This is a genomic window from Nitrospirillum amazonense (assembly GCF_029594735.1).
Classification (GTDB): Bacteria; Pseudomonadota; Alphaproteobacteria; order Azospirillales; family Azospirillaceae; genus Nitrospirillum; species Nitrospirillum amazonense.
In genome coordinates, this window is sequence record NZ_JARPAF010000003.1 from 181,673 (window position 1) to 239,343 (window position 57,671).

General features: G+C 64.1%; 46 protein-coding genes, 5 pseudogenes and 1 riboswitch (1 of these 52 cut by a window edge). Of the genes and pseudogenes, 18 read left to right on the plus strand and 33 right to left on the minus strand.

Annotation, left to right across the window (positions count from 1 at the left end; all coding sequences use genetic code 11):
* Positions 1 to 2,895, minus strand: a 2,895-nt coding sequence (locus tag P5F91_RS19245) for a beta strand repeat-containing protein (RefSeq protein ID WP_277907969.1), incomplete at its 3' end; no start/stop codon positions are given.
* A 1,128-nt stretch (positions 2,896 to 4,023) separates the two neighbouring features.
* On the opposite strand from P5F91_RS19245, the pseudogene P5F91_RS19255 reads away from it, so the two are divergent.
* Positions 4,024 to 4,315, plus strand: a pseudogene (locus P5F91_RS19255) (IS110 family transposase); the annotation flags it as partial.
* A 221-nt stretch (positions 4,316 to 4,536) separates the two neighbouring features.
* Here P5F91_RS19255 and P5F91_RS19260 read toward each other — a convergent pair.
* The 4 genes from P5F91_RS19260 to P5F91_RS19275 all read right to left on the minus strand — a co-directional run bounded on the left by P5F91_RS19260 (position 4,537) and on the right by P5F91_RS19275 (position 6,344).
* Positions 4,537 to 5,085 carry an AAA family ATPase gene (locus P5F91_RS19260; protein ID WP_277907970.1) on the minus strand — a complete coding sequence of 183 codons (549 nt, stop codon included), beginning with the start codon at positions 5,083 to 5,085 and terminating at the stop codon, positions 4,537 to 4,539.
* Position 5,086: 1 nt separating this feature from the next.
* Complete coding sequence (locus P5F91_RS19265; protein WP_277907971.1) at positions 5,087 to 5,329, minus strand: metallophosphoesterase family protein; 243 nt, start codon at positions 5,327 to 5,329, stop codon at positions 5,087 to 5,089.
* Positions 5,330 to 5,463: 134 nt separating this feature from the next.
* Positions 5,464 to 5,871, minus strand: a complete 408-nt coding sequence (locus P5F91_RS19270; protein WP_277907972.1) for a hypothetical protein — start codon at positions 5,869 to 5,871, stop codon at positions 5,464 to 5,466.
* A 119-nt stretch (positions 5,872 to 5,990) separates the two neighbouring features.
* On the minus strand, positions 5,991 to 6,344 hold the full coding sequence (locus P5F91_RS19275) for a hypothetical protein (RefSeq protein WP_277907973.1): 354 nt from the start codon (positions 6,342 to 6,344) through the stop codon (positions 5,991 to 5,993).
* Between the two features lie 126 nt (positions 6,345 to 6,470).
* Between P5F91_RS19275 and P5F91_RS19280 the strand changes: the two genes are divergently transcribed.
* On the plus strand, positions 6,471 to 6,716 hold the full coding sequence (locus tag P5F91_RS19280) for a helix-turn-helix domain-containing protein (RefSeq protein WP_277907974.1): 246 nt from the start codon (positions 6,471 to 6,473) through the stop codon (positions 6,714 to 6,716).
* Between the two features lie 175 nt (positions 6,717 to 6,891).
* Complete coding sequence (locus P5F91_RS19285) at positions 6,892 to 7,146, plus strand: helix-turn-helix domain-containing protein (protein ID WP_277907975.1); 255 nt, start codon at positions 6,892 to 6,894, stop codon at positions 7,144 to 7,146.
* A gap of 117 nt (positions 7,147 to 7,263) precedes the next feature.
* Here the strand turns inward: P5F91_RS19285 and P5F91_RS19290 are convergent, their stop codons facing one another.
* The 3 genes from P5F91_RS19290 to cobA all read right to left on the minus strand — a co-directional run bounded on the left by P5F91_RS19290 (position 7,264) and on the right by cobA (position 11,079).
* Positions 7,264 to 8,745, minus strand: coding sequence for a mannose-1-phosphate guanylyltransferase/mannose-6-phosphate isomerase (locus P5F91_RS19290; RefSeq protein ID WP_145613377.1), 1,482 nt, complete (start codon positions 8,743 to 8,745; stop codon positions 7,264 to 7,266).
* 218 nt (positions 8,746 to 8,963) lie between these two features.
* On the minus strand, positions 8,964 to 10,298 hold the full coding sequence (locus tag P5F91_RS19295) for a cobyrinic acid a,c-diamide synthase CobB (RefSeq protein ID WP_145613378.1): 1,335 nt from the start codon (positions 10,296 to 10,298) through the stop codon (positions 8,964 to 8,966).
* On the minus strand, positions 10,291 to 11,079 hold the full coding sequence (gene cobA, locus P5F91_RS19300) for a uroporphyrinogen-III C-methyltransferase (protein WP_145613379.1): 789 nt from the start codon (positions 11,077 to 11,079) through the stop codon (positions 10,291 to 10,293). Before cobA ends, P5F91_RS19295 begins: the two co-directional genes overlap by 8 nt.
* Position 11,080: 1 nt before the next feature.
* Between cobA and P5F91_RS19305 the strand changes: the two genes are divergently transcribed.
* Positions 11,081 to 12,223, plus strand: coding sequence for a cobalt-precorrin-5B (C(1))-methyltransferase (locus tag P5F91_RS19305; protein ID WP_277908164.1), 1,143 nt, complete (start codon positions 11,081 to 11,083; stop codon positions 12,221 to 12,223).
* Here the strand turns inward: P5F91_RS19305 and cobM are convergent.
* From cobM to cbiE, 3 genes are read right to left on the minus strand one after another with little or no spacing between them, the layout of a single operon-like run.
* A complete protein-coding gene (gene cobM / locus P5F91_RS19310) occupies positions 12,202 to 12,963 on the minus strand; it encodes a precorrin-4 C(11)-methyltransferase (protein WP_277907976.1) in 762 nt (253 codons plus the stop codon). The genes P5F91_RS19305 and cobM overlap by 22 nt on opposite strands.
* Entirely contained in the window at positions 12,960 to 13,355 is a 396-nt protein-coding gene (locus P5F91_RS19315; protein WP_277907977.1) for a cobalamin biosynthesis protein, read from the minus strand. The genes cobM and P5F91_RS19315 overlap by 4 nt, the downstream gene beginning before the upstream one ends.
* Entirely contained in the window at positions 13,352 to 14,590 is a 1,239-nt protein-coding gene (cbiE, locus tag P5F91_RS19320) for a precorrin-6y C5,15-methyltransferase (decarboxylating) subunit CbiE (RefSeq protein WP_277907978.1), read from the minus strand. The genes P5F91_RS19315 and cbiE overlap by 4 nt, the downstream gene beginning before the upstream one ends.
* A 28-nt stretch (positions 14,591 to 14,618) precedes the next feature.
* Between cbiE and P5F91_RS19325 the strand changes: the two genes are divergently transcribed.
* Positions 14,619 to 15,359 carry a cobalt-precorrin-6A reductase gene (locus P5F91_RS19325; RefSeq protein WP_277907979.1) on the plus strand — a complete coding sequence of 247 codons (741 nt, stop codon included), beginning with the start codon at positions 14,619 to 14,621 and terminating at the stop codon, positions 15,357 to 15,359.
* Here the strand turns inward: P5F91_RS19325 and cobJ are convergent.
* The 6 genes from cobJ to cobW all read right to left on the minus strand — a co-directional run bounded on the left by cobJ (position 15,338) and on the right by cobW (position 23,817).
* Entirely contained in the window at positions 15,338 to 16,123 is a 786-nt protein-coding gene (cobJ, locus tag P5F91_RS19330) for a precorrin-3B C(17)-methyltransferase (RefSeq protein ID WP_277907980.1), read from the minus strand. The two genes, P5F91_RS19325 and cobJ, sit on opposite strands and share 22 nt — an antisense overlap.
* Positions 16,120 to 16,899, minus strand: coding sequence for a precorrin-2 C(20)-methyltransferase (locus P5F91_RS19335; RefSeq protein ID WP_277907981.1), 780 nt, complete (start codon positions 16,897 to 16,899; stop codon positions 16,120 to 16,122). Before P5F91_RS19335 ends, cobJ begins: the two co-directional genes overlap by 4 nt.
* A 5-nt stretch (positions 16,900 to 16,904) precedes the next feature.
* Positions 16,905 to 17,570: a precorrin-8X methylmutase gene (locus P5F91_RS19340; RefSeq protein WP_246134598.1), complete on the minus strand. Its 666-nt coding sequence runs from the start codon at positions 17,568 to 17,570 to the stop codon at positions 16,905 to 16,907.
* A gap of 13 nt (positions 17,571 to 17,583) precedes the next feature.
* Complete coding sequence (gene cobG / locus P5F91_RS19345; RefSeq protein WP_145613387.1) at positions 17,584 to 18,927, minus strand: precorrin-3B synthase; 1,344 nt, start codon at positions 18,925 to 18,927, stop codon at positions 17,584 to 17,586.
* Complete coding sequence (gene cobN / locus P5F91_RS19350) at positions 18,924 to 22,613, minus strand: cobaltochelatase subunit CobN (RefSeq protein WP_277907982.1); 3,690 nt, start codon at positions 22,611 to 22,613, stop codon at positions 18,924 to 18,926. The genes cobG and cobN overlap by 4 nt, the downstream gene beginning before the upstream one ends.
* 154 nt (positions 22,614 to 22,767) lie before the next feature.
* Positions 22,768 to 23,817, minus strand: coding sequence for a cobalamin biosynthesis protein CobW (cobW, locus tag P5F91_RS19355; RefSeq protein ID WP_277907983.1), 1,050 nt, complete (start codon positions 23,815 to 23,817; stop codon positions 22,768 to 22,770).
* Positions 23,818 to 23,976: 159 nt separating this feature from the next.
* Positions 23,977 to 24,200, minus strand: a riboswitch (cobalamin riboswitch).
* 303 nt (positions 24,201 to 24,503) lie between these two features.
* On the opposite strand from cobW, the gene P5F91_RS19360 reads away from it, so the two are divergent.
* Both P5F91_RS19360 and P5F91_RS19365 read left to right on the plus strand, forming a co-directional pair.
* Positions 24,504 to 25,175: an ISL3 family transposase gene (locus tag P5F91_RS19360; protein ID WP_277908165.1), complete on the plus strand. Its 672-nt coding sequence runs from the start codon at positions 24,504 to 24,506 to the stop codon at positions 25,173 to 25,175.
* Positions 25,142 to 25,575 (plus strand): annotated as a pseudogene (locus P5F91_RS19365) (IS3 family transposase); the annotation flags it as partial. The gene P5F91_RS19360 and the pseudogene P5F91_RS19365, both read left to right, overlap by 34 nt.
* 193 nt (positions 25,576 to 25,768) lie before the next feature.
* Here the strand turns inward: P5F91_RS19365 and P5F91_RS19370 are convergent.
* The 8 genes from P5F91_RS19370 to P5F91_RS19405 form a co-directional block, all read right to left on the minus strand.
* On the minus strand, positions 25,769 to 27,352 hold the full coding sequence (locus P5F91_RS19370; protein ID WP_277907984.1) for a glycosyl hydrolase family 28-related protein: 1,584 nt from the start codon (positions 27,350 to 27,352) through the stop codon (positions 25,769 to 25,771).
* Between the two features lie 33 nt (positions 27,353 to 27,385).
* Positions 27,386 to 29,071 carry a tetratricopeptide repeat protein gene (locus P5F91_RS19375; protein ID WP_277907985.1) on the minus strand — a complete coding sequence of 562 codons (1,686 nt, stop codon included), beginning with the start codon at positions 29,069 to 29,071 and terminating at the stop codon, positions 27,386 to 27,388.
* Between the two features lie 54 nt (positions 29,072 to 29,125).
* Positions 29,126 to 29,962, minus strand: a complete 837-nt coding sequence (locus P5F91_RS19380) for a WcbI family polysaccharide biosynthesis putative acetyltransferase (protein WP_277907986.1) — start codon at positions 29,960 to 29,962, stop codon at positions 29,126 to 29,128.
* Complete coding sequence (locus P5F91_RS19385) at positions 29,959 to 30,204, minus strand: acyl carrier protein (RefSeq protein WP_277907987.1); 246 nt, start codon at positions 30,202 to 30,204, stop codon at positions 29,959 to 29,961. The genes P5F91_RS19380 and P5F91_RS19385 overlap by 4 nt, the downstream gene beginning before the upstream one ends.
* Positions 30,182 to 31,879, minus strand: coding sequence for an AMP-binding protein (locus tag P5F91_RS19390; protein WP_277907988.1), 1,698 nt, complete (start codon positions 31,877 to 31,879; stop codon positions 30,182 to 30,184). Before P5F91_RS19390 ends, P5F91_RS19385 begins: the two co-directional genes overlap by 23 nt.
* An 18-nt stretch (positions 31,880 to 31,897) precedes the next feature.
* Positions 31,898 to 33,367, minus strand: a complete 1,470-nt coding sequence (locus tag P5F91_RS19395) for a sulfotransferase family protein (protein ID WP_277907989.1) — start codon at positions 33,365 to 33,367, stop codon at positions 31,898 to 31,900.
* A 155-nt stretch (positions 33,368 to 33,522) separates the two neighbouring features.
* Positions 33,523 to 38,286 (minus strand): glycosyltransferase, encoded by a 4,764-nt coding sequence (locus P5F91_RS19400; protein WP_277907990.1) that lies wholly within the window; start codon positions 38,284 to 38,286, stop codon positions 33,523 to 33,525.
* A 42-nt stretch (positions 38,287 to 38,328) separates the two neighbouring features.
* Positions 38,329 to 39,306: an NAD-dependent epimerase/dehydratase family protein gene (locus P5F91_RS19405; RefSeq protein ID WP_277907991.1), complete on the minus strand. Its 978-nt coding sequence runs from the start codon at positions 39,304 to 39,306 to the stop codon at positions 38,329 to 38,331.
* Positions 39,307 to 39,806: 500 nt separating this feature from the next.
* On the opposite strand from P5F91_RS19405, the pseudogene P5F91_RS19410 reads away from it, so the two are divergent.
* The 4 genes and pseudogenes from P5F91_RS19410 to P5F91_RS19425 form a co-directional block, all read left to right on the plus strand.
* Positions 39,807 to 40,486: pseudogene (locus tag P5F91_RS19410) on the plus strand (transposase); the annotation flags it as partial.
* Between the two features lie 76 nt (positions 40,487 to 40,562).
* Positions 40,563 to 40,913 (plus strand): transposase, encoded by a 351-nt coding sequence (locus P5F91_RS19415; protein ID WP_277907992.1) that lies wholly within the window; start codon positions 40,563 to 40,565, stop codon positions 40,911 to 40,913.
* Positions 40,862 to 41,665 (plus strand): annotated as a pseudogene (locus P5F91_RS19420) (IS3 family transposase); the annotation flags it as partial. The gene P5F91_RS19415 and the pseudogene P5F91_RS19420, both read left to right, overlap by 52 nt.
* A gap of 130 nt (positions 41,666 to 41,795) precedes the next feature.
* A pseudogene (locus tag P5F91_RS19425) lies at positions 41,796 to 41,927 on the plus strand (IS481 family transposase); the annotation flags it as partial.
* Here P5F91_RS19425 and P5F91_RS19430 read toward each other — a convergent pair.
* The 3 genes from P5F91_RS19430 to P5F91_RS19440 all read right to left on the minus strand — a co-directional run bounded on the left by P5F91_RS19430 (position 41,910) and on the right by P5F91_RS19440 (position 45,183).
* Positions 41,910 to 43,070: a glycosyltransferase family 61 protein gene (locus tag P5F91_RS19430; RefSeq protein WP_277907993.1), complete on the minus strand. Its 1,161-nt coding sequence runs from the start codon at positions 43,068 to 43,070 to the stop codon at positions 41,910 to 41,912. The pseudogene P5F91_RS19425 and the gene P5F91_RS19430 overlap by 18 nt on opposite strands.
* Before the next feature lie 186 nt (positions 43,071 to 43,256).
* On the minus strand, positions 43,257 to 44,567 hold the full coding sequence (locus P5F91_RS19435) for an MFS transporter (protein WP_186454975.1): 1,311 nt from the start codon (positions 44,565 to 44,567) through the stop codon (positions 43,257 to 43,259).
* 145 nt (positions 44,568 to 44,712) lie between these two features.
* Positions 44,713 to 45,183: a hypothetical protein gene (locus tag P5F91_RS19440; RefSeq protein ID WP_145613407.1), complete on the minus strand. Its 471-nt coding sequence runs from the start codon at positions 45,181 to 45,183 to the stop codon at positions 44,713 to 44,715.
* Positions 45,184 to 45,520: 337 nt separating this feature from the next.
* Here P5F91_RS19440 and P5F91_RS19445 point away from each other — a divergent pair, with 337 nt between their 5' ends.
* A complete protein-coding gene (locus P5F91_RS19445; protein WP_145613408.1) occupies positions 45,521 to 46,492 on the plus strand; it encodes a 2-hydroxyacid dehydrogenase in 972 nt (323 codons plus the stop codon).
* A gap of 3 nt (positions 46,493 to 46,495) precedes the next feature.
* Here the strand turns inward: P5F91_RS19445 and P5F91_RS19450 are convergent, their stop codons facing one another.
* The 5 genes from P5F91_RS19450 to P5F91_RS19470 all read right to left on the minus strand — a co-directional run bounded on the left by P5F91_RS19450 (position 46,496) and on the right by P5F91_RS19470 (position 52,985).
* On the minus strand, positions 46,496 to 47,473 hold the full coding sequence (locus P5F91_RS19450) for a magnesium transporter CorA family protein (RefSeq protein WP_145613409.1): 978 nt from the start codon (positions 47,471 to 47,473) through the stop codon (positions 46,496 to 46,498).
* 118 nt (positions 47,474 to 47,591) lie between these two features.
* A complete protein-coding gene (locus tag P5F91_RS19455) occupies positions 47,592 to 49,589 on the minus strand; it encodes a response regulator (protein ID WP_145613410.1) in 1,998 nt (665 codons plus the stop codon).
* Positions 49,589 to 50,032 carry a response regulator gene (locus P5F91_RS19460; RefSeq protein WP_004273032.1) on the minus strand — a complete coding sequence of 148 codons (444 nt, stop codon included), beginning with the start codon at positions 50,030 to 50,032 and terminating at the stop codon, positions 49,589 to 49,591. The genes P5F91_RS19455 and P5F91_RS19460 overlap by 1 nt, the downstream gene beginning before the upstream one ends.
* Positions 50,019 to 52,250 (minus strand): ATP-binding protein, encoded by a 2,232-nt coding sequence (locus tag P5F91_RS19465; protein WP_277907994.1) that lies wholly within the window; start codon positions 52,248 to 52,250, stop codon positions 50,019 to 50,021. Before P5F91_RS19465 ends, P5F91_RS19460 begins: the two co-directional genes overlap by 14 nt.
* Before the next feature lie 129 nt (positions 52,251 to 52,379).
* Positions 52,380 to 52,985 carry a biliverdin-producing heme oxygenase gene (locus P5F91_RS19470; RefSeq protein ID WP_277907995.1) on the minus strand — a complete coding sequence of 202 codons (606 nt, stop codon included), beginning with the start codon at positions 52,983 to 52,985 and terminating at the stop codon, positions 52,380 to 52,382.
* 200 nt (positions 52,986 to 53,185) lie between these two features.
* On the opposite strand from P5F91_RS19470, the gene P5F91_RS19475 reads away from it, so the two are divergent.
* The 6 genes from P5F91_RS19475 to P5F91_RS19500 all read left to right on the plus strand — a co-directional run.
* Positions 53,186 to 53,335 (plus strand): hypothetical protein, encoded by a 150-nt coding sequence (locus tag P5F91_RS19475; protein WP_157999499.1) that lies wholly within the window; start codon positions 53,186 to 53,188, stop codon positions 53,333 to 53,335.
* A gap of 18 nt (positions 53,336 to 53,353) precedes the next feature.
* Complete coding sequence (locus P5F91_RS19480; protein WP_145613413.1) at positions 53,354 to 54,244, plus strand: DUF72 domain-containing protein; 891 nt, start codon at positions 53,354 to 53,356, stop codon at positions 54,242 to 54,244.
* An 11-nt stretch (positions 54,245 to 54,255) separates the two neighbouring features.
* Positions 54,256 to 56,262: a DNA ligase D gene (ligD, locus tag P5F91_RS19485; RefSeq protein ID WP_277907996.1), complete on the plus strand. Its 2,007-nt coding sequence runs from the start codon at positions 54,256 to 54,258 to the stop codon at positions 56,260 to 56,262.
* Positions 56,259 to 56,549, plus strand: a complete 291-nt coding sequence (locus P5F91_RS19490; RefSeq protein ID WP_145613415.1) for a PQ-loop domain-containing transporter — start codon at positions 56,259 to 56,261, stop codon at positions 56,547 to 56,549. The genes ligD and P5F91_RS19490 overlap by 4 nt, the downstream gene beginning before the upstream one ends.
* Positions 56,546 to 57,595, plus strand: coding sequence for a DNA topoisomerase IB (locus P5F91_RS19495; protein ID WP_145613416.1), 1,050 nt, complete (start codon positions 56,546 to 56,548; stop codon positions 57,593 to 57,595). The genes P5F91_RS19490 and P5F91_RS19495 overlap by 4 nt, the downstream gene beginning before the upstream one ends.
* Positions 57,596 to 57,656: 61 nt before the next feature.
* Positions 57,657 to 57,671: the 5' end (the start) of a catalase gene (locus P5F91_RS19500; protein ID WP_277907997.1), read on the plus strand. It continues 2,202 nt past the right edge of the window; only the first 15 of its 2,217 coding nucleotides appear in the window; the start codon lies at positions 57,657 to 57,659; the stop codon falls past the right edge of the window.

Sequence of the window (57,671 nt, forward strand, 5' to 3'; positions counted from 1 at the left end):
GCCCAGGGTCAGGCCGGTGACGCCGCTGTCGTAGGTAATGCTGGTGTAGCTGGAGCCGACACCGCCGGCGATGATGGGCGTGGCCCCCGCCGGACCCTGCAGATAGTGATAGGCGCCGGTGGCGCCCACGACCGTGTAGTTGACGCCGCTGACCACGGCCGCGCCACTGACGATCAGTTCACCGCCGTTGACGGCCGAAAGCTCCGCCAGCGTGCCGCCTGTCTGGCTGTAGTTGCCGGTGATGTTGATGCCATGGTTCAGCCGAACCGCGGCCCCGTCAGCCACCACCGTATGCGTGGTCCCGCCTACATTGACGGTGTCGTCCAGCAGGATACTGCCCGCCAGCGTCACGTTGCTAGCCGTGTTAAAGATGCTGCCCGGCAGCGTGCCGGTGAGGCCGGTGAAGGTGCCGAAGGTGCCGACGCTGCCGCCCAGCAGGGTCAGGTCGTTGGAGCTGAGGTTGACGATGTTGCCCTGGATGACACCGGTATTGGACACGGCACCCAGCGTCCCGGTGGCCGCCACATAGACCGCCGACGTGGACGTCAAAGTGCCGGTGTTGGTGATGGTGCCATAGGTGGTCGCGACATAGTAGTTCTGCACCTGCGCCAGCAGGCTGTTGCCGCTGATGCTGGACGCGGCATTGATGCCGGTACCCGCCGCACGAACCACGCCGGTCAAGGTCCCATAAGCGAGAGAGATGCCGCCGTCGGCGGTGATCAGGGTAATACCCTCGCCCAGGGTATGGTTGACGGCGGTGTCGAAGCTGCCCAGCACCGTGCCGGCGATGCTGGCAGCACCCGTGATGGACAACCGCGCGGTGCCGAGTGACAGGGTGCCCAAAGTCGAGGTCTGGGCGAAGGCGCCGCTGACGGTGGCGACGCTCTGGGTGCCAAAGCTGATGTTGGCGCTGTTGTTGTAGACCGTGCCGCCGGTGTAAACGATGTCGTTCAGCAGGATGTTGCTGCGCGCCGTGCCAACGCCGAACACCACGTTGCCGTTGCTGATGATGGCGCCCACCGTCCCGGTCAACCCGGTGAAGGTGCCAACCGTCGTGCCGCTGCCGCCCGCCAGGGTCAAGTCGCGCGTTGATTGGTTGAAGATGTTGCCCAGCACGGTGCCGCTGTTCACCACCGTGCCGATGCTGCCATAGGCGCCGATACGAATGGCGGTCCGCGCGCTGATGGTGCCGCTGTTCAGCACGGTGCCGATCGTGCCGGAAAGGGTGCTGCCGGAGATGACGGTGCCGTCGGCCAAGATGGCGGCCACGGTGCCGCTGCTGGAAGCGCTGGTGTTCTGGATCAGGCCGCTGTTGCTGAGGGTGTTGAGCGTGCCGACGGCCTGCGCACTGCTGGCGCCAACGTAGACGGCGCCATAGTTGGTGGACTGGTTCCGAACCGTGCCGCTGTTGTTGAACTGGGTGACCGTGCCGGTGTCCCAGAGGCCTACGCCGGTGCTGCTGTTCGAGATGAGGCCGGCATTGGTGATGGTGCCGATGACACCGCCGGGGGCGTTGATGGCGGCAAACGAATTGGCGGCCGCGATGGTGCCGGTGGCGCTGTTGGTGATGGTGCCGATGCTGGCGCCCAGGGTGGAGAGGATGCCGCTGCTGCCGCCGGTGGCGCCGCTGATCAGGCCACTATTCACCACCTGGCCCAAGGTGCCGCCACCTGCCACCCGCACGCCCAAGTAGGCCGAAAGAGTGCCGGCTGCCGCGTTGGTCAGGGTTCCCAGGGTGCCGGCCACATAAACGGCCGCGATCGTGCCGGAGGGCGCCAGCGTGCCGGTGTTGCCGATGGAGGCGAGGCTGCCACCGACATAGTCGTTGCCAATGGACAGGATCAGGTTGTTGCCGCTGACGGAGCCGCTGACGGAGACCAAGGTGGGCGCCAGCCCGGTCGTGCTCACAACGACGGAGCTGTAGTTCGAGCCTGTCCCGCCCGCGACCAGGGTGGTCACGCTGCCGGTGGCCAAGTAGTTGTTGCTGGCCGACAGGCTGGTGAGGACGGTGCCGGCCACGGTGGCGGAGTTGGACACGGCCAGCTTGCCATTGCCCTGCAGTACAAGGGTGCCGGCCGACTGATTGTAGTTTCCAGTGACGCTTACCAGGGTGTTGAGCGTCACGGCGGCGCCCAGGTTGCTCAGCGTGTGGCCGGTGATGGTGACACGATCATTCAGCAGGATGTTGCCGGTCGACAGCACCAAGTTGCTGAGGTTGTTGATGATGGTGCCGAGGTTACCGACGGTGTAACCGGTCAGGGTGCCGACGACGCTGCCGCTGCCGCCCGCGATGGTCAGGTTGTTGGACGTACGGTTCCAGATATTGCCCGCGAGGGTGCCACTGTTGGCGATCAAGCCGATGGAGCCGGGGCCCCCGTCGATCGTGTGGATGAACAGGACATTTTCCGCGCCCCGGATAAGCCCGGTGTTGGTCAGCGTGCCGATCTTGCCGCCGTTGTAGATGGCGGCTGCCGTATTATTCGTGGTGTTGGAAGACGAAAGCGTTCCCGTATTGATGAAATTGGTGATCGTGGCGGTGTTGTTATTGGATAGCGCCAGCACACTGGCCGAGATAGTGCCATTGTTGACCAGCGTACCCATGACGCTTTGGTTATTGATACCAGAGAAACTGGCATTGATGGTGCCGCTGTTGATCAGCGTGCCGACGGGGGCGGAGATGGACAGCACCGTTGTACCGGAGCGCACCACCCCGCTGGCGATGGAAACCATTGTAGAGGTAATGGAAACCTTGATCTGGGAGCTGCCGCTGGTTGAGACGATCGTATCGGCCCGGGCAGGTCGCGCCGCCGCCAGCGAGACACCGATGGCCAGCGCGGAAGCCCCTAGCAGGAAAGCGTGCCGGATCTTCTTATTGCCGTCCGCGCGCGTGACCATTCGCTTCGCCATAATGCCAGCTCCCAACCATCGGCTTGCACTGTGCTGGGCGTGGACGCGAAAAGCGGAAGGCTCCGGCTCAGATAAGCCGGAGCGAACAATTCCGTGTTTGACACGCCAACCCTTACAGCGCCCCGGAGATTCACCTGATACTTGCTCTACCCCCCAATTGGGCAGGAGCGGGATAATCTTCTGATATAAGCCCCGGTAGGCTGTCAATGTAATCTTGTGGATTTACAACTATTGTAAATCTCCCGATTAGACCATTGTCAGAAATTGTCACCAATACGGGTTATGTGATCTTGTCAGTTTTAATCACAACATCAGAGTTTCCGAACCCATTGACTCGATTCTCGCGGACATGTGAAGGGCTTTATCGTTAAACGAACATACTGCACTGATGATGAGGATGCCCTCTTTCTCCGGCATCGGGGGATCAGGCGATGATGTCTGCTGGCCATCGTTATGGATGGCGCCCTGACCACGACGTACTTGTGGCGATAGACCTGACCAAGCTGCATTTCCAGATCTGCGTGTCGGACTTTTCCGGCAAGGTCTTGTTCAACCACGCTTTTTCACGGCAGCCGCTGATAGCGCTTCTGACGGGGCAGCCTCACTGCGTCGTTGCAATGGAAGCAGGCTTGACCAGCCCCTTCTAGGGTCGGCTCGCCGAGGTGCGGGGCATGAGGTTAGGCTGATCCCGCCGTGAAGCCGTTCGTGAAGCGGCAGAAGAGCGACAACTGGCTTGGGCGTCTCCTGCTGCGCAAGCCACGCATGCTCGCCGCCGTGGCCCTGGCCAACAAGATGACGCGGACCCTCTAGTTGACGGTGGTCAAGCAACAGGATTATCGGACGGCGTGATCCGGCGGTCGGTAACGGTGCCTAACGGATCACGTGCGGGCCTCACCGCTCAGGCAGGAAGATCGACTGACGGTGTAGGCGGCAAGGACTTCAATGTTCAGGTGGGGATAACCACCCCCGGAGCGCGGGCGACAAAGCTCTCTGAACCGATGTGGATCCCACTTCTCGAACAGCATACCAGCCCGTGGCCCGCTCAGGTCATCATGGGTCCTGACACCCCACCGATAGAACTCCCCGCAGCCGAGCCCCGTCATAAGATTCCTCTTGCTTAACCGTGGGCATCCACACACGCGCCGGGACAGGATTGACGGTGAGGCGCTGGTTCGAACCTTGCTGGCCTACAAGCGGGGGGGGAGCCCCGCGTTTGTGCGATGGTCAGACCGCCAACGTCTGAACCAGAAGAGAAAGACCGTCGGCGGATTGCACGGGATCGCAAGGACTTCGTTAATGAACGTGTAGCGCACGTCAGTCGGATCAAAGGCTTGCTTTACAGCCATGGCACTGGGGCTTATGAACCGCTGCGGTCGACCGCCGGGACTGGCGTGAGGAACTCTGTACGTAAGACTGCCGCCCGTGTAGCGGCGACAAGATCAGTGGCGGCGCTTCGCCAGGGCCGTCCGCCTGGCAATGCCACGATCACGGCGCTCCCCAGCGCCAGGGCCAGCAGCGGCAATACCAAGTCATGGAGTCGAAACGCCTCCGTTAGCTGTTGCGAGCGCGGCGCCCGGCATCCCCGCCTGCGGCGCCCTTTCGGGCGTCCGCAGGCTGTCTTGGGGTGCCTCACTGCATTCCGCCGATGGGGACGAGGACCGCGATGGCGGTTCCATCAGCCGCTGGATCCAGTGACGCCAACTGCTGCATCAGGTCACCCAGGCTCATGGACCGCCGCGCCTTCCTGGCGGCCCGCCTCGCCCCTCTCACCCATTGCGTCACATGGGCACCCGTGGCGCCATCGGCGGCGGCGATGGCTGCTACCTGGAACAGGTCGGCACCGGGCAGGTCCGTCGCCAGGTGGTGCCGGAAGATGCCGATCAGCGCCGCCGTGTCCGGTACCGGGATGGCAATCAACCGTTCCAGGCGGCCGGGCCGCAGCAGGGCCGGTTCCACCACCTCGGGCATGTTGGTGGCCCCGACGACGATCACTCCCGGCCGACCGGCCACACCGTCCAAGTGCTCCAGCAAGGCGTTGACGATCTGGCGCTGATAGGTGCTGTTGTACCCGTGAGAGCTGGCCGTGCGGCTGGTGAAGCCGTCGATCTCATCAATGAACAGGATGCAGGGGCTGGCCTCGGCGGCCTCGGCGAAGGTGGCGTTCATGGCCTTCAGCATCTCACCCTGGTGTCCTGCCGCCTGCCAGCTGGCGTGGGAGCCTGCTGCCGAAGATGTCGTGGTTGCCGGCGACGGCCAGCACATGGTCGCAGCCGAACACAGCCCTGGCATCGGGCCAGGGCAGGCCACGGGCCTTGACGTTCAGATCACCAGCCAGGACGACGATGTCGGCCTGCAGGTCGGGGGGTGGTGTCCAGGGGGCGGAATCGAGGTGGAGGTCAGAAAAAAGGGCAACACGGACCATGATGGGGCTCCGGAACTGGCCTGGGGCAGTGCCCAGGCCAGCGAAGCCCAGGCGCGCTTAAGCCGTGGCTATGGCCACCGGCGGACGTTTGGTTTTGGCGCGCATGGTCATGATGATTTTCCTTTATCCGGCGGTCAGAGCGGGATCGGGATACCGCCCTGGGCCTTGAACTCGGTAGCGGCGAGGCAATAGTTGAAGTCGGCGAGGAGGGCCGGCAGTAGCAGGAGGCCAAACCCCAGGATGGGGATAGTCAGGATACTGAAAACAACGAAGAACGTGACGAAGAGAATGGACCTCTTGAGGTAGTACAGGTCGCCGGAGGGTGTCCTGATCGCCCGGATCTGTCGGCCACTCAGCCAGTTTCCGTTCCAATAAATGGTCGTATCGCCTTGGGTGTGGACGTTGAGGAAGCTATCTAGCGATTCCGCGATATGAATGTTGTTCAGGACGATGTCGCCGATCTTCACCACGGAATACTTGCTGAACTTTCCTGCAACGATGCCATTGCCAGGAAGGCTGAGTCTTCCAGTCACTGATCTCATGATGCACCTACATCTGGGGCGCACGGCGGCCGGACCGGGCGGGCTTTCAAGCCGCAAATCCAAGCGGGCCGCCGGCTGGGGCCGGGGGCGGGGAATACGGCAGCCGCCTTGGCGACTGCCTAGCCTTTGGCTTTGACGTAGGGGACGGAACCGAGCATCGGGACCTCGAGCGTCAGGTCGTTCCTGGTGCGGTGGGCGGTGATGCTGTGACCATCGGCCGTGACGATGAACCAGGTGTCGCTATCGTGCTTATAGCTCACCGGGACGGCAGGAAAGCCGTTGCTGGGGACCATGGCGCCCGCGGTGAACTCGACTGTTTCGCTGAAGATGGCCGCGTCCTGCTGCTCTTTCGTAGCCGCCGCAGAGAGCTCCCATTTGCCCAGCACCGGGTTGTTGTCGCCGCAGGCGGTCAGCAGCAGGCCGACGCTGGCGATCACGGTGAGACGGGTGGTGGTGCGGAGGAAGGCGGCCATGATGGGTGATTCCGCGTGAGGGGAGAGGGAGGCCAGGGGTCCTACCGATACGTGAAGCAGAATAGGTCAATTCGTCCTTTTATGCCAGAACGCCCTATCCGCTGTCTATAGGCAGTGGAGTGGAAAATGGGGAACAAGGACCGATTTTCGGAACCCTACCGGCGGATCGTGGAGGGCCTGATCGCGGCCAGGAAATCCAGGAAACTGACGCAAGGGGACGTGGCCGTCCGCATGGGAACGGACCAATCGCAGGTGTCGAAGTTGGAGCGGGGGGAAAGGCGGGTCGACGTCATCGATTACGTCCGCTATTGCCGCGCCGTGGGACTGGCCCCAGGCGCGTTGCTGGACGCGATGGACAGCGAGGGCGATTAGCGCCTTATGACGACCGGGGTTTTATGCCGATGGCGGCGGGGAGGGTAAGAAGGGCGGTCATGATAGGGCCTGTTTTCTGGGCTCTGTCAGGCTTACGAAACCACATTATCCTATAATGGGATAATCCACAAATGGGATTATCGAAAAAATCGGCCTCCGCAATCCGCCGGTTTTCATGCCCAAGTCCCTTCGTTCGCCCCAGCAACAGCAACTGCAAAGCCTACTCATCGAATTGCGCAAGGCGAAGGGCCTGACGCAGACCGAGGTGGCGACCCGACTGCGCCGCCCTCAGTCTTTCGTCGCGAAATACGAAGGAGGCGAGCGGAGGTTGGACGTTGTGGAATTCATCGAAGTGGCTCAGGCGCTGGATGTGGATGCCTGCTTGGTGCTCGGTAAATTGATCTATCGGCCATCGCCAGCAACTGAATGAGTCGCCGTCTGAAGGCTCGTCGGCGCTGAAACGATCCCTATGCAGTAAAGTCCACCAGATATTTGGACGCCTGTCTGGTCGCCACTGGTGCAATTGTGTGAAAACAGGCACGATGGGTCATGATCGGCCGTAGCTATCGTCCAGGCGTACGATATCGTCTTCGCCTAGATAGGCACCGGACTGGACTTCTATCAACTCCAACTGCAGCTTACCTGGGTTTTCCAGCCGATGGACACTGCCGCAGGGTAGATAGACCGACTCGTTCTCCCGTACGAGTAGCTCTTCGCCGTCCTTTGTCACTAGGGCGGTGCCGCTAACAACTACCCAGTGCTCCGCCCGGTGATGGTGCTTTTGCAGTGACAGTTTGCCACCGGGCTTCACCGACAAGCGCTTAACCTCATATCGGTGACCCGATAATAGGCCGTGGCTGGATCCCCAGGGGCGATGGACTTTGCGGTGCTCCAGATACTCTGTCCGCTTTTCGCGTTTCAACGTATCGACCACACATTTCACGTCTTGCGCGCGGTCGCGATGGACCAGAAGGACGGCGTCGTCAGTGGTGACCAGGATGACATCGTCCACCCCCACCACGGCCGCCACACGGCCATCGTCACAGCGTACGTAGGTATTCTTTGCATCGACATGTATGACGGCGCCGACGGCGGCGTTGCCGTTCTCATCCTTGGCGCTGATATCCCAGAGCGCCGACCAAGTACCGACATCCGTCCAGCCAATATCGGCAGTCACCATGGCGGCCTTGTCCGTCTTCTCCATAATAGCGTAGTCAATAGACAGGTTGGGAGCCTTGGCGAATGCGCCCGCGTCCAGGCGGAGGAAATCCGAATCCCGTTTGGCAAGGTCCAGAGCTTCGCGCACAGCAGTTAGAGTTTCCGGGCTATGCTTGCGCAATTCTTCGATCAGGAGCCGTGCCGGCATCATGAACATGCCGCTATTCCAATAATAATCACTATTGGCGATAAACGACTCCGCCCGCGCCAGATCCGGCTTTTCTGTGAAGGCGACGACGTGGAAACCGTCGCTTGCGCCTTCAATGGGCGCACCCCGCTGGATATAGCCGTAGCCCGTCTCTGGGTACTGCGGCTTGATCCCGAAAGTCACCAGATTCCCCTGGGCGGCCAAACGATGGGCGTTGGTCACAGCTGCCTGAAAGGCCAGTTGGTCAAGAATGGCATGGTCGGCGGGCAGCAGCAGCAGGATAGCGTCCGGGTTAGCGTCGCAGGCGACCAGGGCGGCTACGGCGGCTGCAGGCGTGGTATTGCGACCTACTGGCTCCAGAATGATGGCCGCCGGCTGGATGGCGATGTCTCTGAACTGCTCCGCGATAATGAAACGATGGTCTTCGTTGCAGATGATCAAGGGGCTCGCGAATCGCGATGTTTCAGACACACGCCGCGCGGTGTCCTGGATCAGCGACTTGCTGCCGTATATCGTCTGCAGTTGCTTGGGATGGCGCTCGCGCGACAAAGGCCACAGCCGCGAACCGACGCCCCCGGACAAGAGGACAGGCTGGATGAGACCCAATGGCGCAACATTGCCGCGCGGGCCAGCGCCATTGTCACCAATTGTCACGATGTCCATAATGAAATGCCTTTGAAGGATATATATCTCAATTTAAGACAATATAGCAGCAAGGGAACACGTAATGAAGCCAGAGAATGAGAATTGATGTTAATGCGTTCATTCTTATGGAGGGGCGCCTGAAAAATCGGAATAAGCTTTATTCAGGCTGGGAATTTGGGCGTCTAACGGATGATGGAACCCAGGCTCGGGCAGTGTGTCTCATATGAAGGGTGCCATTATCCCTCACGCGCGATCAGGTGCAGGAATGACCCCGCCACGCTGCCCCGTCGGCTGCCCAAGGGGCCCAAGTCCGTGCCATCGGCGGCCTCGGCGGTCAGCAGGGGTGCATCGGCGCCGGGGCTCAGGACGCTGGCGTAATGGAACTCATGGCCCCGGAAGCGGCTGCCGGCCGGGCCCAGGGCCATGTCGCTCAGGGTGGTGACCAGGCGGTAGCCCAGGTGCAGCTTGCGCTTGGCGAAGCTGGTTTGGACCGATAGCAGGCCCAGCATCTCATGCGCCTGGCCATCGGCATCCACTAGGACCTCGCCCAGAGTCATGTACCCGCCGCATTCACCGAAGATGGCCGCACCCTGCGCGGCGAGGGCGCGCATCCTTGCCTTGAAGGTCTGCGCGGCCGATAGGCGGCCGGCGTGCAACTCGGGATAGCCGCCGGGCAGCACCACCGCGTCGGCGTCGGCGCCGGGCGCCTGGTCGGCCAGGGGGGAAAAAGGCAACACCTCCGCCCCCGCCGACCGCCAGCCTGCCAGCACATGCGGATAGACGAAGCTGAAGGCCGCGTCGCTGGCCAGGGCGATGCGCTGCCCCGGTGGTGGCAGGGCAGGCGGGGCGACACCAATTGGGGCCGGCGTATAGGGCACGGCCAGGGCCGCCAGACGGTCCAGATCGACATGGCTTTCCACCCAGGCGCCCAGAGTGGAAAGCCGCTCGGCCAGGGCATCGGTTTCCGACGCCTGCACCAGGCCCAGGTGGCGCTCCGGCAGGGCATGGCCGGGGGTGCGGGGCAGGGCGCCCAGCACCGGAATGCCCAGGGCGTCGATGGCGCCCTCGATCAGGCTGCGGTGGCGGGGGCTGGCGATGTTGTTCAGCACCACGCCGGCCACGCGCACATCGTCGCGATAGGTCGCGAATCCCTTTACCACGGCCGCCACCGATTGCGACGCCCCGCGCCCGTCCACCACCAGCACCACGGGCCAGCCGGTGCGGGCCGCGAGGTCGGCCGTGGCGCCGTTGCCCCAGGCGCCCACCCGGGCCACGCCGTCGAACAGGCCCATCAGGGCCTCGCAGATCAGCAGCTCGCCACCCGCCGCTGCCTGGGCCGCCAAGCCATCGACCAGGGCCGGTTCCATGGCCCAGCTGTCCAGGTTCAGGCTGGGGTGGCCGCAGGCGGCGGCATGAAAGGCGGGATCGATGTAATCCGGCCCGGACTTCGCGGCCCGCACGTCCAGCCCCCGGGCGCGGAAGGCCGCCAGCAGGCCCAGGGTCAGGGTTGTCTTGCCGGAGCCCGAGGCGGGTGAGGCGATGATGAGGCCCGGGGCGATGCGCTCAGCCATGGGATGCCACCCCCAGCCAGTCCAAGGTGCCGCGCAGTTCCGCGATGGCGCCGATGACGATGATGGCGGGTGGCGCCAGGCGGCTGTCGGCCAGGTCCTGCGCGCAGGTGGCCAGGGTGCTGGTCATCACCTTCTGGCGCGGTGTGGTGGCGTCACAGATGACGGCCACGGCGGTGTCGGCTGCCAAGCCACCCTCCATCAGCGCCGTGGCAATGCCGCCCAGACCCCGCCACGCCATATACAGGATCAGCGGCGCCTTGGTGGCGGCCAGGGCCGCCCAGTCCGGCCCGTCGCCCGCGGACTGGCCGGTCACCAGGATCACGGCCTGGTTGGCGGTGCGGTGGGTGGCGGGAATGCCGGCATAGGCGGGGCCCGCCAGCCCGGCGGTGATGCCTGGCACCACCCTGAAGGGCAGGCCGGCGGCCACCAGGGCCAGTGCCTCCTCACCCCCCCGGCCGAAGACGAAGGGATCGCCCGCCTTCAGTCGCAGCACGCGCAGGCCTTGCCGTCCCAGTTCCACCAGGCGCAGGCTGATATCCTCCTGCGCCGGGGAGGGGCGGCCGCCGCGCTTGCCGGCGAATTCCTTCACCGCGGCGGGGTTGGCCAGGTCCAGGATGCGCTCGTCCACCAGCGCGTCGTAGACGATATGGTCCGCCTGGCGTAGAGCATGCAGGGCCAGCAGCGTCAGCAGGCCGGGGTCGCCCGGTCCCGCACCCACCAGCCAGACGCTGCCGGGCTGGAAGTCGGGAAAGGCCAAGGTCGGTAGGGTCAGGTCAGTCATGATGGACGTGGACGGCGATATCGATACGGAGGGGACGGACGGGCGCGCGCTGCGCCCAGGCTGGACCACCGGCGCCTGCGCCACGGCGGCAGCGGCGGCGGCCACGGCGGCCTTGTTCGGCGGTGACTTTCCGGACCCGGTGACCATCACTCTGCCCGGCGGGCAGCGTCCGGCCTTCGCCCTGGCCGTCACCGAGCGTGGTGACGGCTGGGCCCAGGCGGGCGTGATCAAGGACGCGGGCGACGATCCCGACGTCACCCATGGCGCCTTGGTGCGGGCGTACGTCACGGCGGGCGCGGCGGGCAGCGGGGTCACCTTCCGCGCCGGTCCCGGTGTCGGCACTGTGACTTTGCCCGGCCTGCCGCTGCCGGTGGGCGAGCCCGCCATCAACCCCGTGCCCCGCGCCATGATCCGCGAGGCGGTCACCGCCGTGGCCCAGGCCGCCGGTCGTCCGGCGGACCTGGTGGTGGAGATTGGCATCGACAATGGCGAGGTGCTGGCCCGGCGCACCATGAACGCGCGTCTGGGCATCATCGGCGGCCTGTCGGTGCTGGGCACCACCGGCATCGTCGTGCCCTATTCCTGCGGCGCCTGGATCGCCAGCATCCATCGCGGCGTGGACGTGGCCCGGGCCGCCGGCCTGCCCCATGTCGCCGCCTGTACTGGCCGCACATCGGAGGCGGCGGTGACCCACCGCTACGGCCTGCCGGAACAGGCGCTGCTGGACATGGGCGATTTCGCCGGCGGCACGCTGAAATACCTGCGCCGGCATCCCGTGCCGCACCTGACCATCGCCGGCGGCTTCGCTAAGCTGGGCAAGCTGGCCCAGGGCCTGATGGATTTGCATTCCAAGCGTCACGCGGTGGATCTGGACTGGCTGGCCGGCGTGCTGGCCGACTTGGGCGCCACGCCCGATCTGGTGGCCAAAGCGCGCGGCGCCAACACGGCGCTCGAGGTGCTGCAGCTGGCCGACGCCGCCGGCTTGGCCGTGGCGGACCGGGTGGCGGAGCTGGCCCGCGCCGTGGCGCTGCGGGTGCTGGAGGACGCGCCCATCACCGTCGACGTGATCGTCATCGACCGTCAGGGCGGTATCATCGGGCAGGCCGGTGGCGTGGGCCAGGCTCACTCCCCCCTCCCGCGATAGCGGCGCTGATAGCCGGCGTCGTAAAGCGCGCTGGCGCGGAAATCCTCGGTCCCCAGTGTCTTGCCCACCAGGATCAGGGCCGTGCGCTCGATGGGGTTGGCGGCCACTTGGGCACCGATATCGGCCAAGGTGCCGCGCAGCACCCGTTCCTCGGGCCAGGAAGCGCGATAGACCACCGCGGCCGGGCAGTCCGCGCCGTACAGCGGTGTCAGGCGCGCCACCACGTCGTCGATAACATGGATGGACAGGTGGATGGCCAGCGTGGCGGCGGACTGGCCCAGCACCTCCAGCGTCTCATTGGCCGGCATGGCCGACGCCCGGCCGCCGGTGCGGGTGATGACCAGGGTCTGGCTGACCTCCGGCAGGGTCAGCTCGCGGCCCAGGACGGCGGCGGCGGCGGCGAAGGCCGGCACGCCGGGGGTGATGGTGTAGGGGATGCCCAGGTCCTTCAGGGCCCTCAACTGCTCACCCAGGGCGCTGTAGACCGACAGGTCGCCGGAATGCAGGCGGGCGACGTCCTGGCCCGCCGCCTGCGCCGCCTGGAACTCCGCCACGATCTCTGCCAGCGACAGCGGGGCGGTATCGACGATGCGGGCGTCCGCCGGCGCATGGGCCAGCACGGCGGCGGGGACCAGCGACCCGGCATAAAGGCAGACGGGGCAACGGGCGATCAGGTCGCGGCCGCGGAGGGTCAGCAGGTCGGGCGCGCCGGGGCCGGCGCCGATGAAATGCACGGTCATGGGAGGATGCCTTCGGAACAGGCCACGGCGCAGGTGCTGCCCGGCCCCTGGATGCGGGCCAGTATCAGGCGGGCGTTCGGATTCTGCGGGGCACCGCAGGCGGCCAGCGCCGCCGCTTCCGCCACCGGGGGCAGGCCGTGGCCAGGGGCAGCGCTGGGGCTGGGCGTGGTGACGGTACGCAAGGCATCTTCCTCCAGGCCCAGCAATGGCAGGCCCAGCGTGGCCGCGGCCTGGACCAGGCCCGGCTCCTCAACCTTGCGGGCCAGGGTGTTTAGGGTAAGGCCGGCGGGCGCCACGCTCCAGCCCAGGCGAGACCAGGCCCGGGCTAGCAGATCGAGGATTTCCGCCGCCTCCACGCCCCGGCGGCAACCGATTCCGACAGCGATTGTCATAACGGCTTGTCCACCCGCCACAGGGTGACGGGCATCAGCGGCCGCCATCCCCGGAACTTCCCTAGGGGCGCAACGCGCTCTACCGATAGGCGAGTGAGCGACCCGCCCAGCGCGGTGTGCCATTGGGAAAGTGCTGCCTCCGTTTCCAGCGTCACGGCCGTGGCCACCAGCCGGCCGCCCGGGCGCAGGGCCTGCCAGCACGCCTCCACCACGCCGGCACCCGTCAGGCCCCCACCGATGAAGACGGCATCCGGTTGGGGCAGATCCGCCAGCGCATCCGGAGCGGCCCCTTCGCGGAAGTCCAGATTGGGCACGCCGAAGGTCAGTGCGTTGGCGCGGATGGCGGCCATGCGGTCGGCCCTGTCCTCCACCGCCACGGCGCGGTTGGCCGGGTCGGCCAGCAGCCATTCGATGGCGATGGAGCCCGAGCCGGCCCCCACGTCCCACAGCATTTCCCCTCGGCCCGGCGCCAGGTGCGACAGGGCGACGGCACGCACCTCGCGCTTGGTGATCTTGCCGTCGTGCTGGAACCAGTCGTCGGGCAGTCCCGGGCTGCGCGGCAGCACCCGGGCGCCGGGGGTGATGGCGCAGGTCAGCGCGATGGTGTTCAGATCTTGGATATCGCCGTCTGACCAGACTTCGGCCGCGGCGGCGTTCACCCGCTCGCGCGGGCCGCCCATGGCCTCCAGCACCGTCAGGGTGCTGGGGCCGAAGCCACGCTCGCGCAACAAGGCCGCCAGCTTGGCCGGGGTGGTACCGTCCCAGCTCAACAGCAGCAGGCGGGCCCCGGGGAACAGGTAGGGAATCACGGCCTCCAGCGGGCGGCCGTGTAGTGACAGGCAGGCGACATCCTGCAGGCCCCAGCCCAGGCGGGCCGCCGCCAGGGTGAAGGCGCCGGGCGCCGGAAGCACACGCGTCTCCGCCGGCGGCACCAGGCGGGCCAGCGTGGCGCCGATGCCGAACCACTGTGGATCGCCGCTGGCCAGCACCGTCACCGCCTGGCCGCGCCGGGCCAGCAGGGTGGGGAAGGCGTCGCTGAGCGGGCTGGGCCACGCCAGGCGCTCCTGCCCCGCCGTCTCCGGCACCAGGGCCAGGTGGCGGGTACCGCCGACCAACAGGCAGGATCCGGTCACGGCGGCCCGGGCGGCGGGCGACAGGCCCTCCCATCCATCTTCGCCAATGCCGACAATAGTCAGCCAGGGAATGGTCAGCCAGGGGGTGCCGGTGCTAGTCATGGCCGGCACACGGGAATAAGGACGGACGATGCGGATATTGGTCCTGGGCGGCACGACGGAGGCGCGACAGCTGGCGGCCCTGCTGGCGGAGGACGTGCGCTTTCAGGCCATGCTGTCGCTGGCCGGCCGTACCCATGAACCGGCGCCCCAGGCGCTGCCCACCCGCATCGGTGGCTTCGGCGGTGTTGCGGGCTTGGCGGACTATCTGCGGGCGGAGGGCGTGCGGGCCGTCATCGACGCCACCCATCCCTTCGCCGACCAAATCAGCGCCAATGCCGAGGCGGCCTGCGCCGCCGCCGGCGTGCCCCTGGCCGTGCTGAGCCGCCGCCCCTGGACGGCTGGCGCGGGCGACGACTGGCGCCGGGTGCCCACCATAGCCGCTGCCGCCCAGCTGCTCGCCGGCCTGCCCGATACCGTCTTCCTCACCGTGGGGCGGCAGGAGCTGGAACCCTTCCTGGCCATGGATCGCCGTTTCCTGGTGCGCGCCGTGGATCCGCCGGATGTCCTGCCAGCCGGTGCCACCCTGGTGCTGGACCGGGGTCCTTACACGCTGGACGGCGAAATGGCGCTGATGCGGGACTACGGCGTCGGCACCCTGGTGACCAAGAACAGCGGCGGCGATGCCACAGCGGCCAAGCTGCAAGCCGCACGGTCCTTGGGCCTGCCCGTGGTCATGATCGACCGGCCGCCGGCTGGAACCGCACCCCGGTTCTATACCGCATCCGACGCTGTCGACTGGCTGGCCGCTCACAGCCCCTCCGCCGAATAATAGCTGCGCGGTGTGTAGACCCAGACGTCGCCTAGGTTGTCTCCCCCCTTGCGCGGCAGCAGCCGGGTCTGGCTGGATCCGATCAGGACCAGGGTGCGCATGTCGGCCGTGGCCGGGTCGCAGGCGGCCAGGGTGGTGATGGTGATGTCCTCGTCATGGCGGCCCACGGCGCGGGCCAGCACTACCGGCGTCGCCGGGTCCTTCATGCTGCGCAGGGTGTCCAGCGCGGCACCCAGCTGCCAGGGGCGGGCCTTGGAGATGGGGTTGTAGAGGGCGATGACGAAGTCGGCCTCCGCCGCCAGGCGCAGGCGCTTCAGCACCACGTCCCAGGGTTTCAGGTTGTCCGACAGGGACAGCACGCAGAAGTCGTGCCCCAGCGGCGCGCCCACCCGCGCGGCGGCGGCCAGCATGGCGGACACGCCGGGGCACACCCGCACCGGCACCTCGGCCCAGGCGGGATCGTCGCCGGATTCCAGCGCCTCGAACAGGGCCGACGCCATGGCGAAGACGCCGGGGTCGCCGCCCGACACCAGGGCCACCTTGCGGCCCGACACCGCCAGGTCCAACGCCAGACGGGCGCGCGACAGCTCTACCCGGTTGTCGGAGCCGTGGCGGCGCTGGAAGCTCTGCGGGATGCGGTCGAGATAGGGGCCATAGCCCACCAGGTCGGTGGCGCCGGCCAGCACGTCCGCCACCTCCGGCGTCAGCCAGCGGTCGGGGCCGGGGCCCAGGCCGACGACGGTCAGCGAACCGAGGGCGCTCATTCCGCCACCTCGGACTTGGCCGCCTGGGGGGCGGTCAGCACGTCGCCGCGCTTGCCCTGGCCGGGGATCAGAATCATGGCGAAGTAAGGGGCGACGTCGGGCGCCTCGGCCAGGGGGTGCACCCGCTGGGTCTCGGTGGTGCCGCGCTCCACGTACCAGGCGCGGCCGGTCAGGCCCAGGCTTTCGATCACCCGGCGCACCTTGAGCAGGTTGCCGCCCAGCTTCATGACCGCCGCGGCGTCGGCGCGCCCCAGGGCCGCCGCCAGTTCCGCTTCCCCCAAGGTGCCGGGGATGACGGACAGCACGTCGTCGCGGATGGTCAGGGGAATAGGCAGCTGCGCCGCACAGCCCAGGATGGAGGGGACGCCCGGCACCACTTCCGCCCGGAAGCGGTGCGCCAGGCGCAGGTGCAAGTGCATGTAGGACCCATAAAAGAACGGGTCGCCCTCGTTCAGCACCGCCACGGACGTGCCGGCGGCCAGCAACGCCGCCAACCGTTCCGCCTGCTCATCGAAGAAGCCCTCGATGGCGGCGGCATAGGCGGGGCTGTCCGGCGGCAGTTCGGTGGTGACGGGGTAGACCATCGGCACCTCCTCATGGGTGCCATCCAGATGGGCGGCCGCGATGCGCCGGGCCTGGCCGGGCCCACCGCGCTTGGCGAAATAGGCCACCACAGGGCAGGCGCGCAGCAGGCGCACCGCCTTTAGGGTCATCAGCTCGGGGTCACCAGGGCCGGTGCCGATGCCGTAGAGAGTCCCGGGTATAATGTCGGCCATGGCGCTCACTCCCGGTCCGAGGCCAGGGCGTTGACCGCCGCTGCCGCCATGGCGCTGCCGCCCCGCCGGCCGGCCACGGCCAGATAGGGCAGGCCCCAGGGGTTGGCCGCCAGAGCGTCCTTGCTCTCAGCCGCCCCGACGAAGCCCACGGGGAAGCCCAGGATGGCGGCGGGACGTGGGGCGCCGGCTGCGATCATCTCCAGCAGGTGGAACAGAGCGGTGGGCGCGTTGCCGATGGCAACCACCGCGCCCGCCAGATGGGGTCGCCACAGTTCCAGAGCCGCGGCGGAGCGGGTGGTGGCGAGGTCCTGCGCTAGGGCGGGCACGGCGGGGTCGGTCAGGGTGCAGATAACGGGATTGTCGGCGGGGAGGCGGGTGCGGGTGACGCCGTGCGCCACCATCTGGGCGTCGCACAGGATGGGCGCGCCGTTGCGCAGGGCGGCGCGGGCAGCCGCCCCCACGTCGGATGAGAACAGCAGGTGCTCGGCTGTCTCGACCAGCCCCGCAGCATGGATGATGCGCACGGCCACGGCGCGCAGATCCTCAGGCAGATGGTCCAGCCTGGCCTCTTCCCGGATGATGGCGAACGACCGGGCGTAGATGGCGGCGCCATCGCGGATGTAATCGTACTGCGGGGGCGCGCCTCGGCTATGGGGCTCGGGACTGGACACGGGGCGGCTTCCTCTACGCGACGACAGTGGCCTCGACCAGGGCGGCCACTTCGGCCGGCCCGCCCAGGCGGGTGATGAAGGCGGCCGGATCCTCATCCGTCCGCATCCGGTGGGTATAGACAGCTTCCAGCGCCGCCACCAGCGATGTCGCACGGGCCGGCGTCACGCCACGCCATTGCGCCGCCCCGCCAGCGGGGGCCAGGAGGCCGACATCATAGGCCTGATCGCCCCGTGCCGTCAGGGTGACCAATGCCGGTGCCGGATGGGCACAGCCCTTGGCGCAGGCCGAGACGTGGATGTGCCCGCGCGCCAGCAGGCGGGGGGCGACCCGGGCCAGCGCCAGGGCGTCGCCGCGCGCGTGCGTCAGTCCTGAGTCACAGGCTCCGCGACCACTGCAGGCCGACAGCATCAGCCGGGGGTCGTCGGGTGCCAGGATGCCGCCTAGAGCCCGCACCGCATCGGTGTCGATGCGGTCCCCTTCCAGCAGCACGGCGCGCCAGGGGGTCAGGCGCAGGGCCGGCGTCATGTGCGCGACGAGCGCCAGCCATTGAACGCTCATGCCGCCGAAGGCAAAGCCGAGGCCCACCCAGCCAGTGTGTGCCCCCAGCACCTGTTCAAGGCTCAGGCCAGGCAGGCCGATGCTGACGGGCATCGGGGCCAGGGCCACGAGGGTGGCAAGCCCAGCCGTGCCCTCCGCCGCCACCAGGGCGGCCAGGCGCCGGTAGCGGCCGTTCGAGAGGCGGACATAGGCGCGGGCCAGGGTGAGGGCGGTGTCCACCACCGCGTCGGCGGTGCAGACACCCAGCGGCGTGGCGCCGGTCTGATCTCCGCCCACCGCCACCCGGAACAGGCCGGTGTCGGGCAGGGCGTCGAAGCGGATATCGGCAACGGTATCGGCCAGGGGCGCTTGGCCGCCCCCGTTCAGGACGAAACTGAACTTGGCCGGCAGCGCGGCCCACAGGTCGGGACTATCGGCCAAGGCGGCGTCCAGTGCCTGGGCCAGGGGGCGCACGGGCGTGCACGCCGGGTCCAGGCCGCAGGTGGGGCTGCACAGCACATTGCGCACCCTCTCCGCCGCCGGATCGCCGTTGACCAAGCCCAGTTCGCGCAAGGCGTCGGTCAGGGCGGGCAGTGCCGCTTCGGTCACGCCGCGGATCTGCAGATTGGCCCGTTGGCTCAGATCCACCAGGCCATTGCCGTGACGCTCCGCCAAGCCGCAGATCGCCGCCGCCATCGGCCCCGGCAGCCTGCCGCCGGGAATACGCAGGCGCACCAGCAGGCCGTCGGCCACTGCCATGGGCACCAGTGCGCCGGGGCAGGCGCCCCGCACACGTGGCGGATTGATGGGGGCCCTCATGCCAATTCCTCCCGCAGGCGCGTCAGATCCTCGGGCGTGGAATTGCGTCGGGGATGCCACAGGCCGCGCTGCAAAGCCTCCTGGAACCGGTCCAAGATTTGCCGGGCGGCGTCAGGGTTGCTGTCCGACAGGAAGGCCCAGGTTTCGCTGTCCGCCACATAGGCATCATAGAGGCTGTCCACCTGGTAGGATCGCACGGCGTCCGTCAGTGCCGCCAGGGCCACGGCGCCATCCACCGTGCGAGCCAGGTTGGCGGCCCCGCTGTGGCCATGGCGGCGTTGCCCGTCGATCCAGCGTGGGTTGGCGGCGCGGCCGCGCACCACGCGGGCGGCCTCCTCCGCCAGGGTGCGTGGCGTGATGCGCTCCGGCTCGGCGCTGTCGACATGATAGAGGACGGGATCGCTGCCCAGCAGGCCGGCGGCGGCGGCGAACCCGCCCTCGAACTGGGTCATGCCGTCGTTGTCCAGCACGTCGGTTTCGCGTTGGTCCTGGATATGGACCAGGGCGTCGGCCAGGCCCACGCGGCGGCGGAACAGGGCGGGCAGGGCCACGCCGTCCAGGCCCAGGCCATAGGCGTGGCAACCGGTGTCGAGATAGGCGGTGCCCAGCTGGTCGCGGGCCTGCCAGTCGCCGGTGGCCAACGGTTGCGCCAGGCCGGTGCCATAGCCGCCAGGGGCGGCGCCGAAGACGCGGGCGGTCGCTCGGCGGTCAGCCTCCGCCCTATCCATGCCGCCGGCCACCAGGGCGTCGCGGTCGGCGCGCACGGCCGCTGCCAGGGGATTGACGGCGCCCGGCTCCTCCAGCCCGGCGACCTTGCGCGCCGCCTGGTCGAACAGCGCCAGCTGCGCCGGGAACATGTCGCGGAACAGGCCGGAGATGCGCAGGGTCACATCCACGCGCGGCCGGCCCAGCACGGTGGCCGGCAACACCTCCACGCCCGTCACCCGGCCGCTGCCGGCCTCCCACACGGGACGTACGCCCATCAGGGCCAGGGCCTGGGCCAGCTCTTCCCCGCCGGTGCGCAGGGTGGGGCTGCCCCAGCAATCCACCACCAGTTGGCGCGGCCAGTCGCCTTGGTCCTGCAGATGGCGCGTCAGCACGGCATCCGCCCCCTTCCAGCCCAGGGCCCAGGCGCTGGGTGTGGGCACGGCGCGGGGGTCGATGGCGTAGAGGTTGCGGCCGGTAGGCAGCACGTCGGCCCGGCCGCGCGCGGGCGACCCACCGGGGCCTGGGGCGACGAAGCGGCCATCCAGGCCGGCCAGCAGGGCCGCCATCTCCGCTGGACCGCTGGTGGCCAGCGGGGGCGCCACCTCGGCCCGCAGAGCGGTAAGGGCCGCTGTGGCCCTTTGCCATTCCGGGTTCGGAACAATCTGGCCTGACACCAGCTCCCGCACCAGGCCATCCAGCGCCGCCCGCACTCGCCCAATGGACGGACCGGTGCCCGTCCGCTCCGCCAGCAGGGCCGGCAGGGGATGGGGCCAGGGCGTCGCGGCGTCGGCCGTGAACAGGTCCTCCAGCGTGCCGGCCAAGCCCAGGTCGCGGGCCAGCGCCTCGGTCATGGATGGCTGATCACGGCGGGGGAAACGCGCCATGGCGGCCAGGAAGGCGGCCTGGGCGCCGTCGTCCGGCGCCGCCCCGAAGACATGCAGCCCATCGCGGATCTGCATCTCCTTGATGTCGCAAAGATGGGCATCCAGCCGGGCCAGGGCCTCATCGGGAAGGTCCCCCGTGGCCAGATCGGCCGGCAGGTTCAGGTCACGGGTGACGCCGGCCTCCCAGGCCAGGTCGCGGATACGGGCCCGCAGGGTGGGCAGGCGGCGCGGGTCCAGGCTCTGCGCCTGCGCGTATTCGTCCAGCGCCTGCTCCAGGGCCGCCAAATCGCCGTGCAGCCCCGCCGGCACGGGCGGCGGCGGCAGGTGGCCTACCAGCACGGCGCCCAGGCGGCGGCGGGCCTGCACGCCTTCGCCTGGGTTGGTGGCGATGTAGGGGTAGAGGACGGGCAGGGGGCCGGCCAACCGCTCCGGCCAGCAGTTGGCCGACAGCGCCACGGCTTTGCCCGGCAACCATTCCAGCGTGCCATGGGCGCCCACCTGCACCAGGGCATGGATATCCACCACATGGCGCAGCCACAGGTGAAAGGCGGCATAGCCGTGGCTGGGCGGGGTATCGGGGTCATGGTGGGCGGCGCTGTCGATAGCGCCATGCCCCCGGCTGGGCTGGACCGCCACTAATACATTGCCGCAGGACTGGATGCGAAAGCGCAGCGCTCCGTCGCGCGCCAGAGGGTCGGTTGAGGGGGCCCCCCACCGGGCGGTGATGGCGGCCAGGGCCGCGGGCTGCATCAGTCGGGCATAATCGACCAGGCTTAGGCCCGGCGCGCCGCCGTCGAGGGCCCGGCGCAGGGCGGCCATCAGGGCGGCGCCGTCGGCCGGCCTCTCGGCCACCCCATAGCCGGCACCGGCCAGAGCTGCCAGCATCGCCAGGGTGCTGGCCGGCGTGTCCAGGCCCAGCGCCAAGCCGGTGCCGCCGCGGGCAGGATAATCGGACAGCACCAGGGCCACGCGTCGCCCCGCCCGCGGGGTGGCGGCCAGACGGGCCCAGGCGGCTGCCTTGTCGGCCAGCGCGTCCACCCGGTCGGCACGGGGGCGGCTCAAGGTCGGGGCGTATTCCAGGGCGGCGTCCCAGTCGGCGGCCGCCTTGAAGGCGATGGCGGGGCCTTGCAGCCGGCCATCCATCTCCGGCAGTACCACATTCATGGCCAGGTCGGCGGGGCCCAGGCCGGCGCGTGCCTTTTCCCACAGCGCCTCCGTGCCCGTGGACAGCACAGCCTGCAGGACCGGCGCGCCGGCGGCGTCGAGGGGGGAGGAGTCCTCCGTACCTTGGCGGGCAGAGAAGCCGGTGGCGTTCAGCACCACGGCCGGTCGCAAGGCCCTAAGCTCGGCCGCCAGCCACTGGGCCGCCCGAACTTCCTTCAGGCTGGCCGCGTAATAGAGGTGGGGCGCCAGGCCGCGCCGGGCCAGGGCGTCGGCCAAGGCGTGAAGCGCTGCCAGATTGCCGGCCTGCAAGTGCGATCGGTAGAAAACCAGCGCCGCCGCTGGTCCCGCGACGGGTGCCGACGGCCGCCAGCCTTCATGACGGCCATAGCGGGGCAGAGGCATGGGCTCGCCCGCCAGCAGGTCGGCGGGCGGCTGCCGTCCCAGCAATTGGGCGGCCTCGGCCAGGAACCGGACCGTGTTCTCCGGCCCGCCCTCCACGAAGCAGCGCCACAGGCGGCGGGCGGTGGCATGATCCACGGTGCCGGCGGCCTCCAGGCTGGGATCTGCCTTGGCCTCCCCGGGCACTACGGCCAGGGCGATGCCCCGGGCCCGGCAGGTCTCCGCCACCTGCTCGAGCCCATAGCGCCAATAGCCGGCGCCACCGTTCAGGCGCAGCACCACCAGACGGGCGCGCGACACCACCGCCTCAACATACATATCGACGGATAGCGGATGCCCCAGGCGCATCAGGTTGGCCAGGCGCAGCGTGGGCCGCCAGGGAACATTACCCACGGCGTGGTAGGCGGCGGCCGCCGCCGACAGGTCACTGTCGGAAAAGGACAGCAACACGCACTCCGCCGGCGTCTGCCCCAAATCCTCGGCTTGGGGGGATGCCAGCAGATCCTCGGCCTGGGTGGGCAACAGGTGCATGGGAGGGGCGGAACCCGTGTGACGACACTGAAAGACGAAAAGCCAGCTTTATGCCGCTCTAGCCCCTATACGCCGTCAATTCAACAGCGGGATGGGTCAACAGCGGGATTGGGCAGGGCACCGCTTTGCGCCCATGCCCCACCCGCGCGGCCAATCAGGCGGCCAGCGCCGCCTCGATGGCCGCCTTGTCCAGGCCCGTCTCACCGATCACCACCAGGCGGCTGCGCCGTACCTCGTCCGGCCCCCACAGCCGATCGTAGCTGGTCTGGATGCGGGGGCCCACACCCTGCACCAGCAGGCGCATGGGCTTGCCCGGCACATCGATGAAGCCCTTCAGGCGCAGTATGCCGAAGCGCTGGGTGATCTCGCCCAGCCGGCGGACCAGGGCCTCCGGATCGGCCTGGGATGGCAATTCGGCCACGAAGCTGGTGAAGTCGTCGTGGTCATGGTCTTCCTCGCCATCGTGGTGGCTGACGCGGGCGTCGAGGTCCGCTTCGGCCGCAGCCGACAGGCCCAGCAGCACATTGGGGTCGACATCGCCATGGGCCACGCGTACCAGGGGCGGGGCGGTGGGCCGCAGGGCCTTCACCGTGTCGGCCACGGCGGCCAGGCCCGCCTCGTCCACCAGGTCGGTCTTGCTGACCAGGATCAGGTCGGCGCAGAGCACCTGATCCTCGAACACCTCCTGCACCGGGGTTTCGTGCTCCACCGTGGCGTCGCCGGCCTCCATGGCAGCCTTCTGCCGGGCCAGGGCCTCGGCATCGGGCGCGAACCGGCCCTCGGCCACGGCATCGGCCGCCACCACCGCCACCACGCCGTCCACCGTAACACGCGAGCGCACCGCGGGCCAGGTGAAGGCGCGCACCAGCGGCTTGGGCAGGGCCAGGCCGCTGGTCTCGATGATAATGTGGTCCGGCGGATCGGCGCGGTTCAGCAGCGTTTCCAGCGCCGGCACGAAATCGTCCGCCACGGTGCAGCACAGGCAGCCGTTGGCCAGTTCGATCACTCGATCCTCCGGGCAGGCCGCGTCGCCGCAGCCCTTGAGCACCGCGCCGTCCACACCGACGTCGCCGAACTCGTTGATGATCAGCGCCAGCTTGCGGCCTCCCGGGTTCTGCAGCAGCCCGCGGATCAGCGTGGTCTTGCCGGCACCGAGGAAGCCGGTGATGACGGTGGCGGGGATTTTGGCGGTGGGGGTAGGCATGGGCTCGCTTTCAAAGGGGGCGGTCGCGCCCGGCAGGCGCATTGGCGGCCGCGGATGCGGGGCGGGGCCGTTTTAGGCCGAAGACGTTTGGAAGGCGCGCGTGCGGGGGCGGGCGGGCCATGGCGAAACTTCCCTCTCTCCGCCATCTCCGGCGGACCAGATGTGGACCTCGTGACGGGAGGTCTCCTGGCTTGCGGTTCATGGCGCGTCTCCTGCCTTCCCGGCCGGGGCGGTGGCCCGGGCCAGTGGCGGCTCCTCGCGGACCTATCGGCCCGGGGGTATTGGCACCTACCGCGCACAGTTGCGGGGGCAGCTCCGGCCTTGAACCGGATTCCCTATTATCTCCAGCTGCCGGTGGGAAATCCGGCCGGCGACCGGGGCACCGTCGGTGGGCCGACAGTGCGCTGCATGAGGGCTAGGGATCAATGATTTTCGCACGGCGGCTTCCCCGGCAGCGCGTGAAAAAAAGTTCATCGCGGATTAGCGGGTAGAGGCGGACAACGGCGCGTTCTGACAGACTGGTAGTCGCCAAACATCACAGACTGCCAGGGGGGGCGCCGTTGCCCGATAGAGAAGCTACGTCATGTCTCGTTGGGTGGGAAGGCTACCGGGTCGAGACAGTGGAACGCCGCTCGGGTGAGCAGCCGGCGGTTTGGATATATCTTGGCCGACCGTCCTGTTCGCCGATGATCTGCGACGGTTGTGGCCAGGCGAGCGAGCGTGTTCACGACATTGAGACGCGCGTTGTCCGGGACCTTCCGATCTTGGATGCGGCGACGTGGATATCGGTGCCGCGCCGGCGTGTTCTGTGCGGGCAGTGCGGCCCCCGGCTGGAACGACTGGATTGGCTGGAGCGCCATGCCCGGGTGACCCGGCGTTTGGCGGAGAGCGTGGTCCGCCTCTGCCGTGCCCTGCCGGTGAAGCAGGTGGCCGCGTTCTTCGGGCTGGACTGGCACACGGTCAAGGAGATCGACAAACGTGCGTTGCAACGATCCCTCGATCCGGTAGACCTCAGCGGGATCAGCGTGTTGGCGATGGATGAGTTCGCCATCCAGCGCGGCCACCGCTATGCCGCGGTGGTGATCGAGCCCCGCACCCGGCGGGTGCTGTGGGTTGGCCGCGAGCGTTCGCGCGAAGGCATTCGTCCCTTCTTCGACCTGTTGGGGGAGGAAGGCTGCCGCCGCATCAAGGCCGTGGCCATGGACATGAACGCCGCCTACGCCAATGAGGTGCGTGCGCGTTGTCCACAAGCCGAGATCGTCTACGACCTCTTCCACGTCGTCGCCAAATACGGCCATGACGTCATCGACCGCGTCGGGGTCGACTCTATTCCCGCCGCGTCGTCGGCTGGTCGATGAGCGACACCATGACTGCCCAGTTGGTCGCCGATGCATTGGTCATGGCCTTATGGCGACGGGGAAAACCCAGGGCGGTGCTGCATCATTCCGACCAGGGCAGCCAATACACCAGCCAGCAGTTCCAGCGCCTGCTCACCGACAACGGCGTCACCTGTTCCATGAGCCGGGCGGGCGACGTATGGGAGCCCGTTAGGGCCAGCGAAGCTAAAATGCCGCCATGGAAAGCTTCTTCTCGTCACTCAAAGCCGAACGGGTGGCCAGGGCGGTCTATCAGTCGAGGAACCAGGCCAGAGCCGACGTCTTCGACTACATCAAACGCTTCTATAATCCGACACGCAGACATTCGACCCTGGGCTACCTCAGCCCGGTGGACTTCGAACGAAACGCTGGGGTAGCTTAACCGAGCTTATCCCGGTGTCATCCAAGCCGGCAGCAGCCCAGTCTGCGATCTTAACCCATCGCTTCGAGAGGGGCGGGCCATCCTATAATCATGCTGAAACTCAGGCAGCCACAGGCTTTTTCAACAGCCTGTTAGGCACGCCGACGGACGTGGGAAGGTTTATTCGGGCGTTTGATAATCAATTCCCTAAAGCTTATTCCAGCACGCGAACATTGTAACGGACTGTCGCTGGTATCGCCTCGGTAAGGGCGCAGACTTTCACTATTACCATGCCGGGTTCAGACACAAAGGCACGAATCTGGAATCCGTCACCGGCGTCGCCCGCTGCAGGGCTAGCGATGGCGGTCATGTCGGTCCGAGCGCCCGGAATGGCTACAGCGCCGCTGGCGCATGACCCAGGAGCCAAATGGGAACCGCCGATCGGCAGTGTGGTTCCGGCCAGCGACTTACCGGTTCCCGCGTTTTCTGCGCGTTCCGAATAAAGGGCGGATAGGGCGATATGCCGACCGCCGGTACGGTTATCGATGTCTCCCTTGGCGGCACCGGCATGCTTGCTGGTTTGAACGCTTATCTGGTCGGCTTGGTCGGCGAGAATGACGTCGTAGTCCACCGGGTTGCGTCCGTTGTTACGAACAAAACTACACCCGTCCAGGTTGACATCAGTCACCGTGCCGGAAAGGACGACATGGCTGCCACCGCGGTTCTCACGGTTGTTGGCGTTGAAAATGGACTGCCCCAATTTGAAACCGGATCCAGCGGATAAGTTGACGCCGTGGCGGCCGTTCAAAAAGAAGGCTGAGCCCACGGCCGTCACATTAATCAACCGGGGATCGTCGTTATGGAAACCATCGAGGTCGGACAATTCGCAGAGAACACCATTAAAATTCCAAGCTTCCCGAGCGCCGGTGTCGCCTGGCGCGCGAGTAGAATGGATACAGTATTGCGCTTCATCAAACCCGCCGTTAGAAAACGTCAGGCCGACAACGATGTCCGTCGGATACTGCGCTTTGATCTCGAGGGCGGGCCCCTTTGTAAAGCCCAGATGATAGTTGGCCATGTTAAAACCATCGGTGTCTTGCAAGAGCAGGCCATAGGTGTAGCTACCGCGGTGTAAGGCGCGTGAATTACTGTTTACGATGAAATTCTCTGAGGGGTTTTCCTCGTTAGGTCCGGCTCGATGCACCCACCACAGCCGCGATAATGGAGTAGTGTTATCACCGCCAGGATCAATATCACTGAAGAATAAACTAATAGAAGACTCAATTTCAATTCCGGAAAATTCCCCAACAACAGCCACGTGATCTATCGTACCACCTGCAACTTTCCTATAATGAATACCTGATCCAGATGGCGGATTGTCAGTTCTATATATTTGGAAGTCCCGGAAATTTATAGAATAAAGATGAGGGCCAGGCCCTAGGTTTTCGGCAAAAAAAACATCGCCTGCATGCGTGGGAAAGAAAGTTGTATTGCCCTTACCGGCTCCGGTGATTGTAATGTTGCTACAGTTAATTGTTATCACGCCGGAAATCTTATATGAGCCACTCGGAACGCTGATAATGCCAGGCGTCTCTACGGAATTCCTAGAACAGGCACTTTCAATTGCTTGCTTGATCGCTGAGGTGCTGTCTATTCTGCCCGTGGGATCTGCACCAAAGGCTAAAACATTCAGGCCGCTGGCCGCCGATGCATCGGCAGCACGAGCCACCGGTGAAGTAGAAAAAAATAAGGCTGTTAACAGGATCAATCTGGAACAAGCGCTGCAAAGCCTTATCATTTGTTGCTCCAGCCTTCCATTTGTCGCGACTATTTATATCTCGTCTAAGATTCTAGAAAATGTGGCATTATCCGGCTCTATGGTGCATGCTCGCTTGCACGCTTTCACGGCATCATCTAAATCACCATTTTCTTTTAGGAAAAGGGAGAGATGGTACCAATATCGCCCCTGTTCGGCGTCTAGCTCGGTCGCCTTTTTCGCAGCACCTATCGCCAACGCTAGTTGGCGATGTGCGTGATAAGCCATTGAAAGCAGGTGCCACGAATCAGCATATTTGGGATCCGCATCTATTGCAGATTGGAATTTTGCGATCGCTTCTTCAATTTTTTTGTCATGCAGGAGAAGGTTAGCAGATCTAAGAATTATTCCCCGCGTATTGATACCGAACTTGCTGGCCAGCCCCATCGCACTTTCGTAATAGCGCGCGTCGCCACACACATCTCCATTAGCGCTGAGAATGGCGATGGAGATCAAACTGACAACTGACTTATCCTCTTTTTCGGGAAGCGGGACAACAATTCTTTTCGTGATTATATTTTCAAGTACTTCAATCAAATGCGCGGCGTCGTCGTCGCCCGCGCGGGTGGCCGCATGTTTGACGCTAAAAAGAAAATGCCCATAGTCAGCTACCCACGCGGGGTATGCGTAACTACAGAAGCGCATGGCTAAACCGCGTGCAGCCAACAACAACGCGTCATGTGGTGAAATGCTAGCCAAAGCTGTGCTAATACGGTAGGCAAGGGCACTATCGTCAGCGGATAAGGGAATGTCCTCGGCGAAGTTGGCTATAGCACCTGCATTAGCTGCTCTCAGATATCGAATGGAGCGGGTGCTGTCACCGTCAAATAAACCCTGCTCGGTGGCAAACCAACTGACATTCCTGTACGAAATATTTCCAACAATCGACGCAATTACGCCATAAGCAGATAAAGGACCATAGACGACTTTGCCCATGCCAAGAAATGCCATGTCGAGCAACGCCCTTTGGATACCGGAGAAGTAGTCTATTTTTATAAAATCACCAATCTCAAATGCTTTTCCTGGAAAGGCAGCTTTCATCTCTTCGACAAACGCGCGGCTATCGGAAGCAATCAGCAACGCATCCGTCTTCTTCAGGATATGCGAGCCAATTGCCTTATACGTCTCGGTTGTGAAATAGCTGTCAAAGCGATTAACCTGAAGATGCGTGTCAGAGCAGAGATGCAGTCTACGGGAGTGGATAGACGAAAACGTTGAGGCGCCAGTTTTTTCTTTTAAAGTTTGTAGCGTATCGAAGACCGCTGCCTGCCAAGGCATTTCCCAGAATATCTGGGAAAGAGACTGCCTAACACTGCTAAACTGCTCAGTACTATCTACAGAGTACATAGTAAAGCGGCGGTCCAGAACTATGATATCATCGTCACCATTGATTGATCCAAAGAAGTCATGGATACCGGCTTCGCCGATTTCCGCGCATTTGCGTATCACAACGTCTCGCGACCCAGTTCCAATTAGCGGACTATCTAGGGGTAGAAGATAACCCCCGGGAGCCAATTGCTCGAAAGGTCCGCGCAGAATGTCCGGAAGATCAGTTACGAGTGATTGAAAATTATCCTGTCCAGTCTGCCAAGTCGTTAGGAACTTAGCAGAGAAGTGCCGCGCTAAACGTAACCCGTTAAGTATTGGGATAAGCCGGCCGCCAAGAAGATCGCGGCGATCCGCGATGATATATCTAGGCATATTCCGCTCCCTAAGAAAGAGTCTAAAGGAAGTACGTTTCGACACTTGTCCCGCTCAAATAAAAGAAATATAGTTCTTCATATATTCATCGAATGTATAATGGTGACCTTTGTACTGAGTTTTTTCATTCGGCGAGAACCATTTAAGATTTAAACGCTCTGCAACAACGGGATGGATTGGCAAAGTTTCCGCAGCCCATGGCTGCCAAGCTTCGAAATGATTCAAAGCCCGCTCAGTATAATCGCGGCCATCCATAAGGATGGCTGCTACCAACTTTGCGAACAAGGTGCCAAGCAAAATCCACGTAGGATGATTGGGGGTAAGATACAATCGCTTGGACCAGAAATTTTCTTCCAGGAACGACCGCATCGGAATATCGCAGTTAGTATCACGTTCGTTAAGGCGCGAAATTTCTAGCTCAACGAGACGTTCAAAATTCGGCATTCGCTCTACGCTACGGGCTTGGTAGGCCTGCCAAATCTCGTCCCCGCTCAGACCCTCTCGCATCAATTCGACGACGATGCGGTCACCATAAGGATAACGACCGAAAGGATGTTCCGGCGGTTCTGGTTTATTTCGCGGATCGACGAAGTTGAAGGGCCAAAGAAGGTTGGTATCGAGGGGCGGGAAACGAATGCTTCGGCAAGTGGAAGGTAATTGGTCCTGATAAGGAAAGGCATTGATATTGTTCTTTGAGGGGGAACCCTGTTCAAGCAAGACGCCACATCGGGTTACCTCGTCAGCTGGCAGCTTGTCATGGCCATCGACAGGGTGGACGAAGTTCCGCATCGTCACCAAGTCCCACTGCTCGGTCACCTCTGGAAACGCCTTCAACGCGTAAAAGAAAACGCCCGCCTGGCAATTTCCGTATACAATCAGCGTTGGCTTCATTTTTCCTGCGTTCGACGTTCGATTAAGGCGACGAGGTCTGCTACCGTTTCCAGGCTACCAACATCCTCCTGTGGGAGCAAGATTCCTAGTCTCTCCTCAATCTCTAATATAAGCATCGTGTGCGATACAGAGTCCCAGCCATCGATATCGACGGCAGATGTTTCTGGCATGATGTCCTGGGGGGAGGTGAGGAAATAATTTGCTATGATGGATCTCACTTTAAGGAATGTTTCCAGGCTCATTTCTAAATCCAATCTCCTGTAGATACTTAGCTTTGTTGGCGGTACGGGCTATTTTCCCGCTGGTGGTTTTGATAAGCCAGCCTGCGGGCACGAATTTCAAGCGATGAAGGTTGAGGCCCAGCAGCAGCAGCACGCGCTCCTTGACCTGCCGCCGTAGGCCGCCTTGGTCTACGTCGGGGGTGACCTCGGCAATCAAAACGGCCTCGCGAGTACCCGACGCTGCGCTATCGATGGTGACCGTGACACAGCGTCCGGGAATTACGCCCGGGAATTGATTGACAATCTCCTCAGCGTGATGGGCGTAGAAATTTCGGCCATAAACGATAAGTAGGTCATCTGTTCGGCCCGTTATGTAGAGGTGGCCTTCATGCATGAACCCCAGGTCACCCGTCGCATACCAGCCGTTGGCCAGCTTCGCATTGGTCAATTCGGGTAGGCCAAAATACCCAGAAAACAGCCAGGGCGCACGAAGGTGTACTTGGCCTTGCTGGCCGGCTGCTACCGTCTCTTCAGTTTCCGGGTCCCTGATGTGTACGTCCATCTCCGCCAAGGGGGCGCCGCAGGACAGGAATTCCAATTGCGGCATTCCGGCGCGCGGCGATTGCACCCGCCCGTCCATGTGGAAGCTTTCAGCATCGGCTAGAGTGATTCTCGGTGATGAACCGCGAGGGGTTTGGCTAACGGCAAAGACTGTTTCCGCCATCGCATAACAGACTTGCAGGCTGTTGGGCGGTAGGCCGTGGCTCCGGAAGCGATCCTCGAAAAGGCGGAAGCTGTCGGCTCGGCAAGGTTCTGAACAGTTAATGAGCGCAACGATGCTGGAAAGATCCAAATCCTGGGGGGGGCGGGCCGCTCGTGCTAAGTGGTTGAAGGCAAAATTCGGCAGCCAGCAATAATGCGCGTGATATCGCTGTATAGCCTCCAGCAATATTTCCGGTCGCGCCACCCATTGGAAAGGATCCAGCATCACCACGCTGGCGCCGACGATGAGCGGCATCATGAAGGCTGCAATCAGACCCATGTCATGATAGAGCGGTAGCCAAGATGCGACCCGATGATCACCGGTGAATTCTAAGACCTTCGCGTAGGTATCGACTTGGCGCAGCACTGCGGCGTGTGTAAGCATAACGCCTTTTTTAAGGGCTGTTGTGCCAGAGCTGTGCTGCAGGAATGCGGTGTCTTCAGCTCGGCGACTGGTCAGTTCCTTTTCTAAAATGCTTGCCCTTTGTATTGCCCCGACCTCCGTGATGAGGTCGGACCAATCGGGGAGATGATGGCGCAGGTCAGATGCTACGGAAGGAGAGGCAACAATACAACGCGGCTGGATTCTTTCGAACAACGTTCTATGGGAGGCCCAGTACAAGACGGGATCTTGCTTTGGTGTCGCATAGGGCATGATAGACGGAATGAGACCTGCCATCATTGCCCCAACGAAAGCATAATAAAGGTGGGGAGAATGTTGGGTAATGATAAGTACTATGTCCCCCGGCCGCTTTCCGGCAGAGAGATACGCATGAGCATAGGATAGACTGTGTTTCCAGAGCTGCCCATACGATATATATTCTGGATCCTCGTCCAGAATGTGGATGCAGAAAAGCTTATCTGGTGAAGCCAACACTGTTATGTGCAAGCGGTCAACAATGGTATCGTTATCGCTTTCCATTTGATCGCTCAATTAGCTTTAGTGATGGAATTAACATTTTCGCTTCACTGAAATTGAACTTAGGAACAACCCCATCGCCCGATGGTCGTCTTCTGGATATTCGCCAACTGCCTTTGGGCGGGAAATTTCAATCTGAATTCGGGTGCCGCCCAAAAGCGTCGGCACGTGTTTAAAGTCAACAGCGATAGTTCTTTCCGTCCAGGGAGAGTTGTCGATATCCGCTGATGCTACTTCGACGCCATTAACAAGGAAACGTGCATGGCGGCAATAAGAAATGGCACGGAACGAGGCCGTAAACTGACATAGTTCCAAACCAAGACCGAAATTTGCCTCCAACTCGGCCGTTTCGGCAACAGTCCAGGTGCCTTCAGTCTCGGGAGTGCCCAGGCCGGTGCGAAAAAATTTATAGGACTCTCGCCCAAAACGAAGATCTAAGTCTTCTCCCCCCACGGTGGCAATAGTTGGAAGATGCGGATGTTCTTTCATCAGATTTTTGATTGACGTGTCATTCCAAATTGACGCCAGGGGGCCGAACCACGCCAAGGCGTCCTTTTTTTCAACCTGATCCATGGCGTAGAGGCGCAGGTTCTCCGGGATGGGCACGAATGCCGATGGCAAAGGAGAAGAAAGATTCAAGAATTTTTCGATTTGCCGAAGGGCGCCGTCCGTGTCCCGGGCCATGTCCTCGTATTTTATGACGAGCATCTTGTCGCCCAGTTTCTCCTTGGTCCGACAAGACCAATTCCATTCCCTAACCCATTCGGCCGCGGCCTCATGGACTGTCTCAATGTGCCAGATGTCTTTGCCTGCACGGGTCTTATTGCGGCGATTCAGGGAGGAGTTAATTACGTCCAAGGGGTTGCGGACGATATGCAGAAGGCGAAAGTCGGGAAGGCGGGCTTGTAACCAGTCGATATCATTCTTGTCACCGAAATGGGGCATCTTGTCCCCAACAACTCTCAGGCTCCGGCCAGGGAAGACCATTCGGAATGCTGAGAGTAGCATGCGATGGCCATGAGTCTTTCGCACTGGCCGAAAAGGGCCAGTGTGGACTAAGCCGATAACCTGATCACGGTGTTCATAAAAGCTATCTGCGGCGACAGTCCGGGCTGAAGCAGAAGGTTTGGCATCATGGTCCGGGTCTCGAGGCGTTGACATCTGGTCAACGATGAGAGTGGTGCTGGCGCTACACGCGGTCAACGCCTGTTCCTCCGGCTGGTCGCTTCCTTCGCTGTCAACGCTAAATGTGGCGAGTAGGTCGGCTTCTCTTTGAGACGCTAGCTTAATCTGTTCCCTAGAAGCGTCGACCCGGCCATCATAGTCTTCGATTTCGTCTGTCCGATTAAATACAGCGTCAACCGCTCGCACGTATTGTTCCAGACCGTATTCGACAAAAAGTCCAATTTCGGGGTGCTGGTTCAGAATATGCGCCAATATGGTTGTGCCGCTGCGATGAGCGCCGGATATACCCAGCCAGATGAAATCACCTTTATTTCCCATAATTCAGTTTTCGCCTCAATTTTTTCCCTCAACCCAGCTTACAAGTTCCCAACCGATTGGATCTAGTCTGAGGTATGACGCCGCTGCCGATCTAGACTAATTGCCTATATATGTATGCCATACGGTGTAGATGCCATAGATTATAACGGACTGGCTCAAGCTGCGGAAGCCTCAGGGCGAGCGCTTAAGTCCAACGGTGCCGGCGGTCCTTGCACCATATCCAGCCATTCGCGGTCGTAGGCTTCCGCCGTCAGGTGACGTTCCGCGAAAGCACGGGCCAGGGCCCGGCGAGCGTTGCGGGCTTCTTCCGACTTTAGCAGATGCAAAATGTCCTTGGCGAAGTCCTCCGCCGTGTCGCAAAGCGGGAAACCGTGGCCGCTGAGGTCCAGGGCGCTGTCGATGAAGCTGGAAATGGTCGTGCAAAGGCCGTGAGCCAAGGCATCCAGAACCTTGATGGGGGTGCCGGTACCTACGACCACCGGCGCAGCCACGACGCGCGCGATCTTGTACAGCGGGTCCAGCACTTCGACCTCGTACAAGGACAGAATGCCGACAGCTGCCGGATCGTCTTCCAGGGCCCGGCAGACACGGCCGGCGATGAGCAAGCCGACTCCCGCCGGTGCCAGGAGCGGCTGATAGACATCGCGCAGGAACCACTTGATGCTGCGCACATTAGAAGGATGATCGCTGCCCACAATTAGGACGTCCGCTGCGCCGTGCCGACGCAGCCATGCGGCCGCGCCCTCCAGGAAGCCCGGCGTCGCGAGTTGATCCGGCCGGGCCAGGGCCAGGGCCTCGACCAAGTCCGAGGGCTCCGCCAGCGGTTCGCTTGCAACCGCCGGGGTGGGAATGAGGCCGTCAGGGGATACTCCATGTTCCCTCGCGCCGCTTTCCTGAAACCAGGCGAGCAGGCGCGCACGGTCGGGATGATTAGGATCGCGGGCTTGCGGGAAGGCCGCGGTCACGTCGGTGCGCCACTGCCAGACACAGCCGAGGTAGGTGGCCACGCCCTGGCCATTGGCGTCAACTGGGAACTCTGGGTGCATCGGCGGTGCCTCAGCCAGGACGCGCCTAGCCAGTGCCGCGATGGCGGGGGCTGCCAGATGGCCGTAGAGCACGGTCCAGCGTCGGAAGGCCACCAACGACTGCGGCGTGCGCAGGTCAAAGGTGGTCTGCAGATCCTGGCGTTGCAGCCAGATGGCCAGCTCGGAACTATGCAATTGGCTGGCACCCGGACGCCAGCCGTCCAGCACGTCCGACTTGACGACGGTCGGCAGGACGAAACGCGCATCGTAGCGTGGATCGAAATCATGGATTTCGCGCAATTCCCGCCGGCTAATAGCCACCACTCGATCGGCTTTGGCCAGCGCTGCCAATTCCCGCTCGATCTCCTCCGCGTCTGGTTTGCGGCTGGCCCGGATGGCGTGCTGGTATCCTTGAATGTCATGCGTTTCAAGAATGACGCGAACGTCGGGTCGGTTGAGAAGCCCCAACTTTTCCACGACGGGCAACAGGTGAACATAATTGAGGCAGACGACCTTGACGCGACGGTTGGCCAGCAGGCGTTCAACCGCACGGGGAACTCGGTTGTAGCTGTTCAGGGCTGTCAGCTTGTCCGTACTTCCGCCTTCCTTGGCGATGCTCTGCAGTACCTCGATGCGCGCGTCGCTTCGCTCCTGATTAGCAATCCAGGCGTAGCAGTTGAAATCGAACCCGCCACGGCGCCACCCAACCGCGTTGCTCACCAGATACTTTTCCAGGGCCTCGTCGCTGTGAAGATAGCCGCCGCCGTCCGGATAGGGGACGTACAGATTGTAGATTTCATAGCCTTGCCGGCGGAAGAAGGCCCGCTGCGCCTTGTAGACGGCACTGACCCCTTGGGAAAGGACGTCGTTGCCGATCCAAAGCACGACCGGAGCTTCCACCGAGTCTTCCTTTGGCGCTGCCGCCAAAGCCGCCATGAATTGGGCATCGGTCTTGAACAGAGGGCTTTGCGCCACGAACCGTGCGGTCCATCCAACGAGGTCGTCCCGTGCCTTCAGAAACTCGGTGCAACCGTCGGCAAAGGCGCGGGCGGTATGTGCCACCGCCAGACAGGCTTCGCCGGCGAAGGTCGTGGCCATGTCCGTGCCTTCGGTCACGATGACGGGACATTGCAGCCGCATGGCCTCAAGCACTACGCCAGATCCGCGTATCGCATAGGCTTTTGGATCATAAGGCAGCAGCATGATGTCGCATTCGGCCATAGCTTGGTAATAGCTGGCCATGCTACCGAATTCGCCATGCAGGATCAGGGTGCCTTCTTCCTGCGTCTGCTGTTGCAGGATGCGCAGACGTTCCCGGGCACCGGCGATCTTTTCGTTGTTGTTGACCGGTGCGGTCGACACCTGAATATGGAACTGCACCGCCTTAGGCCCGTGCCGGCGGATCAGAGTTTCGACCATATCGGGTAGCAGGAGGAAGCCTTTCTCTTCCCGTGCCTCCCCGAAATAACCGAAAACCAATGCGGCATCGGCGGGTTGTGCGCGCCGCCGTTCGTTAGCGGTCAGCCTGGCCGTTGCTAGATCCGTGCTGGTGGGATTCAGCAGGATGGACAGCGTCAGACCGGTCTCTTTCGCGAAATACTGCTGAAGCACCGCAGACTCCGCGAAGAAACGAATCCGCTGTTGCCGGGCGGCTCCTAATTCCCGGATCGCGGCAATAACCCTGGTCTGTTGTATCGCATGGCCCCGGAAGGAATCGTCATCCGTGCAAATGCGGATGCATATGGTCGGCAGGTCCGCCAGGGGAAGCGTGGCGGCCACCTGCAGCACGCCAACCATCAGCGTGGGGTAGGGCATATGCAAGTAAACGACATCGGCGCTGTTCAGGCCGGCGCGGGCGATGAAAGCGATCAACTCCTCAGCGAAGACGCTGGGCACGACATGAGGCTTTGATGCGTCGATGAAGCTGGAGAATTGCGGTAGGACGGGTATGGCCCCGTCGATTCCGTCAAGCTCCGCCTGCCAGTCCCGGTTGGCACCGACGACGCAGTCAAACCCGGCCGAGGCTGCCACGTGGCATAACGTACGGGTCAACCCATAATGATGGCCGACGTAGCGCACTAACTCGGGTTCGACATAGGCGAAGCGGCGGCGGGGCTGGGCCACGCGGCCTCCGACAATCAGAGCGGCCAGCGCTGCGGGCACGAAGGGGTCGCTGCCATTGCGGCGATAGGCGCCGGTGGAAATGGCGAAAAGGTCGCTGCGCAAATCCGGTGCGGTCAGCAACAGCGTTTCCAGCTGGTCCGGGTTGGCGTGCAGGGTATCGAAAACGGCGTTGCGTACGATCGGCCATTTACCGCTGCCGAGGTAAAAGGCGTCGCTGGTACCGGATCTCAGCCGGCGCCCATCCCACGCCGCGATCGCCGCCTCCGGTGCCTCCGCCAAGTCCATCAGGGCTTCGCCGGAAACAAAGAGATGGAATTCGGACCTCTCATACGTCGTGACCTGGAAGCGGGTTGCCAGGCCGCGATGTTGCGAGAGCGAGGTGTCATAGAATGATACCGGCCCGAGCCCCTCCAGCGGAGCTGTCACGGCACGCCGCTGTGCGGCGTCCATGCCGGACTCTTCCGCTACCAGAAAATGGAAACCGGGCGGGATCAGGCCCGCGGCCGCTTTCAGTCTAGCGGCCGCCGCCGCCGCCGCAGCTGTCTCCTTGGCCGTTACATCGGCGTGAACCGTAATTGCCCGGGAGGTCCGTGCCCAGGTCTTGTCCACCATCAGGTCGCTCGACGGAGAACGACGCGTGGCCAGGGGCGCGTCTGCCACCACCTTGAGGAAGGTAAGGGTGTCTGCCGCCATACGCACCGAGGAGAAATCCAAGCTGCGCCGGCCAGCGCGGTTGGCATGGTCGGCCAGGCGCGCCGGATCAGCCAGGGCATCAGCGAGTTCCTCCGCCATGCGCTGGGGCGAGAACGGATCCGTCAGCGGAATATAGCAATCCGGCAGCCATTCCCGGAATACGTCGAGATCGGATGCGATCACCGGCGTTCCCAACCGCATGGCCTCCAGCACGGGAATGCCAAATCCTTCATAGAGGCTCGGGAATACCAGGGCAACAGCGCCGCGGATGAGCTGGTGCAGTTGGCGTGCCGACACGAAGCCCGAATCAATGACCCTGCCGCGCAGCTGCGGGAATTGCAGCAGCTGCCGATAGACATGGTCCCGCTGCTCCACACAGGACGCGCCGGTGAGAACCAGTTTGAAGTCGGCCAAGTCCGGGCGGCTGCTCAGTTGGCGAAAGGCTTCCAGCAGCCGGAAATGATTTTTGTGGGGCCAGTTCACTGCCGGATAGATGACATAACGGCCATATTTGTCGGCCGCGCCCGTGCCGGAGGGAAGGCCATCCAGATGTTGCAGCGCTTCAGCAAGGAAGGGCGCGTGGGGTACGACCCCAATGGGCGCTTCCGGTGCATAAGCGCGCATGATGTTATCGCGTTCCACATTGGCGAAGGTGAGAATGCCGTCCGCGTTGCGCGCGGCGATGGCATAGGCGGCATCCCGGTCCAGCCGTTCCCCCGGGCCGAAGAATCCCGGGAGAACCCGATGCTGAAGGTCATGAATGGCGGTCACCGCCGGCAGCTTGGCGTAAGTGTCACGCTCGGGCAGCGATGTAAACGGTGCGAAAAGAACGTCCGCGCGTTCCTGCATGGCGCGCAGAGCCGCGCCATGCTGATTGGCTTCGCCGACGAACAAGCTGAGCTTGGCCAGCTTGCGCTCCAATTCAGCGAAAAGGTGGGCGTTGGCCGGGGAGGCGATCACCTCTACCGGCGTCAGGCGAGCCAAATGTTCCAGCAGCGACATCAGGTAGCTGCCCGTCCCACCGGAGCCGCCCTTTAACCCAACGAAATGAAAACAATCGACCGCCACCCGGAACATGCAGCACCTATAAACAAAGTTATAATATTTCCTGAATTAAAATCAGACGTCAGCTCGACCTTTTTCCACCTGCGCATTGATCCAGGTGTAGGTACGCTGCAAGCCGTCGTTAAGCGCTGTGCGGGGAGCCCAGCCCAACTTCTCTTGGATGAGGCGATTGTCCGAATTCCGACCGCGAACGCCGGTGGGACCGGGAATATGATTTTTGTTGATGCGCTTGCCGGCAATGGCGGCCACCCGGTCGATCAGGCCGTCGATCGTCACCATTTCCTCTGAGCCAATGTTGACCGGTCCTGTGAAATCCGATCGCATCAGCCGCAAGGTACCCTCCAGGCATTCGCTGACATGTAGGAAGGACCGGGTCTGCTGGCCGTCCCCCCAAACGTCGATGGTGCCACCGTCGGCACACTCGGCAACCTTGCGGCACATGGCCGCCGGCGCTTTCTCGCGGCCGTCATTCCAGGAACCCAGTTCGCCAAAGATGTTATGATAACGAGCCACCCGAACCTGCATGCCGTGGTTGCGCCCATATGTCAGGTACAAGCGTTCGGAGAACAGCTTTTCCCATCCGTATTCGCTGTCTGGATGAGCCGGATAGGCACTGGCCTCGGCACAATTGGGATTGTTGGGATCTTCCTGGTTTTCCTGCGGATAGATGCAGGCGGAGGATGAGTAGAATACGCGACTGCAGTTGCGCTTGCGTAAGGCTTCCAGCACGTTTAAGTTGATCGTAGCGGAGTTATGCATGATGTCCGCATCGTTGGCGCCGGTGAAGATGAAGCCGGCCCCCCCCATGTCGGCAGCCAGTTGATATACCTCGTCAAAACGCTGGTCGATCACCGTGCGGACAAAGTCCTGTTGGCGCAGGTCGCCGACAGCGAAATCGTTAGCTTCCGTCGGCTCATAGCGTGGAAATTTCAGATCTACCCCACGGACCCAGGCGCCTTCACCCTTCAGCCTCTTGACTAGGTGGCTGCCGATGAAGCCGCCCGCGCCGCAAACCAAAATTCGCTTGGTCACCACCGAGTTCCCTTTTCCAGTGATCTGGACGTTGCTTGACGTATCCTCGTAGGGCTCTCACGCCCACCTGGAATTTGATGCCATTTAACAGGGGCTGAGCGCAATCCAATAAAAAGGTATTTTAACGAAGTTTGGTGTAAATGATGGTCTAACCGCTCGGGAGCGCGGTCGTGAGCTGGAGCCTCACGTGTGTCAATTATAATGAGATTACAGTCGCAAGAATACATCCCGGTATGCGGCTTGGTTGCCCTTCTACAAGCTGTTCATCGCTTCGGTTAAATTCGGGGCTGATTGCGCAGACTTGACACATTGGACTATTAGTGCGAAAATCTACCATTTGCCTAATAGCCGAGGATGGCGCTGAGTTGGTGTTGTCTTGGCGGATGCGACCAAGCCATTACAAACCGCGCTGTGACAGGCGGTATCAGTATCGTTTTGGGATCCCCTTTTGGGGCGTTTCATGATTCGATTCGCCCTGCGAACAGCGGTGGGAACAGGCCATGTCGCGACCCCGGGACACCCGACAGAAAGACCTTCTGCGTCCAGCCCTGGACCAGATCATCGATCTGAAGCATCCGCTGGTGGTTCTGGCGGGGAAGATCGACTGGGGCTTCCTGGAACAGCGCCTGGGCGGTGTCTACAAGGGCGGCCCTGGCCAGCCGCCGCTGCCGGTCCGGCTGATGGCGGGCCTGCTGATCCTGAACACATGCACAACCTGTCGGATGAGGTGCTGACCGCCCGCTGGGCGGAGAACTCCTATTTCCAGTTCTTCTGCGGCGAGGAGGTTTTCCGCCACGACCTGCCCTTCGACCGGTCGTCGATGTCCCGCTGGCGCCAGCGTCTGGGCGAGGAGCGGCTAGCGGCGCTGATCCAGGAGAGCCTGCGGGTGGCCCAGGCCACCGGCGCGCTCAGCACCAAGGACCTGGCGCGCGTGGCGGTGGACACCACCGTCCAGCCCAAGGCCATCGCCCACCCCACCGACGCCCGCCTGACCCACAAGGCCATCGAGAAGCTGGTCGCCTTCGCCAAGGACAACGGCATCACGCTGCGCCAGAGCTATCTGCGCGTGGCCAAGAAGGCCGCCATCATGGTCGGCCGCTACACCCACGCCCACCAGCATAAGCGGGCCAATCGCCAACTGAAGTTCCTGCGCACCCGCCTGGGCCGCCTCATCCGCGACTGGAGTGCGCCCCTTGGGGTGGGCACAGCGGGTATAAAAGATTGACGGTGATGTCGGGCCTTGCAGGAGTGGGGTCATGGCGAAGCACCGAGTTTACAGCGTCGCGTTCAAACGCCAGATAGTTGCCGAGTACGCGGCCGGGGAAGCCTTGTACGGCTTGGCGAGACGGCATGGCATCTGCCGCAACCTGATCCGGGTTTGGGTCGCCAAGGCAGAGGCCGGCGAATTCGACGAGGAGGTTGAGGCGTCGAACCTTCTCGTGGAGTACGAAGGGCGGATTGCCGCCCTGGAAAGGCTGGTCGGCCGGCAGGCGCTGGAGATCGAGTTTCTAAAGGGGGCGCTGAAGCACGGACGCTCCAGCAAAAGCGGGACTACATCCGTAATTGCCGGCCCTCCGGTCTCAGCGTCGCCGAAGGCTGCCGGCTGATGGGGATCGCGCGCTCCACCTACTATGACGTCCCCGTCGAGACCGATGGCGACGCCATGATCCTGGACCGGATGAAGGCCATCTGCGCCGAGTTCGAAAGCTACGGCTATCGGCGGGTCGGCGCGGAACTGCGGCAGCAGGGGCTGGTGGTCAACAGCAAGAAGGTGCGCCGGCTCATGCGCGAGCACGACCTCCAACCCCGGCGTCGGCGGCGCTTCGTCGCCACGACCGACAGCGACCATGACGAGCCGATTTTCCCGAACCGGGCGGCGGACATGACCCCTACCGGGCCCGACCAGCTCTGGGTCGGCGACATCACTTATGTGGCCGTGGCGGCCGGCTTCGTCTACGTGGCCGTGATCCTGGACGCTTGGTCCCGCCGTGTCGTGGGCTATGCGCTCACCCGCTCCATCGACACCCGGCTTACGATCGCAGCCCTGAAGGCTGCCATCGCCGCACGAAGCCCACCCGCCGGCTGTGTCCATCACACCGACCGTGGCAGTCAGTATGCCAGCGTCGCCTATCGGCGGATCTTGGCAGACAACGGCTTCGTCGGCTCGATGAGCCGGCGCGGCAATCCCTACGACAACGCCAAGGCCGAAAGCTTCATGAAAACCCTGAAGGTCGAGGCCATTTATCCCACGGCGTACGAGACCTTCGACGACGTCGTGGCCGATCTGCCGCGTTTCATCGATCTGGTTTACAATGCCCGGCGCCTTCATTCAGCGCTGGGCTATCTCAGCCCTATTGCATTCGAAGAACAAGACGCCCGATCACCGGTCAATCCGCGGCTTGAAGCTGTTCACCCCAAGGGGCGCACTCCAACTTCTGGGGAGTATTCATCCGCCACCGACACGCATTCCCCGGTGTTCCGCGATGAACCACAATTTTGCACGGCGCCTCAAGACGCTTCGGGGTCTGACGCCCTGGAAATTCATCTGCAAATCGTGGATAGCGGAACCCCAGCGGTTCAGGCTCAATCCGCACCATCAATCCCTAGGATCGAACACCTAACAACGTGGTCAGTGCCCTTTCCAGGTGCTCTGGTTCGATCACGAAGTCATTTCGGCCCACAGCGTGGTTTGTAACAACTCGACCAAAGATCTCGGCGTAGGTCATTCCTATCTGGCCAGCCACATCCCAGAAAAACGGGTCAATGAAGTCGCCGGGAGATAGGCAAATCGCAGTCGCTTCGGGCTGGCAGAAGACAAGATTGGCCAATGCCGCGCCCTTAACTCCCATGACAACCTCAGCGGAACTGAGCAACTGTGCCTGTTCAGTCAGCGACATTCCGCTGGTGAAGACCGTTCTGAAGCCAAATTGATCCAGCAAATCCTTGAGCGCATCCTCATTAGCCAAAGTGCGCGTCTTCACATCTGCTCGTGACAGGTATAAGCGCTCACCATGATTGATTTTGACGCGGTTTTCGACGAAGGCCGCTTTAAGTTTGATCATGGCCGGAGGCCACTTGATCATGGGGGGGCGATGCAGAGGGGTGACATAAAGGAGATTGGAGAACCGCCATGTGACATTATCTGGCATCTCGATAACGTTGGTGCCAGGGCAAATTATATTTATTGTTTCCTGGACAATATTTCTTTGGATTTGACTTTCATTCGCACCGACGACAATGGTCAATTGGTCGGCCTCGATCTGTTGCGAAAAATGCGCAAGAATTGTAGCATTATCTACAAGCCAATGGCCGTAATTCCGATACCAAGGCCGTTTTACTAGAATGCAGGGTGCCTCTACTAGAGTACTCGGGGAGTGCGCGAATGCAAAGGTTCGATCCGCCTGACCTTGACAGAAGCCTTCGGGAACCTGCCGGTGGGCCAGATATTCAATTGCACTTTCTTCGATGAGCAAGCCGTTGCGCGTGACCACCGTCCCTTGCCCGGTAACATAAGCATCTACCAACGTCGTTGCGCTTATCTGTGGGTAGAATTGCTCATAAATATTTCTGTAATAATCGAATATACCCCGAACTTCGGCGTTAATATGAAAATCGTCTACCAGTGCCATAGGACGTCGTAAATAGCTTCCCCTGGGAGATAGCTGGTTGACGTGTTTGATGCCAGTTTCCTCAAGGGAAGACAGGTCATTTCCATCGATAATGGATTCAAGGCTTCTGACGATTAATGAGATCGGATCATCCAAAGCCATATCCTCGGCGTTGATAAGTAAACAAACAAGCTGCTCATACACTAAGACGGAGAACAGAGTACTACCTTTAATGTAAAACCGGTTATGTCGTAGTGTTGCATCGGACCGTCGTTGCCGCAACGTCGATATGACTGTGCGACGCTTGGCAGTTGACCGCCTTTTAGCATGGGCATCCACCTGTCACTCAAGTACGGCAAGTTCGGACTGAACCGACTGTTGGCGAGCGGCGGTCAGTGGGTGCAGCCAGACCAGGAATGCCGATGTCATATGCGCCGCCATGGGTACCCAGATGGCGGCAACGGCCAGCACCATGAGGGCCTGGGGTGTCTGCGGTACGCTTGCGGCCTGGGCGTCAAAGCCTGCCGCGCTTAAAGCGGTCAACGCCAGCGCCGGCCCCACGGCCGCGGCCAGCTTGTCGGAAACGGAGAGCAAGGAGGCCAGGGTACCCATTTGGTCCGCGCCGGTGGCCAGGCGGCGTTCGTCAGCCAAATCCGCCATCATGGAGCGCACGAGGATAGGATCGGCGGAGAGGAAGAGGCCGAAGCCCCCCAGGATGACGATGCCTGTGGGCAAAGTGGTCCACGGAACCAGATGGACGACCAGATACATTGTCGCCAAGCCGCCGAAGGCAAGCGTCATGGCGCGGTGCTTTTCCAGCCGGCTGCCCATCTGGCTCCAGACGTACGTTCCCAGCATGGCGCCCACCTTGACCGCGAACAGCAACGTTGCCGTCTGCACCCGGTCCAGACCGTGGAAGGTTCCATAATAGAAAAAGAACATGGCCCCGCCCGCGTAGACGGCGGCGCTGGAGAGGAAATCGGCGGCGAGCAGGCGGGTGATGCCGGCTTGGCCCAGCAGGCTGAGATAATCGCGTCGCCCCGGTGCCCGTCGGCGGCTTCCCGCATGCTCTGGCACCAGAATCAGGGCCGCGCCGACCCCCAAAGGCAGGCTTAGCAGCACGAACCAGCCCATGGCGGGCAGAAGCTGCTGCGGCGTCGAGCGCAAGGCGGGCAATAAGGGCAGGGCGGTGACGAGCAGGCCCCCTACCAGGAAAAGCGTCTGCCACCAGGCGAAGACGCTGTTCCGTTCGTCGTAGTCCCCCGACAGCGTGCCGCCCCAACCCAGATGCGAGACGAAACACAGCGACCACGCGCTATAGGTTCCGGCTAAGCCAAGCGCCAAGTGGAGGAAGCCGGCGTCGGGTGGCGGCATGTACAGATACTTGACCGACAGCATCAACAGGGGTGTACCAATCGCCAGCCACAGGCGGAACCGGCCAAAGCGGGAGCGTGTCCTGTCCGTCAGGATCCCCACAACAGGATCGATGGCGATGTCGGCCAAGCGCGCGACCAGAAAGGCCGTGCCGACGAGCCCTAGGGGAAGCCCCACCACGGTTCCGTAATAGTCGGGAAGATAAATCAGCAGCGGCAAGCCTAAGGCCGCCAACCCCACAGTTGGGGCGGCGTAAGCCACCTTGGTCAGTATGCGCATGCCCCCGTCCCCGCCATCCAAGCCCCCGGAAGATTCAATACCCGTCGCAGGACCCGGTGTCGCGACAGCAGAACACTCTGCCATCGGCGTCAGGCGGATGCCAATGATCCGAAGGACGGCGCAATCGTTCAGGGATAGGACGGACTCAGGCGCTTAAGGCTTCCCGCTCGCAGGTGGTCGGCAATTGCGAGGCGGGCGGCGTCAGGGTCAGGTGGTTGTGCCCCAAGGCGAAGGCCAAGGCCCGCGCCGTCATTGCCAGGGCGGGGCGGTCATCATCCGTGGCCAGCCAGCGCAGCTGGGCGTCGAATTGCGCCTCCTTGCCGTTCTGGGCGGCGGCGACCAGCTGCAACACCTGCCGTTCATCCGCCGTCAGGCTGGGGCAGCCCGGATGGCCGATGGACAATTCCCGACGGCAAGTGTGAATCAGGGCCAGCAGGAAAGTGTGCAGGGTGGCCAGCACCTCCCGCCCATCTTCGCCGCAGGTGTCGGCGAACTCCCGTCCCACCAGGGGGCCGTAGTCCTTGCCCTTGACCATGCGGCGCAGGGCCCACACAAGCAAATGCTCGCCGGGGCCGAATTCCGGCGTGTGGTCCATCGTTCCGGCAATGGCATCCATCAACGACATCATCAGTCCCCCGGCCACTTCCACCCCAACGCCAGGGAGGCTAAGCGCCGTAGATGCAAATCATTCTCAAATCATAACCCATGTCCGCGCCAATGGCAAAGAGCGCCGTCACAGGCTGTTGGGTCGATCGTCACCGGCTCCGCCCGCATCACTCTACACCCCTCCGCCATCGGCCCGCCATCACCCGACCATGCCTGTCGCTGGTTCCCGGCTGGTCCCTGATGGCAGGGAGTGGCAGACAAGCGCCTGAGAGGCGGCTTATGCTGGTTACAACCCACCCCCAGCAAATTGGGGGCCCGTTCCGGAACGGCAAGAGGACCTTGGCAGAATGGCACCTCGCTTCGATATCGACCTGCTCATGCCCGCCCCCATGATGCCCTTCATCATGGAGCGGCTGGACCAGGCCTTCCATGTGCACAAGCTCTGGCTGGCGGCGGATGCCGAAGCCCTGCTGGCGGAGGTCGCCCCCCGCGTCCGCGCCATCGCCGCCGCCGGCGGGGCGGCCATCACCGCCGACCTGATGAGGCGGCTTCCCAGGCTGGAATGCGTGTCCGGCTTCGGCGTGGGTTACGACAGCATCGACGCCCACTGGGCCGGGACCCACGGCATCACGGTCACCAACACGCCCGACGTGCTGACGGAGGAGGTGGCGGATACGGCATTGGCCCTGACGTTGATGGCGGTTCGACGCCTGCCGCAGGCCGAACGCCACCTGCGCGCTGGCCGTTGGCTGGAAAAGCCCTTCCCCCTAACACCTTCGCTGCGCGGCCGCACGGCCGGCATTCTGGGCCTGGGGCGCATCGGCAAGGCCATCGCCCGGCGTTTGGCCGCCTGCGGCGTGCCGGTGCACTATCACGGCCGTCACCGGCAGGCGGATGTCGATCTTCCCTACCATGCGACGCCTGTCGACCTCGCCCGGGCGGTGGACGTGCTGGTGGTGGTGACCCCGGGCGGCTCGGAGACGCGCAACCTGGTGGACGCGGCGGTGCTGAAAGCCCTGGGCCCCGATGGCATCCTCGTCAACATCGCCCGGGGCACGGTGGTCGACGAGCAGGCGCTGGTGGCAGCCCTGCGGGATGGCACCATCCTGGGCGCCGGCCTGGACGTGTTCGCGCAGGAGCCCCAGGTACCTCAGGCGCTGCTGGACCTCGACAACGCGGTGCTGCTGCCCCACGTCGGATCCGCCACCATCCATACCCGCCAGGCGATGGGTCAGCTGGTGGTGGACAATCTGGTCGCCTGGGCTCAGGGCCGGCCGGTGCTGACGCCTGTGCCGGAAACGCCCATTAAGGCCGGCTGATTCTCACAGCCAGCCCCGGCGGCGGAAATACCAATAGGGCAGGATGGCGGAGACGACCATCAAGCACAGCGCGCCGGGATAGCCGAAGACCAGGTCCAGTTCCGGCATGTGCTTGAAGTTCATGCCGTAGATGGAGGCGATCAGCGTCGGGGGCAGGAATATGACGGCCGCGACGCTGAAGATCTTGATGATGGCGTTCTGCTGGATATTGATCAGGCCCAGGGTCGAATCCAGCAGAAATTGCGTCGTCTGCGCCAGGTACAGGTTGTAGTCCAGCAAGGACTGGATGTCGCCGTTCAGCGTGTTCAGGATCAGCTTGATTTCCGGGGCGATGGGCGTGGCCTTTTCCGCCGCCTTGAGGAAGGACACGGTGCGGGCAAGGCTGTGCAGGCTCTCCCGTACGCGGGATGCCAGGTCGCCGCTGCGACCGATGCGCTTCAGCGCGTTCTGCAGGTCGGCGTCGATGATGCTGGGCGACTGCTCCCCGCCCTGGCTGAAGACGGAGCGGGACAAGGTGTCCAGCCCGTCCTTAACCTCTTCCAGGACATCGGCGACCCGGCCGACGATGGCGGTCAGGATGCCCAGCAGGATGGCCTCGGGGTCGGTGGGCACATCGTTGCCCTGGTCCACCCGGGTGGAGAAGGTGCGGAAGGGCGTGCTGTCCAGGTAACGCACTGTCACCAGATGCTGGGGTGTCAGGATGAAGGTGGCGTCGGCCAGGGCCGGGCCCAACGGCGCCTGGCGAGTCAGCACCCTTACCGTCATCACCAAGGCGTCGCCGGATTTATACACCTGGGCGCTGGTCTCGATCTCCCGCATCTCTTCCCGCGTGGGAATCTCCACCCCCAGCGCCGCTTCGACCGCCGCTTCCTCCTCCCTGGTGGGGGCGATCATGTCGATCCACAGGTCGTCGGCCAGGCAGTCGGCGCCCGATTCACGTCGCGTCAGGGTGCCGTTTTCCAGGCGGTACAGGGTGAGCATCCAGGCGTCTTTCCAAATAGGGGGCGCCCGCAAGAAGGAAGGCCGTTCATCCGGAAAGGCAAGCGCCACGGCTTGGACGCAAACGCATCGCTCCTCCGCCCAAGGATAGGCGGCGAGCCTATGCCTCCGTCAGCGCCCGGATCTTCCGCCCCAGTTCGTCGAGGTCAAAGGGTTTGGCGATGTAGTCCATGCCCTCGCCGACGAAGGCGGAGCGCTGGCTGGCACCTTCGGCGTAGCCGGTGGCGAACAGGATCTTGAGGCCGGGCCGCAGGCGGCGGGCTTCGTGCGCCAGCGCGCGTCCGTTCATGCCGGGCAGGCCGACATCGGTCAGCAGCAGATCGATGGCGCCGGGCCCTTCCAGGTGGGGCAGGGCGTCGGCGGCCGTTTCGGCCTCGATGACGCCGTAGCCATGCTCCTCCAGGATATCGACCACCACCATGCGCACCACCAGTTCGTCCTCCACCACCAGCACGGTGCCCCGACCCTTGGGCGGGGTCTCATGCGGGGTGGGCTTGGGCGTCTCCGCCGTGGCTGGGGCGCTACGGTCGCGGGGCATGTACAGGCAGATGGTGGTTCCCTTGCCCGGGATCGACGCCAGCGTGACATGCCCCCCGACCTGGCGGGCGAAACCATAGATCATGGAGAGGCCCAGGCCCGTGCCGTGGCCGATGGGCTTGGTGGTGAAGAAGGGGTCGAACGCCTTCTCCAGCACCTCCGGTGGCATGCCGGTGCCGGTGTCCGTGACACAAGTCAGGACGTAGTCGCCGGGCTGCAGGTCGGCGGACGCCCGCTCGTCCCCCTCGGCGATAGTGACGTTGCTGGTCTGGATGGTCAGCCGCCCGCCCACCGTCATGGCGTCGCGGGCGTTGATGGCCAGGTTCAGGATGGCGCTCTCGAACTGGTTGGCATCCGTAATGGCCGGCCATACCTCGGGCGCCAGGGATATCTGCAGGTCAATGCCCTGGCCGAGGGTTCGGCGCAGCAGGTCATCCAGCGAGCTCACCAGCTGGTTGATGTCGGCGGGCTTCAGATCCAGCGTCTGGCGCCGGGCGAAGGCCAGCAGGCGGTGGGTCAGGCCGGCCGCCCGGTGGGCGGAGGACAGGATGTTGTCGACATAGCGGCCGATGCTGTCGAAACGGGCGTCGCGCACCCGCTTCTGGATCAGGTCGGCGGCACCGACGATCCCGGCCAGCATGTTGTTGAAATCATGCGCGATGCCCCCCGTCAGCTGGCCGATAGCCTCCATCTTGTGCGATTGGCGCAGGGCCTCTTCCTTGATGCGCAGCTCCTCCGTGCGCGCCACCACCTCCGCCTCCAGCGCATCGCGGGCCAGCTTGGTTTCGGTGATATCGATGGCGCAGCCCAGAAAGCCCAGGAAGGTGCCGGCGTCGTCGAAACGCGGGCTGCTTTCACAGCGTAGCCAGCGCACCTCGCCCGTGGCCTTGCGCACGCGCATGTCATCCAGGAACGGGGTGCGCCCGACGAACAGTGCCCGGCGCACGGCGCTCAGCGTGGGCCAGTCGTCTTCATGGATCAGGGCGGCCCAGCCCTCCGCCTCCATGCGCGCGGGCGGAATGCCGAATTCCGTTTCAAAGCGGCGGTTGGCGAAGATGATGCGGCCGTCGGCGTCGGACGACCAGATCAGGGCGGGTGTGTTGTCCGCCATGGACCGGAAGCGCTGCTCGCTTTCCCGCAGCGCCTGGGCCGCCCGCCGTGCCTCGCGGCGGTCTTCCGCTTCGCGCAAGGCGCGGGCCACCACCATGGGAATGCGGGCCAGGTTGCGCTTGGTCACATAGTCGGTGGCGCCGGCGCGCAGGGCTTCGGTCGCGAACTCCTCACCGATGACGCCGGAGATGAAGATGAAGGGCACCGCCGGGTCGCGGGCGCGGGCAAGTTCCAGCGCCGCCAGGCCATTGAAGCCGGGCAGGGAATAGTCGGACAGGATGATGTCGAAGTCGCTCCCGGCCAGCGCGGCCTCATATTCCGCCCGCACGGCCACGCGCGTCAGGATCAAGGGCTGATCGATCTTGCGGAACTGGTGGGCAATCAGTTCCGCATCGATGTCGCTGTCTTCCACCAACAGCAGGGCGACAGGCTTTTCCGCGGATGGCGACACTAAAAATCTCCAGGCACGGGCTCGTTCAGCACCGCCCAGAAGATACCTAGGTCGCGGATGGCTTCGAAAAAGGCCTTGAAGTCCACCGGCTTCACCACGAAGGAATTGACCCCGTAGTGATAGCTGCGCACCACGTCGCTCTCCTCGCGGGAGGACGTCAGCATGACGATGGGGGTGGCGCGATGCCGGGGGTGGGATTTCACCTTTTCCAGCACCTCCAGGCCGTCCACCTTGGGTAGCTTCAGGTCAAGCAGCACGACGGCCGGGGCGCCCGGCTCACGGTTCGCAAATTGGCCCTCGCTGAAAATGTACTCCAGCGCCTCCACACCGTCGCGGACGACCACAATTTCGTTGGCCAGCTGAGTTTTCCTGAGCGCGGCCAGGGTCAGTTCGACGTCGGCGGGATTGTCCTCGACGAGAAGGATGGGTCTAAGCGTGGCCACGGTTTCCTCCTGTCTTTCGCTTAGGTAGGGTGAAGCTGAAGGCGGCGCCCTGGCCGACGGCACCTTTGGCTTCCAGTGTGCCGCCGTGCCGGTCGATGATGCGTTTCGTCAATGCCAGGCCGATGCCGGTGCCCTCGAAATCCTCTTGCCGGTGCAGGCGCTGGAACACCTGGAACAGCTTGCCGGCATAGTTCATGTCGAAGCCGACGCCGTTGTCCTCCACGCAGTACAGCACCTCGTCGGGCCGGTCCTGGCCCCAGACCTTGATGCGGGGCGGGGTGGCGCCCCGGCTGTATTTCAAGGCGTTGTCGACCAGGTTGAACAGGGCCTGGCGCACCAGGGTGGTGTCGCCCCAGGCGGAGGGCAGGACGCCGATTTCCCACTCCACCTGCCGCTGCCCTTCGGTGATGGCCAGGCTGCGCCGGATTTCCGCCATCACCTTGGCCATGTCGATGCGGGTCATCTTCAGGCTGGTGCGGCCCAGTTGCGAGAAGTGCAGCAGGTCGTCCACCAGCTCACCGGCCGACAGGGCCGCGGCGATGATGCCGTCCAGGTAGTGGCGGGACAGGGCTTTCAGGTCAGGCTCCTCCTCGCCCAGCAGTTCGGCATAGCCCGCGATGTGGCGGAAAGGCGCCCTCAGGTCATGGGAGATGGAGTAGGAGAAGGCCTCCAGCTCCTTGTTCGAGCGCTGCAGTTCCTCCGTCAGCTGGGCGCGCTCCTCCGCCCGTTGCAGGACGAAGTTGATGATGGCGCCGCGGAAGTCGGCGGCGCTCAGCAGTTCGGCCGCCCGCCAGGGCTGGGCGCGCTCGCGCACCTCCTGCTTCCAGGCCTCGAACGACAGGCGCGGATGCAGGCGGCCGGCGGTGTCCGTGGCCTTGGCCGCACGGGGATCGCCACCCCAGCGCACGGTCTCCACCACTTCCGGGCGGAACCATAGGATGAAGCTGGCATGAAGGCGCGAGATGGGAACGGCGATGACGCCGCTGGCGACACCGGCGATGTCCCTGCCCGGCGGCCAGTCCGTGCCCAGGGTGCTGGTGGCATAGATCTGGTCGACGTTCCGGGTCCGCAGCCACTCGACCAGGGCCAGGATGCTGTCGATGGGCGGCGCCTTGCCGGCGGCCAGGACGATCCCATCGGTGACGACGGCCGCCCCGGCGCTGTTGGTGAGGGCCAGCCACTGGCTGGCGCAGTCCACCAGGCCGGCTTGGAAACCGGGCGCCCGCGCCAGGTGGGCCACCAGTTCCGTCTCGATGTTTTTCAGCCGCAGCCGTTCGTCGATCTCGGCCGCCCGCTCGCGGGCCGCGATCTGCTGCGCCACGATGCGGCCCAGGAAGTCGCAGGCGGCGCGAATCTGGGGACTGACATAGCGCGGCTGGGCATGATGGCAGGAGATCAGGCCCCACAACCGCCCGTCGATGACGATGGAGATGGACAGCGAGGCCGCCGTGCCCATGTTGCGCATGTATTCCAGATGCACGGGCGAAACGCTGCGCAACGCCACGAAACTCATGTCCAGCGGCGCGCCGTCGGTGGGGCACAGGGCGGGTATCAGCGGCTCGGGCGTGTACGTGGCGGTCGGGATTAGGCGCAGGCGGTTCGTGCGATACAATTCCCGCGCCTGGGCCGGGATGTCGGAGGCGGGGAAGCGCAGATCGAGGTAGGAGGGCAGGGTGCCGTCCCCCTTTTCCGCAATGACGGTGCCGTTCCAGTCCTCATCGAAGCGATAGATCAGGACGCGGTTGAAGCCGGTCAGGGTCTGCACTTCCGCCGCAACACCGGCGCTGAGATCCGCCACGGTCTGCAGCCCATCGGAATTGTCCAGGAAGTCGCGCAGCAGTTGGTAGAGGCTGGCGCTGCGCCCGCGCTCCGCCTCGTCGAAAGATTCGAATTCCAGGATCAGGCCTTGGGATGCGCGCTGGCCGCTGACATGGAAGGTGCGGCCGTCGATCTGGTATTGCTCCAGAAAGGCGGTATCCGTGCCGTCGGCCCAGAGGCGGACGTCATTCTCCAACGCCGTGCGTGGGCCCACCAGGTCACCCAGCGTCTGGCTGCCGTCGAAGGCGACCGGGCGGTCCAGGATGGCGCCCAGGTTCGCGCTGGCCTGGATCACGACCAGGTCGTCCGGCCGCAGTACCGCCAGCGCGCCGTGGGGCTGGATGCCGCCGGGAATGCGGATGGGTTCCCGCGCGCACTGGTCCAGCAGCTCCTGGGGCACGGGCGGTACGTCCGGGGCGAGATCGGTGTTTCCTGGGCTATGTGACGTGACCACGGGGCAGACCCATTTGTCCAAGGAACCGTGAACCAGCCATTTGCCGGAAATTTAAGGCGAATATGGGGCCGCGGCTCATTTTTCTGACACCCGCCTGCGGCCGTGGCTAGCCTGATAATGGCCTAGGACCTGCTCGGCGGCCTTTTGGAATAGGCCAAAGGAGGCGACTGCGGCCGTGACGGCGTCGGCCCGGAAAGCGCTGTCCGCGGCTTCCTTGTTGAGCAGGGCCACGAAGTCGCGCCAGAAGGGGCGGCCCCGGCCATGCGCCAGGAAGCGGGTGGCCTGGGAAATGAGGGGGTCGCCTGAGTCCAGCGCCCGGCGCAACAGCACCTCGGCGCCCAGCCGTGATCCTTCCAGCACATACAGATGACCCAGGGCCTCAGCCCGGCTGCGGATGATCGGCGCTTCCACCAGCACCGCCGACAGGCGGTTGTCGGCATTCAGCGCTGCCAGGTCCGCCTCCAGCGCGTGGCGACGGCACCGCTGTTGCCAGTCGGGTAGGATCAGTTCCACCCCTGCCGCCTCCAGGCTCAATTCAACGGCGCGCAATGCCGGGTGCTGGGCTTTCAGCAGATGGAAGTAGTCCGACAGGTGGCTGACATCCAGCGTGGCGAATTGCCTGTCCAGGGTGGCGTGGCAGGCTGCCGTACCCATGCGCAGCACTGATCTCAGTAGCGTCACGCCCGCTCCTTCCTCCTCGTCGGACCTCAGCCAGTGACATATCGCGGTCCCCGTGGAAATCAATGGTGCCCATGTCGGGTGTGCCCACGTCGGCGGCACCGCTGGGGCCTGCCACCGCCCCCTTTCCGCCCGCCACGGAACCCTGCGCGGCATCCGGTGGTTGCTTTGGCTGTGACCTGGCAGCGAGCGAGGGCCCGAAGATGGAACGCAAGAAAGACCATGTCGTCCTGACCGCGCGGGAGGCGCGGGGGGCCACCCTGGGACGGCCGGTCTTGGCCGTCCTGCTGGTCAGCCTGGCCTTGGTGATCGTGGCCTTCGCGCTGGCTTGGTGGTTGGGCAAGTGGTGGTAAGGAAGGACCGGCGGCATCATGGCGCCCCAGGCGGACGTTCGCATCGGCATCTCCGGCTGGACCTACGCCCCCTGGCGTGGGGCCTTTTACCCGGAAGGCCTGCCCCAGCGCCGCGCGTTGGAATATGCCAGCGGCGTCTTCCGCAGCATCGAGATCAACGGCACCTTTTATGGGCTGCAGACGCCGGACGTGTTCGCCCGGTGGAATGAGGAGACGCCCGACGGCTTCGTCTTTGCGGTAAAGGCGCCACGCTATATCACGCATATCCGGCGGTTGAAGGATCCCGTGGCTCCGCTGGCCAACTTCCTGGCCTCCGGCCTGCTGCGGCTGGGGAATAAGCTGGGACCCCTGCTGTGGCAATTCCCGCCCAGCTTCAAATTCGATGCCCAACTGTTGGGCGACTTCCTGGCGCTGTTGCCTCACGACACGGAACACGCGGCCGACCTGGCCCACCGCCACGACGATAATCTCAAGGCCCGCGCCTGGATGCAATCCGGCCCTCACCGTCGGCTGCGCCATGCCGTGGAAATCCGCCACGAGAGTTTTCGCGATCCAGCCTTTATCGACCTGCTGCGCCAGCACAGCGTGGCGCTGGTCTGCGCCGACACGGTTGCATGGCCGCGCCTTATGGATTTGACGTCGGACTTCGTCTACTGCCGCCTGCACGGTTCCAGCGAACTGTACCGCAGCGGTTACGGTACCGACGAATTGGACCGCTGGGCGCGGCGTGTAGCCGCCTGGGCCGGGGGGCGGCCGCTGGACGCCGGCGACTATGGGCGTGACGATTATGTCGAGCCGCCAACCGACCCGCACCCCTCGCCGCGCGACGTCTTCCTCTACTTCGACAACACCGACAAGCTGCGGGCGCCCGATGACGCCCGCGCCTTGGTCGGCCGCTTGGACCATTGAGGGAGGGCGCCGTGGGCCGTGACATCCCCGATGACGAGGTGCTGGACCATCCATCGAAAGAGCGATCCAAGGGGCCGGATACGGTGCGGCCATCGCGCGCGCAAATTCTGCCGCCCGCCTTCATGGAGCCAGCGCTGGCCACCTTGGTCGATACCCCGCCGGAGGGGCCGGATTGGCTGTTCGAGGCCAAGTTCGACGGCTACCGCGCGGTGGTGGCGGCTTCTGGGCAGGAGGTGCGCATTCACACCCGCTCAGGCCTTGATTGGACCGATCGCTTCCCCACCATCGTGCAGGCGCTGGCGGCGCTGGACCTGCCGCCGGTGCTGCTGGACGGGGAGATCGTTGCTTTGGATTCCCGGGGGCTCAGCAGCTTCAACACCCTGCAGCGCGCCATGAAGGACGATCAGGCGGCGCTGAGTTACTACGTTTTCGATCTGCTGGCGGAAGCCGGGCGCGATTGGGGCGCCCGCCCGCTGGTGGCACGCAAGGCGCGTCTGGCCGCCTTGCTGGGGGAAACCGGCAAGACCGGCCCGGTCTTCTATACCGACCACGTGATGGGCGGTGGCGCCGCCTTGCTGGCCACCCTATGTGAACAGGGTTTCGAAGGCATCATCGCCAAGCGGGCGAGCGCCCCCTATCACCCGGGCCGGGGCCATGACTGGCTGAAGGTGAAGTGCGGCAACCGCCAGGAATTCGTCATCGTCGGCTGGTCGCCCTCCACCCATGGGCGGGCCTTCGCCTCCTTGCTGCTGGGCCTAAGGGAGGATGGTGCCTTGCGCTACGCCGGCCGGGTGGGCAGCGGCTTCGACGCCGACACCCAGGCGGGGCTGGAGGCGCGGTTGCACGCCCTGGGACGTAAGAGCTCGACGGTGGCAGTGGACAGCGTACCCCCCGCCATCGCCCGGGAGGCGCGCTGGGTGAAGCCCGAGTTGGTGGCGGAAATCGCCTTCGCCGGCTTCACCGCCGATCAACTGGTGCGGCAGGGCCGCTTCCTGGGGTTGCGCGGCGACAAGCCGGCCAAGGCCGTGGTGCTGGAAAAGGCGGAACCCGTCGGCCAGGCGGCGAAGGAAGCGGGCCCGCCCAAGGGTCAGGTCCCGCTGACCCATCCGGAGCGGGTGCTGGACCCCGTCTCCGGCCTGACTAAGCAGGACCTGGCCGACTATCTGGAAACGGTGGCATCGCGCATGTTGCCCTATGCCGCAGGCCGGCTGCTGAGCCTACTGCGCTGTCCCGAAGGAACAGGGCAGGCCTGCTTCTTCCAGCGCCATGCCGCTTCCGGCACGCCGGCCTGGTGGCGGCGCAAGGCGGTGAAGGAGAAGGATGGAGGACAGAGTGACTATTTTTACCTGACGGACGCGGCGGGGTTGCGGGCGGCGGCCCAGATGGGCGTGTTGGAGCTGCACCTATGGGGCAGCCAGGTGCGCAAGTTGGAATCCCCCGACCGGCTGGTATTCGACCTGGACCCCGACGTCAGCCTGCCCTTCGCCAAGGTCAAGGCGGCGGCGGTGGCCATGCGCGATGTCCTGGCGGCGCTGGATCTCGTCAGCTTCCCCCTGCTGACGGGCGGCAAGGGCGTGCATGTCGTGGCTCCGCTGGGTTCCGGCGCCGCCGGCGGGCGCCGCCAATGGCCGGTGGTGGCCGCCTTCGCGAAGGCCGTGGCGGAACAACTGGTGGAAGCCAACCCCGACGCCTACGTCGCCACCATGAGCAAGGCCCGGCGCCAGGGTCGCATTTTCATCGATCATTTCCGCAATACGCGGGGCTCCTCGGCCATTGCCCCCTACTCGACCCGGGCCAAGCCCGCGCGCGCCGGCGGCGGCACCCCCGTCGCTTGCCCGGTCAGCTGGGAGGAATTGGCCAAGGTGGAACGGGCGGATTTCTACACCACCGCCGATGCCCCCGCCCTGATGCGGCGCGCCGATCCCTGGGCCCGATATTTTGAGCTGGAGCAGGATTTGGGCGCCGCGGCCTGCCGCGTGCTGGGGGTGAAGGTGGGTGCGGGGGCCTACAACGGATGATCGCGCCTGGCTTCGCGGACCTTATCGGCTGGCTAGCGGCGCTGCTGCTGTTCCTGACCCTGGCGTGCCAGATTTGGACGCAGTGGCGCGAGCGCTCGACCAAGGGGGTGTCGCCCTGGCTGTTCACGGGGCAGATCGCCACCTCCATCGGCTTCGTCACCTATTCCTGGCTGCTGGGCAATTGGGTGTTCGTCACCACCAACGCCCTGATCCTGGCCACGGCTGTCGTGGGCCAGGGACTATATCTCAGCCAGCGCCGCGCGAAGGCGCCTGAGGCCGCCGAATGAGCGATGAGGCGGGCTTGGTCTATGTCAGCGACAGCGATCCCGGCATCCGGCGACGCAAGTCCGGGTCGGGCTTTCGCTATTGCCTGCCGGACGGCGCCACGGTGCGCGACCCAGTGTTGCGCGCCCGCATTAAGGCCCTGGTCATCCCGCCGGCCTGGACGGACGTCTGGATCTGTGCCGACGCCAACGGCCATTTGCAGGTCACCGGCCGTGATGCCAAGGGGCGCAAGCAGTACATGTACCATCCCGCCTTCCGCCAGGCGCGGGAGGGGGCCAAGTTCCACCACCTGATCGATTTCGCCCGGCGTCTGCCGTTGATCCGCGACCGTGTGGCCCGCGACCTCGCGCTGCCCGGCTTGCCACGCGACAAGGTGCTGGCGACCATCGTCCACCTGCTGGGGACGACGCTGATCCGCGTGGGCAACGCCGATTACGCCCGCGACAACCAGAGCTACGGCCTGACCACCCTGCGCGCCGCCCACGTCAGCGTGGAGAAGTCGTCCCTGCGCTTCGACTTCAAGGGCAAGAGCGGCAAGCTCTGGCGGCTGAAGGTGACCGACCGGCGGGTGGCCCGGATCGTCAAGGCCTGCCAGGAGCTGCCCGGGCAGCCCCTTTTCCAATATCTGGACGCTGACGGTAACCGGCGGGAGGTCAGTTCCGCTGATGTGAACGCCTACCTTCGCGAGGCGGCGGAGGGGAAGGGGGCCAAGCGTGAAGACGGGGTCACGGCCAAGGATTTCCGTACCTGGGCCGGCACGGTCATGATGGCCCTGGCGCTGAACGACAGCCCGCCGCCCACCAGCCCCACCCACGGCCGGCGCATGGTCACCGCCGCGTTGAAACAGGTGGCGGCTCGCTTGGGCAACACCGTCACCGTTTGCCGTCAATGCTATGTCCACCCGGTGATCATGGACGATTACCTGGCCGGCCGTTTCCGGTTGCGCCTGCGCCAGGACGGGCCGGCGGGGCTGTCCCCGGCGGAGGCCGCGGTGCTGACCGTGCTGCGCCGCGCGGAAAAGCGTCAGGACGCGGGGAACTTGAGCTGAGCCGGGCGGTTGGAGCGTGGACCGCCATCTCGCCAAAGCCGTCCCGACAAAGAGGAAGCCCATGTCCGACACCCGT

Coding starts and splice junctions, on each gene's coding strand:
- P5F91_RS19475 (WP_157999499.1), top strand. CDS start 53,186: ATGGAACGCAAGAAAGACCATGTCGTCCTGACCGCGCGGGAGGCGCGG.
- P5F91_RS19435 (WP_186454975.1), bottom strand. CDS start 44,567: ATGCGCATACTGACCAAGGTGGCTTACGCCGCCCCAACTGTGGGGTTG.
- P5F91_RS19375 (WP_277907985.1), bottom strand. CDS start 29,071: ATGCCTAGATATATCATCGCGGATCGCCGCGATCTTCTTGGCGGCCGG.
- P5F91_RS19490 (WP_145613415.1), top strand. CDS start 56,259: ATGATCGCGCCTGGCTTCGCGGACCTTATCGGCTGGCTAGCGGCGCTG.
- P5F91_RS19480 (WP_145613413.1), top strand. CDS start 53,354: ATGGCGCCCCAGGCGGACGTTCGCATCGGCATCTCCGGCTGGACCTAC.
- cobA (WP_145613379.1), bottom strand. CDS start 11,079: ATGACTGACCTGACCCTACCGACCTTGGCCTTTCCCGACTTCCAGCCC.
- P5F91_RS19495 (WP_145613416.1), top strand. CDS start 56,546: ATGAGCGATGAGGCGGGCTTGGTCTATGTCAGCGACAGCGATCCCGGC.
- cobN (WP_277907982.1), bottom strand. CDS start 22,613: ATGCACCTGTTGCCCACCCAGGCCGAGGATCTGCTGGCATCCCCCCAA.
- P5F91_RS19290 (WP_145613377.1), bottom strand. CDS start 8,745: ATGGACATCGTGACAATTGGTGACAATGGCGCTGGCCCGCGCGGCAAT.
- P5F91_RS19270 (WP_277907972.1), bottom strand. CDS start 5,871: ATGAGATCAGTGACTGGAAGACTCAGCCTTCCTGGCAATGGCATCGTT.
- P5F91_RS19440 (WP_145613407.1), bottom strand. CDS start 45,183: ATGGATGCCATTGCCGGAACGATGGACCACACGCCGGAATTCGGCCCC.
- cobG (WP_145613387.1), bottom strand. CDS start 18,927: ATGAGGGCCCCCATCAATCCGCCACGTGTGCGGGGCGCCTGCCCCGGC.
- P5F91_RS19370 (WP_277907984.1), bottom strand. CDS start 27,352: ATGATAAGGCTTTGCAGCGCTTGTTCCAGATTGATCCTGTTAACAGCC.
- P5F91_RS19380 (WP_277907986.1), bottom strand. CDS start 29,962: ATGAAGCCAACGCTGATTGTATACGGAAATTGCCAGGCGGGCGTTTTC.
- P5F91_RS19295 (WP_145613378.1), bottom strand. CDS start 10,298: ATGGCTGAGCGCATCGCCCCGGGCCTCATCATCGCCTCACCCGCCTCG.
- P5F91_RS19305 (WP_277908164.1), top strand. CDS start 11,081: ATGGACGTGGACGGCGATATCGATACGGAGGGGACGGACGGGCGCGCG.
- P5F91_RS19280 (WP_277907974.1), top strand. CDS start 6,471: ATGGGGAACAAGGACCGATTTTCGGAACCCTACCGGCGGATCGTGGAG.
- P5F91_RS19335 (WP_277907981.1), bottom strand. CDS start 16,899: ATGGCCGACATTATACCCGGGACTCTCTACGGCATCGGCACCGGCCCT.
- cobM (WP_277907976.1), bottom strand. CDS start 12,963: ATGACCGTGCATTTCATCGGCGCCGGCCCCGGCGCGCCCGACCTGCTG.
- P5F91_RS19285 (WP_277907975.1), top strand. CDS start 6,892: ATGCCCAAGTCCCTTCGTTCGCCCCAGCAACAGCAACTGCAAAGCCTA.
- cobW (WP_277907983.1), bottom strand. CDS start 23,817: ATGCCTACCCCCACCGCCAAAATCCCCGCCACCGTCATCACCGGCTTC.
- cbiE (WP_277907978.1), bottom strand. CDS start 14,590: ATGACTAGCACCGGCACCCCCTGGCTGACCATTCCCTGGCTGACTATT.
- P5F91_RS19260 (WP_277907970.1), bottom strand. CDS start 5,085: ATGCTGAAGGCCATGAACGCCACCTTCGCCGAGGCCGCCGAGGCCAGC.
- P5F91_RS19385 (WP_277907987.1), bottom strand. CDS start 30,204: ATGAGCCTGGAAACATTCCTTAAAGTGAGATCCATCATAGCAAATTAT.
- P5F91_RS19450 (WP_145613409.1), bottom strand. CDS start 47,473: ATGCTCACCCTGTACCGCCTGGAAAACGGCACCCTGACGCGACGTGAA.
- P5F91_RS19265 (WP_277907971.1), bottom strand. CDS start 5,329: ATGGTCCGTGTTGCCCTTTTTTCTGACCTCCACCTCGATTCCGCCCCC.
- P5F91_RS19400 (WP_277907990.1), bottom strand. CDS start 38,286: ATGTTCCGGGTGGCGGTCGATTGTTTTCATTTCGTTGGGTTAAAGGGC.
- P5F91_RS19415 (WP_277907992.1), top strand. CDS start 40,563: ATGGCGAAGCACCGAGTTTACAGCGTCGCGTTCAAACGCCAGATAGTT.
- P5F91_RS19360 (WP_277908165.1), top strand. CDS start 24,504: ATGATCTGCGACGGTTGTGGCCAGGCGAGCGAGCGTGTTCACGACATT.
- P5F91_RS19275 (WP_277907973.1), bottom strand. CDS start 6,344: ATGGCCGCCTTCCTCCGCACCACCACCCGTCTCACCGTGATCGCCAGC.
- P5F91_RS19395 (WP_277907989.1), bottom strand. CDS start 33,367: ATGGGAAATAAAGGTGATTTCATCTGGCTGGGTATATCCGGCGCTCAT.
- cobJ (WP_277907980.1), bottom strand. CDS start 16,123: ATGAGCGCCCTCGGTTCGCTGACCGTCGTCGGCCTGGGCCCCGGCCCC.
- P5F91_RS19315 (WP_277907977.1), bottom strand. CDS start 13,355: ATGACAATCGCTGTCGGAATCGGTTGCCGCCGGGGCGTGGAGGCGGCG.
- P5F91_RS19445 (WP_145613408.1), top strand. CDS start 45,521: ATGGCACCTCGCTTCGATATCGACCTGCTCATGCCCGCCCCCATGATG.
- P5F91_RS19325 (WP_277907979.1), top strand. CDS start 14,619: ATGCGGATATTGGTCCTGGGCGGCACGACGGAGGCGCGACAGCTGGCG.